We start from the raw sequence: 57671 nt of genomic DNA, 5'->3' as shown, positions 1-57671 counted from the left end.
TGAGTAATTTTTCTTAAATAGCGATCATTGCACCAATGGCGTTAGGCATTGCCGCCAGCATTGATGAGAATTCGGCACCGGCCAGAATGAACCAGTACGAACGTGGCATGTACGTACCGGATATCTCCAGATCATGACGAATATTGCGAAGACGCTGAATGTGCCCATGGCTTATTTTTACGCCGATAACGATATGCTCGCCCAGTTGCTGGTTGATTTTCATCGGCTAGGTTTTCGAGATAAGAGCAAGGTCATTAAACTAATTGCAGAGCTTCAAGAGCGCGTTTAACGCGCAATTCCTTTGAGACAGTGATCGTCTAACTTGAATCATGTCGAAAATGAATATGGAATGTAGATATACACTTTAACCAATGGATCGGCAACTCCTTACAGATCTGTCATCTGTTGACCCACTGGTTAACGAATTCTGGTGCTAAATTCCCGTAAAGTCGGAAATTTCTTTCGTAAAAGATTTGGAGTTTATTTGATCCAACGATTTTCTTAGATCAAACCGCATTTCCATTATATCAATACTCTCATATTGCAATTTGTCGAAATCATCAATCATAACTTGGCCTCGCTCACCGTTTCGAACACGTTCGGCCAAATTTTGAGAATGCATTTTATATTGTTCAACTCTTTTGTTATACCGATCAGCAAATTCTTTCGTTCCTAGTTTTTCTTGCTCCATATCAGAATCCGCTTTACCAGCAATTCCAAGTAAGATCAGAGAAATCGCAATAGGTATGAACACTATTTCAATAAATTTTGATTGAAATTCATAAGATTTTTGATTATCAAAAAAGAATTGAATAAGCTCATGTGAAAATTTCTTTGATGTTTCTCCTAGTGGCAATTTCATTTGATCGCTCATATACATAAGATAAACGTCCGCGATAAAAGCAAGGAAGAGTAAAGTCACTCCAAAAAAATAGGGAATTTCGGGATTCGCTTTCCACCGAAACGATGAACGGGAGTAAATTAGTGAAATTACAATTAAAACAAAGATACCTTGAAGGACGATAAGCCAATTAAATAGAGATGATGTTGTCATAGTAATTAAAATAGTAAAAATAGCTATTTTAGCAATGATTGATGTTTTTTACTCTCGGAGTTGCATCTGTTTTTATATCGACAACGAGATAACTGGCGCTGTGCAAACTTTAGTTCTCAAATCGCAGGGTAAAGGTAAGACAGTGACAGGTCGTCTATGGGTGTATGTTCATGACGAACGCTCCGCAGGTTCAGTACATGCTTCCGCATTATGGATGGCGTTCACGCCGGACCGGCGCGGAGAACATCCGCAGCAACACCTGAGCGAATTTAAGGGCATCATCCATGCGGATCCATTTGCCGGATACGATGCCTTGTATGGCTCTGTGCGGCAGCAAGCAACCTGTTGGGCACATGCCAGACGCAAGTTCTATGAATTGACGAAATCACATCCGTCACCGGCGGCGGGCGAAGCTGTGCGTCGGATTGCGGCGCTGTATGCCATTGAGTGTATGTCGCCAACATTGCTGGCTAAATTGTGATCATTTTAAAAAGTGGCGCATCAGCCAAAGAATCCGCGATAAAACTTGCCACCAATCATTCATAATTTCGGTTTCAAAATTGAATTTTGCTAACCACCGATCGATCTAGCATGGACGCAACTCACTTAATTTGTTCCCAATGCCTGCTCGCTACGCGCCGAAATTTTTGACTAAAATTTCGTACACAGGCCACATTCTTTGTGCTTAAAATCGACAGCACAAAGAATGTCAATTTTAAGCTTGGGAACATGTATTTTATTGCTCATTGCGTCCAATAAAGATGGTTTTATGGTGGCAATAACGTGTGATTACTATGATTTAATGACGTAATGAGAATGGCCAGAATGTGGCAAAAATATGGTGAAATGGTGGTTTGCAAGTTATTGACTTAGTGAAAAGACGGTGTGAAAACTACGGAGAAATGGTGGAATCAGGGGGGGACGGAATTTTGTGTAACCGGGCTTTCGCTCAGCTCTCGCCATTTTTCCCCTGATGCACAACCTTATTGAGTCATCGCGAATCAACGTTTCACCAGCAGTTAGCGTCGTCTCGTTGGCTGGAAGTCTTCACTAAATACCCAGATACCCAGCCCTCATTTGAAAGTGGGAAACCTGTTGCATCATCTACAGTCAGTGAATCATTGACGGCTTGGACGGAGTTCGACGACAAGGTTAGCCGAGTGATTGCAGACTGGATTTACTTTTATATCCACCGACGTTTTCATCAAACCTTGGACCTGAAGACGCCGGTACAGGTTTACCAACAATTAGTAGCCAGACTCGTACAGAAACTGCTGGTCATTACAAGCTTACACCGCGGAACACTCAATTTGAAGACTTACAGTTCACGACAACCCAACTGCTGAATCTTCTGTTCGAGTTCGTAGATCGGAGAAGTCAACACCTGACCGGCGACCTCTCCCGGCTTGCCCGTGAGTGGTGGATACACGATGGGTGTAAGCCCCTTGAAATCTGACGGTAGCTTCAGGTCAGCCTCCATCTGAGGCACCAGTAGGAATGTTCGCTGGCGGCCGAGCCTCGACATAAAAAAGCCGAGTTCGAAGATGACGTTATCGCGCGGGGCTGCCGACTGATTCCGCCTTGAACGAATGATGTCATCCGGATGCGCGATGGCGACCCCGAAGTCTGCCTGATCCACCTCTCGCTCGAGCACCTCCAGCGGATACGAACCAGGCGGGAACATGTCCTCATCCGACCAGATTAGGGAATCCGCGTCCGTGTATCTGAGCCCGTGCCGGATCGCTTTCGCAACTGGAAGACTCTCCTTAGAACTGATAAAAAAGACGCGAGGGCGTGCATTGGGTGGCCGAATAAGTGAGTTGCGCTGCAGCACTCGAAACGCCAGTTCCGCAGCGATGAGTCGGTACACACGGGGCTGCACCATCGCAACTTGGTCAAGGATTTCTGGAGAAACCTTCAACGTGATGGTCGGCTCCATGGCAGTAATGGTTGCGCTACGTGTGATGAGCGGGTTCACCGCAGACATCTCACCCACGGTCACATTCTTCTCCCTGGGATAAAGATACTTACCCTTGACGGAGACGCTCACCTTTCCAAACAGCAGGAAGTACATGTCGCGGTCGACGGCATTCTCATGAATGAGCACCTCGCCAGCAGCGAACTCAACTACCTGACCCAACTCAGCAAGGGCTGTAGCCACCTCACGGTCACCTTGCACGATCACTTGTGCCAGTAGGGCCTCGATGAGGACAGCCTTGTTTTGGAATCGATCAATCAGTGTCATATTTTCCCTCAATGTCTCCTAAAAGCAATATCAGGGGGCCGCACTCTTCCTCGACAGCCCCTACCTCAATGCCTTGCAACCGGCCGCGCACAGGGATGCACCCCGACCGAAATCCGTATGTAGATCCCCGAAGTTTTTTGCCCTTACCTAGCTTAACGACCATCAACGCCAGGAACGTGGACTTCTGCTCTTCATCTTCGACAAGCTCCTGCATTTGGCTAAAATCTTCGCCGCTCGGAGTCGCCATGTAATTCGGATGAGAGTGCCATTCGCCCAGATAATTGAAGCGCTCTGGCTGGTTTCCCATACGCTCATGGAAGCTTCTGATGAACTCTCGATGCTGAACAGGGTCACGCACAAAGTGCAAGCTCGTACCGTTGCGCTGCACGGACAAGTCAACAACTATGAAACGCCCATCTCCAACCTGTTCTGCAGCTAGGACACCACCAATTTCATTCGATCCAGCGGTGAGGAGCTCACGCCTCAGTACACGAATGCAGTGACTGTTGAGGACGACGTCAATCATGACCCGGTCTCGCCAAACTGTGCAAGTCTGTCCTCTTCATATCCTTCAGCAATGTCGCTCGTCCTGACACCCGATACATCGATTGGCTGAGTATCGAAGGGTTGCTCGAACACCCATTCTTTCCGCAGACCGATGACATACACTGAATGTGGGTATTCTGAGTCCGCCGCCCCCCGCAACGCATCGGCTGCAAATTGGGTGAGGTGTGCTGAGATGACAGAGACGTCCGCATCATTCGCGATCATGGGAGCCTGGTCGTCAGGACCTGCGCCGTAGTCAATCCCTACATCGGCGGGAGGTTCAGGGAAGCCGGGCGTCTGAAACCACCGGTAGATAGCATTACGTACATCCAGTGCTGAAGCTTCGATCCCGGGGCGACTCCGTGCGATGTAGCCACCAAATCCACCTCCAAACACTCGCCCCCATACCATGGGAATACCTTCGCTCTCCGACACCGAACTGGCATAGACAAACCCTTGTCCGCTGCCGGTGGTTTCGACGACAAGGTCACATTCTTTCAGGGTAGTCAAACAGACCATCAACGTGTCGACTGAGGTCTGTCCACCCAGTTGATTGGTCCACTGTTTGACTTTGGCCTGCGCATTGATGCGCTTCAGCCGCTGTGCCAAAGCGTCGGTTTTGTGTGCGCCGACTCCCTCCCAGTCCAGTTCATTTCGGACTATATTGTTCACCTTGAGAACATCGGAATCGACGAGGAAGAAGTCAGCAACCCCCATACGGGCGAGGGACGCCGCAACCTTGCTGCCCATTGACCCGCATCCCAGTATTGCAACCCGCTTTTCCGCTAAAATTGCATCGCGCGCCGGCGACCGCTGCTGTTTGTCCATGAGAATGTTGATGATATCGAGGGTATGGTTGTCAGAATCAAGGAACTTGGCAATGACACGTCCATTGACCAAGCCGACTATGATGCCGTATTCATTGAATGGAATCGAGGAAAAGGCCGCCCAGCGCTCCTCGCACGACATGTCCTTACTGGTTAACGCATAAAATCTTGGGTCGCCAGGCTCTACGATTGCAATACGACCAATTCCGTAACGTGGAACGCCCACAGAACTTGGAATGGCTGGATCTGTCCATCGATCATATTCAGATGAACCGGAAATGCCTACGCCTATGCAGACACACGAATTGTCGAAGACGTTCGCCTGGATATCCAGTACCCAGACGCCCGGCCCCCGACGCTGTGCTTCGGCCAACAGCTCATCGTTCAGCACCAGGCGCGCATGCTCCCAGCGAAGTAATTGGCCTTCGGTAAATCGATGCTCGGAAGGAACCTCTCCAGGACGCCCAGACTCATCATAGGCACCTTCTGTGTCGAGAAGGTGCCGCGCGCTCCGGAGTATGTCTGCGCCGTCAAACGACTTCAACCAGGTGTCCGCGCGAATCTGCAAGCATAGCTCGCCCGAGCCCCACTGGTGGAGAGACCATCGCTTTCCCAATTGCCGGGGTACCAGCCGTGGCGGCGCAGATGGGTAGATGAACGGGTACTCGAGACGAGCTTGTCTGACCTGCCCACCGGCTTCAAAGTCGATATCGACGTGTACGGTACCAGTCTCGGCATCGGTTATCCAGTCGATGGCCCTGACCCATCCTTCCTGGCGTAAGGATTCAAGTACTTTGCGCTCGTAGTCCAAACGGAGTGGGCGCCGCTCAAACCACGCCGTCACGAGAAGCCGGCGAGATTACGCGAAGGTTCAGCCGCTGTGCCAAACGAAAAACCAGCTGATGCGGCTGTAGCGGATTTGAGCAGTGAGCCGGAGGCCGAGGCCTTCTTGCTGTCATCCTTGGTATTCAACGCTTCCATGGCCGCGTCATAGTCGAAGTCGGAACGCCTGCGATCATTCCTGAACAAATCCTGAAATTGCGGTGGCGCATGTTCGTTGAGTGTCGGGCCGATGGCGGTCTGTCGGCCATTGCATCTCAGTTGCTCGGCTTCGGACGCCAACACTGACCGGCTGATGCAGCAGCGGATCATCTCGCTCTTCATACCCAACCTGGTCACCGCAACGAAACCGTGTTCGAGACCAATAGCGAGACCGAGATCACCGACATCGATGCCTTCGGCCTTAAGCTCTCTTAAAGCAACGGCGAAGCTGCTGCGCATAGCGGCAGCACAGATCATCGCATTCTTTGCGGTTTCTTTGTCGTCCGTGTTCGCAGCAGTCCCTTCGACCAGAATACCGTGAATGCAGTCGCCGATGAAGCGTACCTTCCTGCCAGCGGAATCCTCGTACAAGACGGCGTCCAACTCGCTACGCAGGACGTGGAGTGTCTTAACTACGTCAACGGCACCATCGTTATCATCGATGCGGTCTGCAACATAGCAGGTAAAATTGTCGATGTCAGCGTAGATCGACGTGGCTTCCTGTCGGCGGGAATTGCGCGGTGTCAGTTCTTCCAAGTCGAGGTCGCGATATGGGGGCGTGTGACGTGTGAACTCGAACTTGCCGATGGGATTGTTCTTGAGATCCGTCTCCCAGTCTTTGACGACTTTGTCCACCGTCATGGTGAGATCCGCTTTCTCTTGGGACTTCGAAATCTGTTCGTCAGTTAGCGCAGTCGAGAAGTCGTTTAGCACCTTATCCCAGCCGACCGCACTGCGTGCGTTGTTGGTGATGAAGATGCCTTCGACCTCTGTATCGTGGCCAGCCCGCTTCGCAGCCTGGTTCGCTGGGTTACCCAGGAATAGCGGCTCACGGCTCCGGCGACGGCCGTTGTTGACAGCGAGGGCCTTGCCAGTGTCGATACCGACGCGCGTCTTGGCGGTGGGCAATGGATCGTCTTCGTTCTCGCCGATTTTGGCCAGGACAGCGCGAACGAGCTGGGCGGTCGCCACCGCCTTGTGAACCCGTGCGGCTTCGTCGTTGTACGGTTTCGCGAACACAGCGTGCAGACGCTGGTTATGGAAGTCGACCTGGATGGCATCAACATCCAACAGAATGTTGCACACAGCACGGTAGTGGTTGTTAAGAAACCTCAACGCACGCTTGTGCGCACGCTCCCCATCGGCGGCAGTTGTTTCCAGCAACTCATTGATGTTGATGATGTCAATGTATAGGTGGACACCATCCACTCGATACGCGATGCTGGTCCCGATGCCGGTTAGGTCCGTATCCCGCACATAGTCCTTGATGACGACGTTGCTGACTTCCTTCAGGCGCGTCGCGATCCGTGACTTCGCCGCATCTTCATTCCAAGTCCGTTTAGCCATATCTTCCCTTGCCGCCCGCTGGCGATTCATGCTTTTGTTCCACGGTCGGCAATCGGCCGAACTCATCCTCTCGCGCGCCGTACCCGAGAAATAGATATTGGGACTGCTGCCTAAATTTCAATACGGACATGCCATTTGATTTCAAGTTGAACTTTGTAATGAAAGCTATGCTCATCCTGAATATTGTGCTACATACAACCCATTCCCCTCAGACCACTCCACACAGTAAATAAAGTAAAGAGAACACCTTCAACTCCTCGGGTATCGAACTCATGGATGCTGAAGCACATGGGTGCTGATTCGCCTGGTAATACTTCGCGAGTTACGGTTAGTCGCTTAAGCTTAATTGGTTTTTTGTAATTTTTTTCAAATGAATTTTAAGTACACATTCAATTTTGTTTGGTAAAAACGAGGATCGACTTTGGCTCGCAAGCCCATAGCTTTTTTGCGATCTTGAAGAGATGTGTCCAAGCGCGGCGCTAACCGTTTCAGCATCCCTATGCTTCTTAATATCTGCAGAAAACTGATGACGGAAACAATATGCTGTGATCGCCTTTTTATGGGTGGGCCAAAGATCTTTTGCTAGCCGTCGAATTTCACACGTAAAATTTGCAGTGTTTTCAATTTGAATTCGAAATGATTTATTAAATTGATGCTGAACAAGATCAACCAAGTCTTGAATAATTTTATTTTCAGTTGCAGATTTAAAAATTAGAAGTCTGCGCGGCTGCCCTTGCCCTTCTTTAACTTTTGCGCCAAGAATGGAAATAAACAAGCATTCGCATTCAAGGGATGGATCATTATCGAGCCAGAGATCAACACCATTTTTTAACTCAGTAGGTCGCAACCCGGTAATTGCGCTCAATCGAAGAGCATTTATATATTTTCCGTATTTTGCACGCTCACAAATTCGCTCACGCCAATCAAAAGGTAACCCTGCCAACGCCGATCTTTTTGATTCTTTTCGCTTTCTAATCCCTATAAATCCAACTTCAATCAGTTTTGAAAACTGAGGTATTACATGCTCCAGCTGTTCGATATGTTTTATGACTTCGTTTACCCTTTTTTCTTTTTCTGATCCTGAGATTTCTTTTGCACTGATAAAATCCGACATAATCATTTTTAAATAGCTAACTAAAAAATACCGAATCGCTGCAATGCGCTTGTAAAATGTACGCGTACTGTTTGTATCGTTTATCGTTTTAGATAAATCTCCGTCATTTTTTGTAAAGGCTCTCTGCAATAGCAATCGACCTAACCTTTGATATTCAATTAAAGTCGCTTCACTTGGAATATTGGAACTCGAATTAAAGTTTTTTTTTGATTGATTCTCTATGTCTTTGCAAGAATTAATCAACAAATTCAAACGACTTAGAATTGTGAATTCCTGCTTTTTCATGATCCTGCCAGATTGTGACAATTGCTGTTCTCTACTAACGATTTAGAGAAAATTGAGTGGACATGTGTTTCACTCCTCCAAAGTCTTATTCCTTTTTTCTCTATACGTACTTTGGCCATCGGATAATGCAGCATCACAATTTTCAGGTTGGATTTAAATGCCTTTCTAAAGTCTAATATGTGCCGATACCCCGCCGATGAGTAATTCGCGCCGAACTGCCAATTCAAAAATTCATAGCGGATATATGTAACTTTCTTCAAGCTGCTCATACGCCAAGTTAGCCAACAGTAAATATCAAGCGCGAAAACAGATCTTAAATTTCTTAAAACCTCAAATTCAAGCGGAATTGCGTGCGAAATACAATCCTCATAAAAAGGTTCAGACAGTAAAATTTTCTCTGAAAAATATTTTAGATTTCCATGACTTTGCCACTGGCCATCGTCCAATATACGCACGTCATTAAACTCAACCTCATTAGTTTTCTTTGAGCTAATAGTAAATGATGTCAGAAATAATCTTTGGAGCTGCAACCGCAAGCGTGTTACGTCACCACGTACCCCACCACTCACAGAGAGACCTAATTTTTTTGCAAAATCGGTAATAGTTCTTCCTATACTTATTTCTCGATTTTTACATCGAACAGCTTGAGTGCAAATCCAAAATAGTATCAACCGTGGCAATCTACCGAACGGTAACATTTGTCCGTTTTTCACTTGCATAGTTATCAGACAAATACCATTGTCTCGTACAAAAAATGAGTCGGACACCTCTGAATGCGGAATCGATGAAAACAACATTGCCCGGGACAAAAAAACTACCTTTCTTTTTAGATTGATTGCTTCTAAATTATGCGTATCCGCCTTTTCCTTTTTTAAATTGGTAGTTGCTCTAGCAAGAATTTTTTCTGGCGGAATTTCTGCGCTCTTTAATTTTTTTCGTGATATTTGTTCTTCCGCCAAATTTCGTCCTGAGGTCTGATTGACAGAATCATGATTTGATTTCATTCACAGCCTCATATTCTATTTTGAAATTTCATCGCGCTTACGCGCTTGCTCATCAATCCACTCATCAATCTCACTTTCAATGAATCCAATTGCTGAACTCTTACTGCCGCCAAGCCGAATAAATTTCGGGAAATTCGAATCGGATTTTATTCGACGCCAAATTGTCGCTTTACTGACCCCCAAAATATCGACCAATTCCGACAGCCTAATCACTCGATTTTTCATATTTATTTCTCGTCTCAATCTGTTGAAAGTGAGGTCACTTTGAATCATCGCGAGCCAACAGACAACACCATTTTTCCGAAAATTCAGGAAAAATACTGAATAAATATGAATTTTTAGATGCCGATTTTCCCGTCAAATATGATGAAATTTAGAAGAATTACCTGCTGAATTTAATTTTCAAAAAATTGAAAATTCAAAAAATGAATAGCAGTATTTTTTTAAAAATTAGAAAACAATAACGACATAAATCTAACCGAAAAAGAAGCAATGCCGGCCTCGCTTCAAAAAAAGTCAAGATTGAGAAAAATATTTTCGGGTACCGTTGTGGAAAAAATACATGTTCGGCCGAATATCGATCGCACACAACAACCGCTAGCATGTCAGATGCGGAAATGCATATAACAGCGCCATCTCCCGCTTTCGAAATAGCTTCAATGAATAAAGTAAAGTCCGATGTATTAATCCACACCTAGCGCCTTAAAAACTGCGTCAACTGGATCAGAAAAGAAACTGGTCTGGAACTTGGCAAATAGCTCACCTGGTACCGAGGGGATATCTATCACGCTGGACATGGGGAGCAGTATTCGTTTTGCGCCAGCATCGAACGCCACTTGCAGTGTTTCAGCTAAATTTCGGGCAGGGGTAATGGTACCGCCGAGGCTCATATCACCCATTACCACTATCTGGCTTTGCATTGGTTTAGACAATAGAGCAAATTATTGATTTCATTGAAACATAAGGTAATTTCAGGTTACTTTAAGCCACCACGATTTCCGTGAGGATCGATGGTGGGACTTGAGCTGCAATTTAGGGATAAAGAAATTACCGCCTGGAGTGGAATGGCGATAACGAAAAGCATGCTTGATCACCTGAAATTTGATCAAGCCATCGCAAGCTGTGGTTCGCCGGAACAGGGCAGCAATCGTGGCTACCGACCAGAACAATTCCTGACCCAATTCATGCTCTCTGCCTGGTGTGGTGCGAATCGTTTCGAACATGGCGAAGTCACGCGACATGGCCTTGCCTTAAGACAGGTCTTTGGCTTTACCCGAATGGCGAATTTCAAGGCCGTTATGCGGCGGTTCAAAAAATTCACGCAATCGACCAATGAATCCGTAATGGAAGCGCTGTACCAATGGCTATTTAACCAAATCAACACTAACGGCATCACACTGGATCTGGACTCCACCGTGATGACCAGTTATGGCATGCAGGAAAGCGCCGCGCTTAGCTACGATCCAGGCAAACACGGCCGCCTCAGCCATCATCCGCTGAGGCGTTTGTCGCCGATACCAGCATGATTGCCTATTGCTAGCTACTCCCAGACAACAGGAGTTCCAGCCACAACGTGCAAGGATTCCTTGCCAACACCCTGCACCATCTGGGTACGCAAAAAGTCGCGTTATTACGGGCCGACAGTGGATTCCCTGATCGGGCCTTTCTGGAGAATCTTGAGTGGCAAAACCTCAATTACATCATCGCCTTACTGCAGACCCATCCATTACAAAGAGCTCTGGTCGATGCGCGGGGATGGTGGACGCTGCTGGATGAACAAGGGGACATCGTGTTGAAGGCATTGAACTCTGCCGTTTCAGCTATCAGGCCACGACCTGGTCAAAGCCACACACGGTAGCGGGCATCCGCCAGCATATTGAACAACGAACTGCTGCAAAAGGCAAACCCATGAACTTATTTGCCGATGATCCTGTGATCAGCAAATACCACTTCTCGACTCTGGTGATCGATTTGGACTTACCTGCCACGCTCATCTGGAGGATTTACCTGGGTAGTACTAACTGCGAAAACCGGATCAAGGAATTGAAGTATGACCTCGCCGCGGACAGCTTCGCGATGCAAGAACTCTGGGCGACCGAAACGGCCATGAATACAGTCATGATTACCTACAACCTGATGAGTTTATTGCGCCATGTCGTACTCAAAACCAGCACCGCTAAACATCCATCGAACACCGTCCAACATACCTTGCAAACCACGCGATATAACCTCTTTGCCAAACCTGCATACATCACCGCAGAAAGTCGGAATCCATCCTGAATATGCCCCTAACGATGCAGCAGCGAACCTAGATACAGGGACTTTGGGATGCTGCAAATGCCTTTGATATTTCTGTTCAATTTTCCCCTATTTTGCCTACTAAGTGATGTTCGAATAGAAAATATGGGATCAGTTTACAAAAAAAATTATCCAAACATAATTTTCCTTACAATGTTATCATTTATGCCATCTCCATATATTAATTAACTATGGAGATGATTAACTCGTTTTGGGATCGCCATACTTTTAAGCAAGAAAAGTTGACAAGTTGAATACAAAACAAAATTGGCTAATCTCTTGGATCGGCGAAAGCGATCACAGGGCCTCGGAAGGCACACTGACAGAGGGTGATGGCCCGATCGCTAACGCCCTCCTTGGGAATACGCACTACGACCGAGTCTTCTTGCTCACCAACTACCCACACGAACGTAGTGTCGTATTTTGCAATTGGCTTGAGAAAAAAGCCAACTACAAAGACATTGATTTGCAGGACATCGAATTAAGTAGCCCAACTAACTATGCCGAAATCTATCAAAACGTTTGCGATACGCTCATAGCAATCAAACTCCCTCGTGCGGACGTTGAGCTAAGTTTTCACTTAAGCCCAGGCACTCCAGCGATGGCTGCGATTTGGATTATGCTTGCGAAGACACGTTTCCCTGCAACGCTTCTTCAGTCAACAAAATCGAATTCACCCAGCAATGACGGTCGCTTTCAAGTTGAAACGGTCGACTTCAGCTTTGATCTTGCCAATGATTTCCTGCCAGAATATCTTCAGCGCAGCGACGACCGCATCGAAAGGCTAAATCTCAACCTCCCTAAATCACCGCCAGAGTTCGACAAGATCATCCATCGAAGCCAAGCAATGGCCGAGCAAATTGACCTAGCACGTCGCATTGCCGCGCATGACGTTCCCGTCCTGATTCTCGGCGAGACCGGCACTGGCAAAGAGCTCTTTGCTGAGGCCATAGCCAAAACTAGTCGGCGAAAAGAGAAGCCCTTCATCGTCATTAATTGCGGTGCCATTTCTAAAGATTTGATCAACTCTGAACTGTTCGGGCACAAGAAAGGCTCTTTTACTGGCGCAGACAATCACCGCAAAGGGCTTTTTCAAGAAGCGAACGGCGGCACCCTCTTCCTAGATGAAATTGGCGACCTACCATTTGATGCGCAAGTTAAATTATTACGAGTACTGCAGCAGGGTGAAATTACACCTGTAGGCGAAACAAATCCGATCAAGATTAACATCAGAATCATTGCCGCAACCCATAAAGACCTAATGACCGAGGTTTCATCAGGCAATTTCCGAGAGGATTTATTTCATCGTCTGGCGGTTGGCATCATTCAGTTACCACCTTTACGCGCCCGAAGTAATGACATCGATTTACTTATTGAGCACAGTATGGCGCGCATCAACGCCGACGGCAAAGACCAACCAGAGTGGCAACATAAAATAATTTCTCCAAAAGCTAAAAATATTCTCCTTCAATATGAATGGCCTGGAAACGTGCGCGAACTTCACCATACCTTGCTTCGTGCAGCAATATGGTCTCGGCACGCTGAAATCTCTGAGGAAGATATCCAGCGCAACCTACTTTCAATGCCAAAACGCTCAGAAAACGTACTCGAACAGACGTTAGACCAAGGTTTTGATTTACAACTTTTGCTAGATCAAGTCGAACGACACTATATTCAAAAGGCACTTCAAAAGGTCAGGGGAAAAAAGAAATCAGCGGCAGAACTATTAGGCATCTCTAACTATCAGACACTAACAAATCGTATGGCGCGTCTAGGCATCACGCTAGACGACAAATTTGACAATCACGATCACTAATCAGAACTGGCACGCTTTTCGCTGAAGTGATGTCATGGAAAAAATTCTTTATATGAAATCGACAAACTTTGAGTTTCTCAGACCAGAAAACGATAATTTGGCTAATTTGGCTGCGTTAGCCGAAGCTGTTGCCTTTATTGATCCGGGCAGCGCACTCACACGATTACGCGGATTTGCGGAGGAAGTCACCAAGGCGATCTATAAAGAAGAAAAATTACCACGCCTTCCACAGGCGACTTTTTATGAACTCATCAAAAGCTCAGTATTTGAAAGCTGCGTCAATAAGTCGCTGATACATCAAATTAACTTCTTGCGCGTTCAAGGCAATGAAACAGCGCACGGTGGTGAAGGCGATGCAAAAAACACCCAGGTCGCACTCGGCATCGCCCATCAACTAGCCATGTATATGGGTATTCGGTATTACGGCAAGGCTAAAAACGATATCTCCACGTTTAAAGAGTTACAAAGTCCTAGCGTTAAAGTCAATCAACTAGAAGATACCGTTAAGACGTACGAATATGAGCTAAAGTTAAAAGAAGAGCAGCTCACTGCTATTCTTGAAGAACTAGATAAAGAAAGACTCAAGAAGGCCAGCCAAGCGCAAGAACCCACGACCGAGCAACAACATCAGCGCAAGAATGCCAGTCAGAGCGTGGCCGATTCCTTGCAATGGAGTGAAGCAAAAACGCGTTCCTTGCTCATCGACGCCATGCTGATACAAGCTGGATGGGACGTCCATGACAAACAAACCGTCAGCCTAGAATTTGAAGTTAAGTTCGCAGACAATGCTAGTGGCAAAGGTTACGCAGACTATGTACTCTGGGGCGACAACGGTCAGCCACTTGCCGTTGTCGAAGCAAAAAAATCTGGCAACACCAGCCTGCAAGCCGGCCGCGAACAAGCACGTCTTTATGCCGATGCTCTAGAGAAAATGGGCTATGTTCGCCCAGTGATTTTCTATACCAATGGCTATGAAACATTTATTTGGGACGACAAACAATACAATACCTATCGCCCTATATACGGCTTCTATAGTAAGAGCAGTCTTGAACAACTGATTTTCGAACGTCAATACCGCGACCGCGAATTGGAAAAACATAATCCTGACCTCAGTATTGCAGATCGCTCGTATCAAATCGAAGCGATTAAAACTGTCGCTGCGCACTTCCAGTCACAACGTCGCAAAGCACTCATCATCCAAGCAACCGGGACCGGAAAAACACGCGTCGCCATTGCCATTGCAGAGTTGCTACTACGCACCCACTGGGCCAAACGCATACTATTCTTGTGCGATCGCAAAGAGTTGCGAGTACAAGCGGACGACGCATTTATGCAAAACATGCCCAGTGAACCGCGCTGCATTATTGGTGAGACAGGAAAAATCGATCAATCTGCCCGCATCTATATTTCGACCTATCCAGGGATGATGAATCGTTTCGCGCAGTTAGATGTTGGTTTTTTTGACCTTATCATTGCAGATGAATCGCATCGTAGTATCTACAATAAATACCGTGATCTATTCGATTATTTTGATGCTTTACAGCTTGGTCTGACGGCCACGCCAGTCAAATTCATCAGTCGCAATACCTTTGATATTTTTGACTGCGAGACAACCAATCCGACGTTTGAATTTGGCTTAGATGCAGCCATCAATAACGATCCACCATACTTAGTACCGTTTAAAGTCAAAGATCTCACGACAGATTTCTTACGTGATGGCATTCACTACAATCAACTCAATCCAGATCAGCAACGTCAACTCGAAGAAGATTTAGGCGAAGCAGAAGCCAAGAATACGACGATAGCCGGTAGAGACATTGGAAGAAAAATCTTTAGTGAAGATACTGATAAATTGATCTTAGAAAACCTGATCAATAACGGCATCAAAGACGAAACTGGCTCCTTAATAGGCAAAACAATTATTTTCGCCCAACGCCAAGATCACGCCGAACATTTAGAGAAAATGTTTTGCCAGCTATATCCGCAATACGGCACCAAAGTCTGCAAAGTGATTCACAATGCCATTCCCAAAGTAGAAAGTCTGATCAAAGAGTTCAAAAAGCCAAACAACGAATTCCGTATCGCCATCTCAGTGGATATGCTTGATACAGGTATCGACGTACCGGAAGTCGTCAATCTCGTCTTTGCGAAACCTGTCATGTCCTGGGTAAAATTTAGGCAAATGATAGGCCGTGGTACACGACTACGTAAAAACCTCTTCGGGCCTGGTAAAGATAAATCCGAATTCCTAATCTTCGACCATTACAGCAACTTCAAATTCTTTGAAGAGGAATATGAAGAACCGGAGGACACAGGTGGAAAATCTTTACTTCAAACCACTTTTGAAACACGATTAATGCTGGCACAAGCTGCACTCAAAGCCAATCACGCTCCTGCTTTTGCTGTAGCAATAGCGCTCCTGCGTGCCGATATCAACGATCTACCCGATGCAAGTATTGCCGTAAAGCGTGAGCTACGCCTAGTACATGAACTGCAACAAACGGGAATACTGCAACAGCTTGACGCAAAAACTCAGCACCTGCTCGCTACAAAAGTTGCGCCATTGATGTCAGCACGAGTACTTAAAGACAAACACGCAACCCAGTTAGACAAATTGATTGCATCAATACAAACCTGCTTTGTTGAAAAAGCCAGTTGCTTCACTGAAGGCCGTGACGAGCTGTTACGCGAGCTGGATAAACTCGCCGTCAATATTCAGGCGGTAAGGCAAAAAGACGACGTCATTCAAGAAGTCCGCAGCGCAGATTTTTGGCAAAATGCGAGCATTGCCAGATTAGAGATGGCACGCCTCGAACTGCGCGGCATTATGCAGTACCGTCAAAAATCGACTATCCCAGGATGGCAAACACCCGCGACCTCAACTGCCGATGGTGGCGTCATCGACACCGAACGCAAAGTAGTCATTGCTGGCGCAGACGAAGCGATGCTCTATCGTCGTCGTTTGAAATCCATCTTGGACGAAATGCTCAATGCCAACCCAATTCTGCAAAAGATTTATCAAGGCCTTCCTATTGCAACGGTGGAGTTAGACAGCCTTACATCAACCATACTTACCGCCCACCCAGGGGTAAGCATCCAAGTGCTGAATGAATTTTATGGTCGCACGGCAGACCAATTACATATCACCATTCGTGAATTGATCGGTCTCAATCCGCAAGCCGTCGAAGCACACTTTACCGATTTCTTACATCAACATCCGACTCTCACCGCGAAACAAGTTCAGTTCATGAATCTATTGAAAAACTTTATCGCTCAACATGGCACGATAACTGCTAATACACTTTATGAGGCACCGTTCACGCATCTATCGCACGAAGGCATTGATGGTGTATTTGGTACAGCAGATGTCGATACGCTATTCGCCGTGCTTGAGCCTTTCCTCAAATCAGATCAATCATCGACGAACACACATTAAGAAAGAACTATGACTATCGAAACCATCCTTATTCTATCCGTCGGGCTCACTCTGGGCCTCATCATCGGCTATCTATTTTCGGTACTCCATTCACGAAAAAAAATAGTTGAAGCAGAACTCAATCTACAAAATACGCAAACACAAGTCACACAACTTCAACAAGAAGCCGCATCGACAAAAGAAGAATTGAACAAAGTCGATGCCAAGTATCGTGCAATTGAGATCCAACAAGCAACACTAACAGCGCAGAATGAATCTGCCACAACTCTCAATAAATTTCTAAGAACAGAATTTGAAGAAGCTCGCCAAGAATTAGAGCAAACTATGCTGGCGCGTCATGAATCCGACAAGGCTAGACGCGGTGCAGAAACAACCGTTCAAGAGAATCAAAAAACGCTCGATGCGCTCAATCTTCGACTAGAACAAATTCAAGCCGAAGCAGCTCGTGAACGCGCTCGTTATGAAGAACAAGTGCAGAAGTCAGCACAACTCGAAACACAAACCAAAGAATCACAAATCATTGCGCAAGAAGTTGGTTCAAAATATCAAGAACAAATCCAGCGTTTAGAATCTGCGCAAGCAGAATCAGTGCGTGAACGTCAGCGTTACGAAGAACAAGCGCAAAAATCAACGCAACTTGAAACGCAAACCAAAGAGGCACAAGTTCTTGCCCAAGAGATCACGTCGAAGTACCAAGAAACAAAACAAGCGTTAGATTCACTTCAAGCACGTTTCAATACCTTGCAAGACAATGCCGCCAATATCAGCAATGACAACAGCAGTCTGAAAGCGTCGCTAGAAGAGCGTAACCAAAGCCACGCCCAACAAAAGCAGCAAATTGACGAGCGCAACCAAAAGATTGATGAACTACATCGATCGCTAACCTCTATCACCAAAGAACATGCAGAGTTGAAAATCTCACTGGAAGAACGCGACAAGGGGCATGCTCACCAATTGGCACAATTCGACGAGCAGAAGAAAGCCTTGAGCGAACAATTCAAACTGTTGGCCAACGATATTCTTGAAACTAAAGCCGCCTCACTACAAGAGAGCAATAAACTCTCGCTGACAGCGGTCATGAGTCCCTTCCAGCAATCAATGGATGTCTTCAAAAAAGAAGTCCAAGAAATCCACCATCGCGAAACCACACAGCAAGGTGAACTGCGTAAAGAACTCGAATCTTTAAAAGAACTCAATCAAAAAATTACTACTGAAGCACACGAGCTCTCTACTGCTCTGCGCGGGCAGAAAAAACTCCAAGGCAACTGGGGCGAACTCATCTTAGAAAATGTGCTCGATCGCTCTGGTTTAGTATTGAATAAAGACTTCAAACGCGAGGTCTCCATCAATACCGAAGACGGACGCCAACGTCCTGATGTGGTCGTGTATCTACCCCAAAATAAACACCTTATCATTGACGCCAAAGTTTCGCTCAATGCGTATACTACCTTTGTCAACAGCACAGACGATGCCGAACGTGTTCACGCGCTGGCTGAACACGTCAAAGCAATAGGTCAACGCATCACTGAACTTGCCGACCGCGATTACTACAAACTACCTGGGCTGAATTCACCCGAAATCGTGTTCATGTTTATTCCAATTGAATCCGCATTTGTTGAAGCGCTCAAGGCGGATGAAACCCTGTTTCAAAAAGCCATTGAACGAAACGTTTTGGTTGCGACACCAACCACGCTGCTCACCAGTCTGAATATCGTCCGTCAATTATGGCGCTACGAAGACCAAAACAAGCACACCGCTTTGCTCGCGAGCAAAGCAGAAAACGTGTTCAAGAAACTCAATACTTTCTTAGATAGTTTTGAAGGCATTAAGAAAGGATTAGAAAAAGCCAACGACGCATACACGAAAGCAGAGAACCAGCTTATTAGCGGCAAAGGGAATTTGGTGAAACAAGTCGGTGATTTTAAAAATCTCGCTCCAGCGATCAAGGCAGAGTTACCCAGCTATTTCACTGATAAAGCGACATTAGAGATTGATTACATCCCGGCAAATCAACAACTACCCAATACTGAAGCCAGCATACCAAGCGGATTGACATTTGACGCACAAGATATCAACGCAAACCATGCTGAGCAATCATCAAACACACACCATTCACTAGAAGAGGCAAACTAAATGCTAACTGGCACCATCCGTAACGACATCGACAAACTCTGGGAAAAATTCTGGACTGGCGGCATCGCCAATCCTTTGACCGTGATTGAACAAATCAGCTATCTCATGTTCGCGCGTATGTTGGACATGCAAGATGATGCCAGCGAACGCAAAGCACGTGGCAATAAGGATTTCGACCGTATCTTCCCGAATACGCCCGAAGGCCAATTACTGCGCTGGAAAAATTTTAAAAACATGGCAGGCAAAGAGATGCTCAAGCATCTCAAACAAAATGTCTTTCCATTTTTTGCGACCCTGGGCAGTAGCCAACACGATGGTGCAGCTAATGCACTGGCGCATATCGGCGCGTATATGCAAGACGCAGATTTAGAAATCAAAAACGAATCCGTCTTAGTCGCCGCAGTCGAGATGATAGAAAAGCTACCGCTCACACAAAGTGATGTCAAAGGTGACATCTACGAATACCTATTAAGCAAGCTCACCACTGCTGGCATCAACGGTCAATTCCGCACCCCGCGTCATATTATCGACGCCATGATCGAGCTACTCGCACCACAAGCCGACGAAACCATCTGTGATCCTGCTTGCGGTACCGCTGGCTTCTTAGCACGCACCATGGAATATCTAAATCGTGTGAATTCGTCGGAGGCAGGTACTTTCACCGATGAAGAAGGCAATATTCATTACACCGGTGATTTGCTAGAACCGCATCGTAAGCACATCAATAGCAATATGTTCTGGGGCTTTGATTTTGATACGACCATGCTGCGCGTCTCCAGCATGAATATGCTACTGCATGGAGTATCCGGCGCGAACATCTTGTACCAAGACAGCTTGAACAAATCGGTCAAAGACAACTACCCCGCACAAGAGCAAGATTTTTTTGACGTCATCCTCGCCAACCCACCTTTCAAAGGTTCGCTCGATGAGGTCAATACTAACCCCGACGTACTCGGTATGGTCAAAACCAAAAAGACCGAGTTACTTTTTGTCGCACATATACTACGAGCGCTTAAGCTCGGTGGCCGTGCCGCCGTGATTGTGCCAGATGGTGTCTTGTTTGGCTCATCGAATGCACATCAACAATTACGCAGCGAACTGATTGAGAACAACCAATTAGAAGCCGTGATCAGCTTACCATCCGGCGTATTTAAACCCTACGCGGGCGTATCAACTGCCATCATCATTTTCACCAAGGGCGGCACCACCGATCAAGTTTGGTTCTACGATCTACAAGCCGACGGTTACACCCTAGACGACAAGCGAACACCAATCAAAGATAACGACTTGCCCGATTTACTCACTCAATATGCAGACTACCGCAGCACTCGCATCAGCGGTAAGACAACAAAGAAGTGGCAAGATAAAACGCAAAAGGCTTTCTTCGTCAATAAAGAAGATATCGCCACGCAAAAATATGACCTAAGCATCAATCGCTACAAACAGGTTGTATATGCGGAAGAAATCTATATTTCACCAAAAGTGCTTTTGAGTGAATTGAAAAAAATGGAGCAAGACATTCTAAAGGATTTGTCTGATTTGGAGGCGATGCTGTGAGCTTTCCAATAGCAAAGTTAGGTGAAGTTATCGAGTTCATCAGGGGTATAACATTTAAACCTGAGGATACTGTCAAACCATTTAGCGCTAACTCAGTAATAGTAATGAGGACTAAGAACATTCAAGTTAACGGTTTGGACACTGACGATTTGATTGCTGTACACGAATCATTCGCTCGAAGAGAAGAGCAAATTTTGCGTCCCGGTGACCTATTAATGTCCTCTGCAAATAGTTTTGAATTAGTAGGAAAAACTAGCTATGTGAATGATCTCGGCTACAAATCGACTGCAGGCGGATTCATTTCCATTGTAAGGGGGATAGATCTGAAAATTGACTCAAGATATCTATACCATTGGATAACGGCACCAAAAATTCAATTGCAGATTCGCCTATGTGGAAGGCAGACGACAAATATTTCGAATCTTGACGTACATAGATTTAAAGAATTAGAAATTCCAGTTCCTCCACTAACCGAACAAAAACGCATCGCCGCCATTCTCGACAAAGCCGACAGCATGCGCCGCAAGCGCCAGCAAGCCATCAAGCTCGCCGACGAATTCCTGCGCGCCGTGTTCTTAGAGATGTTCGGCGATCCTGTTACTAATTCTAAAGGATGGCCGATTGGTAGCATTCGAGAGCTAGCATCTAGCGTCAGTTATGGCACTTCTGAAAAAGCACATGAAACCATAGGTGAATTTCCAGTCCTCAGAATGATGAATATTACTTATGAAGGGAAATGGGATTTCATTTCACTAAAGTACATCGATCTCGATGAAAAAGGAAAAGAGAAATATTTGGTTTCCCCTGGCGACTTGCTTTTTAACAGAACCAACAGTAAGGAACTTGTGGGAAAAACTGCTGTGTATGAACGCACAGTACCCATGGCATATGCAGGTTATTTAATTCGTCTCAGAACGAATGAGCTTGCGAATCCCTATTATATTGCTGCTTACCTCAATTCAGCGCATGGAAAAATGACACTTCTCAACATGTGTAAATCCATCGTTGGAATGGCCAATATTAATGCGCAAGAATTACAAGACATAAAGATTTGTATTCCACCGATTGAGTTACAGAATAAATTTGCAGCCATAACTTCTGCTGTCAGCGCACATGAGAAAAGAATGGCTGACACACACGCTGAAATGGACGCTCTATTTCAGTCATTAAGCCAAAAAGCCTTTTCAGGGCAATTATAGGAGCAACTAATTCATGGATTTGTTTGAACCTTTGAAAATTCAGATCATGCTACCAGAGAGACTCGCACCGACATCTCGAATTGCTGAGAACGCAGTACGCAAACTACTATTTAGAAAATCAAAGGTTCAAACGTCCATACAATGGCGATGGTTTGATCATATTCAAAGTGAATATGATGTCGTGATCAACGATGATGGTAGCGGAGAATCTGCTGACCTTGTCGCTTTAAAAATCAATGATGACTCTCTCTCGCTCACGCTAGTACATTGCAAATTTTCTGGTGCTGACGAAGCTGGTGCACGACTTAAAGACCTATACGAAGTCTGTGGACAAGCACAACGAAGTATTCGCTGGAAGCATCTCAATCTTAACTATCTCTATCAACACATAAAGAAAAGAGAAGAGCGGTGGCGTGAGCGAGGTTACTCACGTTTCTTAAAAGGAAATATTAGCAAGCTAGCGGAAATCAAAGAGCGAGCAAGAACTACCCCAATCAGATTTCATGTTGTTATTGTTCAACCTGGAATAAGCATTGAAAAAATTGACCAGGAAGGGCTCAAACTACTTGGAAGCACCGCTCTGTATATTAAGAAGACCACGATGGCCGATTTAATTGTAGTCGGGTCTGAATAGATAGTCATGAAGTTAATCTGAGTTGAATAACTCTATCCATGAATTTCTACATGCGCGAATTTTCATACAGTGAAGTCGCCATCTCAATGGAAAAATCTTGCTCAAATTCAAGGATAAAAATAATAAGGGAAATCGATGGCTATGCTTCTCACGACATATCGGCTTTGGATACAAAATCTTCTAATTACGCGCAATTTAGTGCAACCTGATGGCCGTCCTCTTTACGCCTATCGCCTTTCGGATACAGAATTTGATAGCCTCAAACAATTATTAACAAGAAAAGACCATCGAGATATTGAATTAATGGGTGAAGAGGATCACTTCCTTACCTGCTGGTTTATGTATGCAGCTGAATGGTGGAAACGTTGCTACTCGGGTGGTGCATGGTCGTGGACACCAATATTTCAATCGATTAACTTTGACGATCTGGAGTCGTTGAAACGTACTGAATGGGTCGAAGAGGCATCTAAATTTTGGCGATTAAAAGATGAGACATTAGGCGGTAAGCGCTTCCTAGGGAAAGTCGTCGTCAATGGCGGACTACCACTGAAATTGATTAAAGAAGCGGATGGTAAGTTGTATGGTATTTTGCACGCGACTCTGGGCGAAGCTTTAAGATCGACTTCGCCACTTAGTAGTGTACAACTGCTGACACAGATTGAGCTACAAAGTAGTTACCTTCCGAAAAGCTATCGCCAACCTACCGTTTATGGCCTGCTTGCACAAGTAATCAACACTGTGTTGGCTCTCAAAAATTTATTACCAGCCAACTCTGAAGTTGACCCGGTCAGTCAACTGGATACCCAAAACCCAGACTGGCTGACACAATTTCCCCTACAAATTGACTCGGACGCCGCGCGCCAATTATTGGTCAAACTGATTCGACAAGCGGTAACCAATCCTAAACAGATTAAGCAACAGTTTACCGTCGCACGACATTTGCGATTTAATGCTGATGCAAGTGAGTGGCAGTTTGAATGCCGTATTGAGGCATCACCACGCTTTTCGGCGCAAATACTGGCTGCAATGTTAAAGCGAGATGAACTCGATCTGCCGGTTACCATCGACTTGGTCATTACAGGTGAAAGAAGCTCAATAACGGTTGGCCAATTGCATCGTCGTGATAGTGATTACATGATCAAACTCTCACACCCTACCCTACCAGAAACGTTTTTCCATCAAAGTTTACGCTTGGAAGCATCACGCTTTGGCCAACTACTAGGAAGCATCGAATTAGAATCGAGTGAAGCTCCAGATCCAGAGGTCCCGTGGGTATTTGAAGATAATGCGCCTTATCCACGTTTGATATGGGCTGGTAGCCGCCGCTTGGCCAACTCATCTTGCTATTTGTTGATTCCAGAAACTGCGAGCCTCAAGGGTGGCAACGACAATGCAAACTTCGTCACCATTTATGGCCACCGCTCTTTAATCAAGATAAATGAAGGCACAGCACAAATAGAGTGTAACAACGAGCTCTACGAGGTAATCTGCGGGTCGAATACATATCAAACTTCAAATAGCATTATTTGGGGTAGCAATCGCGTTTTTATTGAATCAAATCCATCCTATATTTTTCTCGGAAAGCCACGCTTAGAGCTCATTGATAGCGAAGGAATACGTAAGTTGGTTCCAAACAATGAACTATTTTGGCGCACCCGACAAAACGAATCACCAATCGATCAAATCAGATCATTTGGTGTTGGCACGATCTACTGGCGTCAGCAAGGCAAAGTTATGCTACGTCAACGTGCAGTATGCCTACCCGCATCCAAAAGCAGCAATGGCACTGCCATCACTCCACCAATAGATATCAAGTTTCTAGACAATAGCAGAACAAGTGGTCAAATCAGATTGAATGGATGGCCGGCCGCGCAGATCACTTGCGCATCAGAGAACGTTTATATTCAGTGCGATCGTGTCCATGATGGGTGGGTCATTGATGTCACCTCAGATATCGCCCCACCGCCACTAACAATTGATCTACATCTCACCTGGAATGATGGCCAAACTCAAGTGATCTCTATGCCCTTCCCTGTTGAAGGTGCATTTATCGTGGACGATAGTAATCAGCCGATTGACCAAAAAGCGATCATTTCTTTACACGAACTCAATTTTTTACATGTAAATTTACGTGGAAAATCAACGCGTAACTGGCAAATTCGCTTGCAACTGCTTGGCACCAAAGCTTTTGCTCAAACGCCCATGCAGTTGATTCGTTGTAGAAAATCACAGGAAAACACAAGCATGGTGCGCTTGTATGATCTTCGTGAACAAGTGCGTCGATTATTATCTTTGTGCGATGATTTGGATGCTCGCGTTCAAATTAATTTTGAATATGGCGAAGTATCAAAGGCATCTTTGCAAGTTGCTCGATATAGTCATCTTCTGGATCGAGACATGGGCAAGGGATGGGTAACCATCGACAATGCCAGCACCAAGGTCATTGCAACTGAACTATTAGAGAAAATCAGTTTGCGCACTGTCCCTTTATTGGAGTGCGACCAAGCACCAAGAGGACTAAGTAAGATTACCACTGAAGGTACACACACTGGTAACTGGTCATTTGAGCCAGAGCTCAAGCAACCCGGTCTGTGGTTAGTCTATCCATCTGAAGAATCTTCCGTCCACCCTCGTGCCTTACTTTGGTTTGTACCAGAACGATACGCCAAACCTGCACCCATTTTGCATGGTTTACGCCAAGCTATGTCACTGCCCAACAGAGATGAACGATTAGACGCAATTGAAGCCGTCTTTAAATTGATCGCGGACGATATTGCGAGTAAAGACTGGAATTTTGTTCAGTCGATGATTGAAAAATTTTCTCATTTACCCTTACCGAGTTTGGACATATGGGTTGGTATGGTCCGGGTCCCTAAAGCCGTCGTTTGTGCACACTTAAAACTTGAAGGTTTTATCGAAAAAATTGCACCCAGACTGAGCGAAGAATTGCCTTTCGATTGGTTGCTCACTTCCCCTCAAGACTGGCTTGATAATATTCAAGCTTTGAGTAAAACAGTAAGCGACGATGAGCGAGCTTTAAGCGTATTGAAGTACGATCTTGAATATCGACTTCAATGGATTTTCGAGCGGCAAAGTGGGCTCGACATTTCAGTAAGACTTGCCAAAACAAAGAGTCTTGGGTTGACCAACGACCGTGACATAAACATCTTAATTAGCTATCCAGATATGATCGCGTCAAATTGGCTATCAAATCTTCTATTTTCAGAAAATAATACTGCTGCAGAATTCGTAAGACGCGCCACACAAAACAGCAGCATCGATTTACCTGCTCCTACGCAGCTTAAGAAGCTCACTCAGCAATTCGTAATTTCAGAACACGGCAAAGAATTATTTGGGCATGGCAAACTGATCGATGTCAGTGACTGGAAACATTCATTGATTGTTGCTCCGATCATGATCGCCTTTGATATTGCGAGAGGACAAGCTGAAACTTGGAGCAAAGACCTCAATCTACTCAACGCACTACGCCAGTATCGAGATTTCGACAGAATTTGGTTTGATGATGCATATAAGGTCGCTATGGCCTGCGCTTATAACAAAGGATTAATCAACACATGAGTCAACTTGCCTACCGTCCGTATATTCGCCCACTTATTCGTGAACAACAACATCGCGGTGTTAGATCCGTATTGAGTTTGCTGGGAATCCTCAATAAACCACTTCGCACAACTCTTGCGAATCGTTTAGGTGGGGCACCAGGCTCATCTGGATCCTTACTTGCTGATCCCGTATTTGAGCCCACGTTTAGTTGGACTGAGAGTGATGTCACTTTGGAGTCTTTGAACGGCACTAGCCTAAATAAACGATTAGTGAATTCACTCAGCTCTCCGCCCGACAAACTGAAAGACGAATATACTTTCCCGCTCTCGCGTCACCCATTTACACATCAATTAAGTTCTTGGGAAATTTTGTCAAAGCCGGAACCAAAGTCACTGGTAGTGACGAGCGGCACGGGCTCCGGTAAAACCGAGTGTTTTATGATCCCGATTTTAAATCGGCTGGCAAATCAATCGGATAGCGAGGGAGTACTTACTGGAGTTAGGGCGTTATTTATCTACCCTTTGAATGCTCTTATCGCTAGTCAGCAAAATCGACTTGATGCATGGACAGATGGTTTCAAAGGGGATCTCAGATATTGTCTCTACACTGGGCAACTTGAGGACCAAGCGAGAGGTAGAACCAAGGAATATCAAGGGCAAGTCATCGACAGGAAGAGCCTCAGGTCATCATCACCTCCTATGCTAATCACTAATGCGACCATGCTTGAATATATGCTGGTCAGAAAAGAGGATGAGCCGATATTAGTGCAATCTCAAGGGAAATTAGAGTGGATTGTACTTGATGAAGCTCACACCTATGTTGGCTCGCAGGCAGCTGAAATGGCCTTACTTTTAAGACGAACCATGATCGCGTTTGGGGTAAAGCCGGAAAATGTACGCTTCATCGCTACATCGGCAACGTTCAGCCAAGACAACGACACTGCTGCAAAACTTCAACGCTTTCTTGCAGACATGGCTGGCATCGACACCAGCCAAGTCGAGGTCGTATACGGCAAACGCAAAGTTCCATCCTTACCTGATGCCAACTTACCCAATGAGCTAGATATACTAGAGCTATCGCAAATCGATACAGAAAATGAAACCAGCAATGCGAGATTTACCAAGCTAGTGAACAATCAAGTCGCTCGACAAATTCGTGCCTCTTTTTTAGGGTCCAACAATCACTGTGCGCCTCAGAGCCTGTCTAGGTTGAGGTCACTAGTTACACAGAAAGTGCTTGATACTGATACAGCGATTCAGTGGCTGGATCTACTCTCAGGTACTAGAGCTCAAGATGGGACGCCATTCTTACCTTTACGAATTCACCTGTTCCACAATGTCCTTTCGTCGGTTGGCGCATGCGTCAACGTCAATTGCAGTGAACGTGGTTCTGACCTTATTGAAAATCCTGAGTGGCAATTTGGAGCAATTTATACGGACGGTAGTACCAAATGCAAATGTAGCTCACCGGTGCTGACCCTGATTCAATGCACCGACTGTGCTGAACCATTTTTAAAAGGCTACGTTTCTACAAGAACGTACGAACTTCGTGCTGCGGTTGATCAGGATGAGGATGAGTTCGCACTTAACGTTGATGTTTCTGACGAGATTGATGACGAAGCGGAATCGCGATTTGACATAAAAAACGAAATTTTGTTGTGCAATGCTAAGCACTCCGATCTGGTACAGAATGCATATTTCGATCTAAACTCTAAGAAGCTCTCGGATAAGCCGCTCAGTGAACTTGCGGTTTCAATTAATCTATTTACTCCAATGGACGACATCAGTTGTCCTTGCTGTGGAGAAAAGAAACACGCACGTCAATACAGAAGGATTGCTGTAGGGGCACCGTTCACTCTTAGTACAGTTATTGCAGGACTGCTTGAGTTTTGCCCAAAAGACAAAGACAACGCCAATGTGCTACCTTCAGGCGGAAGAAAGATGATTTCTTTCACTGACAGTCGTCAGGGTACTGCGCGAACGGCTGTGAAAATCCAACAAGACTCAGAACGTGGAAAGGTGCGTTCATTTATTTATCATCGACTGCTTTCTGCTCAAAGCGGAAATAATTTAACATCCGAGGACTCTGAATTCCTAGACTATTTCAAACAAAAAGAAGAGAAAAAGGAAGCATTAAGTCCGCCAGAAAAACGGATGTACGCCGACCTGCTTGTAAAGGCTGGCAGTGGGAAATCAAGGACTATCGCATGGGGCGATATGGTACAAGAGTTATCGATCGACAATAGCCTGCAGCATTTTATATTGGACTATTACGAGAAAATATCCCCTCAAAATTTTAGGGATGGTCTTGGCGCGAATACGCTAGCCAAGCTATTTTTGCTCAGAGAATTTGCCCGGCGTCCAAAGCATCAAAACAGTTTGGAGTCTATGGGGATCGTACGACTTGTTTATCCTCAACTAAACGCCATTACAAAGTTACCTGCAGATTGGCCCAATGCAGACATCAATACTTGGAGAGGTTATTTAAAGATTCTTCTGGATTTCTACATTCGGGAGAATAGCTTTGTATCAGTGCCTCCACAATTCCTGCACCTTATGGGTGCTAGGATTCGCCCCAAACATTTGTTAGCTCCGACATCTCAAGATACAGATACGTCTAGGGTAAAGAGATGGCCGCAAGCAAAAGAAGGACAATCTCGCTACGCTAGGCCTATTGCCCTGCTACTCCATGCGTTTAACTGGGAACCCAATACGGAGAAAATTCGTATCGTTAATCGCATCTTAACCGACGCGTGGAATGATCTAAACAATTATGGCTTGCTCAAAAAAAACGATGATGGTTACAGCCTCTCCTTCGACGAAGTGCATTTCCAATTGATTGAAAAGGCTGGACTCTGCCCTTTCACCAGACGCTTTCTTGATACAGACTTCATGAACTTGACGCCTTACCTGGGCGTGAGCAAGAGGCTAGCGACTGTCACAGAATTCTTCACTATTCCCGTTTATGATCACGCCTTCAATTTGAATGAAGAAGATATTCAACGTGCACGCAACTGGTTGGAAACAGATACGGATGTCCTATCTTTACGAGACAATGGTCTTTGGAGTGATTTACATGATCGCATCGTTGAAGGGGTTCAATTTTTCCGAACGGCAGAACATTCGGCACAACAGTCTCAAAAACGCTTGAAACAATATGAAGACGGGTTTAAAGCTGGAAAAATCAATCTACTCAGCTGCTCCACTACCATGGAAATGGGTGTCGATATTGGCGGTATTACTATAGTAGCGATGAATAACGTACCACCTCATCCTGCCAATTATTTGCAGCGCGCTGGTCGTGCAGGCCGCCGTAATGAAACACGATCTGTTGCGATGACAGTGTGCAAACAAACACCGCATGATCAAAGTGTATTCAAAGACCCGATTTGGCCCTTTAAAACAAAGATTACGGTTCCTGAAGTTTCTCTGCGAAGTGAAGATTTACTGCAACGTCATATCAATTCCTATTTGCTGTCACGTTGGCTCAAATTGATTGTCAAAGATACAGAAGCCTTAAAACTCAAATGCGGTGCGTTCTTTATCGCGGTCGACAATATTTCCGTATGCGGTAGATTTATGATGTGGTGTCACTCGATCTCGAAAAATTTGAGCAAGGACGCAGATACCACTCAGGCGCTGCTCTCCCTCATCAAAAACACACCATTCTCAAGAGATGACCTATCACGAATTGTCCACCAAACCAAAGAGCAGATTGAGATCCTTCAAAAGGAATGGCGAGAAACACTTGCAATCATGATCGAACAGCAAGATAAGGTATTTGCAGGAACCAAGGAGAGTAACCCAGCATTCAAGGCATTATCACTTCAACGAAAACGTTTAGAAGACGAGTATCTGTTGCGTGAACTTGCTGAATCACATTTCCTTCCAGGATACGGTTTTCCAACCGGACTAGTGTCCTTTGACAATCAGAACATTACGAATTTTAAAGACGCACATTCTGAAGATCGTGATGATAATCGGGCAAAATTCCGTCAACTTCCATCGAGAGATAGGGCAACCGGTATCCGCGAATATGCACCGGGCGCTGAGTTGGTGATTGATGGTCTCGTCTATAAATCGTCTGGGATCACTTTAAATTGGCATGCTCCGGCAAGTGAAACTGATTTGAAGGAAGCACAGCTATTCAAATTTGCGTGGCACTGCAAGGAGTGCGGTGCGGCTGGAAGTGCGATGGGTGTTCGCCCTGATTTCTGCGACTGCTGTGGCAAAGAACTTCTTCGCGAACGGGTCAAAGAATATCTCGTTCCCTCAGGATTCGCCGTCGAATTTTATGGTGAGCCGCCACATAACGATGTGAGCGCACCAACCTTTGTTCCTGTTCAACAACCTTGGCTCAGCCTAGCGTCGAGCTGGATGCCACTTACAAACGTGGCAAATGGTAGTTTTCGCACAAGTAATTCCGCACATCTTTTCCACCATACGAGTGGTGCGTCAGGAAATGGCTTTGCGATCTGCCTTGAATGTGGTCGTACGGAACAGATGCTATCTATTGCAGATCCCAAAGCAAATTTGAACGAACAATTTTTGCCTACGATTTTCCGGAAAAATAAGACCCATTCACGCCTAAGGGGAGGTAAAAACGAAAAAGGTGAAACGATATGCCCCGGAAGCGAAAATGCTTGGAAGATTAAGCAATCCGTCAACTTGGGACACGATTCGAAGACCGATGCTATCGAACTTATTTTGAGTGACCCGAAAACAGGTCTGTCACTTCATGATGACGTCGTGGCGTATTCATTAGCTGTCGGTATCAGAGCGGCACTAGCGGCGAAAATAGGAATACAGGTCGAAGAATTAGGTTGCGCATCACGGGAGCAGCGTGTGGCAGACACTAGTCAAGTCGTTTCAGTGATCCAAATCTTTGATAATCGAAGTGGTGGTTACTGCTCACAGGCGAATGAAATCCTTTTATCTCGTGATTTTTGGGAAGCCGTTCGCACTGAATTAATGTGTCGTGAAGACTGTGGCGCAGCTTGCCAGCATTGCTTGCTCAGTTACGATACACGTTTTTCATTTGAGAAACTCAACCGCCACGCTGCATTAAGCTTCTTAACAGATGAATGGATTGATTCGTATCGGATACCTGCGAATCAATGCGGCTTCGGTGAATCCACTCGCTATGAATCATTTGACGTAGCGGAAGCGATCCACCCAGAGATATCTAAGCTGTCGACAAAATTGGTTAGACTTTTTCTGCACGATCCAATAGAGAACTGGGATTTCCCGTCTGCAGAGAAGCTAAATTCGCTACTAGTCGCTTGTGTTCATCAAAATGTAAAAGTAGAGCTTATTGGTTCGATAGGTCTACTTTCCAAACTGGCCGATAGTGAGAGATTCAAGCTCGCCTCTTTAGTATCTATGGGTGTTGCGTATGGGGAAGTCGATGCCAATGAAATGAGCTTGATCAATTTCAACTTGTATATTTGCGCACAGGTTGAAACAAGCAATCAGATAACGACATGGGCGTGCTCAAGCCAGGAAAATTTACTACCCAATAACTCTTGGTGCGATAGAGACGCGACGACTATGTATGTAAAAGGTATGCATCCACAGATCAAAGCAAAAAGGACGTATTCTCATTCGGAGATTATCCCAACCACAGGTGACACAGAGATTGAAATATTTGATCAAATTAATGGCCCGATAATCGGTTTTGGAAAACGATTCTGGACGCATCTAATTTCGCAAAATGCGAAGCTAAGCGAATTACTCAATAGCCAAGGTGATGTGTTAGAAGTTGTCGAATATAGCGATCGATATTTACGCAATCCATTAATGATTGCGCTATTAATCGAAACCATAAACGAACTAAAGCAATTTCCGTCTGGTGAGGTGGCAACCATAAAAGTAGGAGTCACAACCGTAAGCTCAAACAAAATAGATACCCGCCCCTCTACAAACTGTTGGGACGATTGGAAAGACGAGAAAGTACGAGATCAAGTACTTGAAAACGCGATTAGCTACTGTGGCTTAGACCCAAAAGTCGAGGTTCATCTTGGCGGCACAAATTCAAACGTTATTCATGGACGAGTACTGAAGTTGCATTTCACATCAGGTGCAACCGTATCGATCAGGCTTGACCAAGGATTCGCCTATTGGCGATTCACTGGGGAGAATCGTAGGAAATTTCCGTTTGCCGAAAACATCGAAATACAGGTTGAAGCGGTAGCTAATTTGACTGGGGCGATTGCGGCACCGGCTTTGGTACCTACGCAAATATTTGTAAAACTTTTCAAGTGAAAAACCAATGCAAATAATTTCTTGTTAGAAGCCTGCATAAATGTCCACGGCCTATTAACTTCTCGATGAGGAAATTGACCGATGGACATGACAATCGAGCGTTATCACTCGCAAATTCTTACCCAAAAAGTGTTGTTTTTTATTTGTTGGTATTTATGTTGGTATTTTCGAGAATTAAATTATAAAAATCCAACACCACAAACACTTTCAAGGCAATTTTCGATTCCGGCTCTCGCACCACCAATATTCATGCGGCTTACAGCGATGTAAGCCGTTTTTATTTTAGGGTAATTTAGTTCCGCAAATAAGGCTTAGTTCCGCAAAATACTAATTATCCACTTTAGCCGGAACACTGTTAGCCAGCAAAACGTCCTTCTGTTGACTACCCGCGCTTGACCCAAAATAAAACGACAAGCTGTACTGTAACTAAGCGGTTAACCGCTATTTGCGCAAACAAAATATCTTCGGACAGCCATGTATCTGCCTGGTCTAGTGTGCAGGTAGGTGCGTTCGGCGACGAAGTCGATCGGAATAAAATCGCTCTTTCTGAAGTCCAGATAGGCACCAATGTTTTTGTCTTTACTAACACCATAAATCACGTATTTGTTGTTAGAGTCATAGCTGCCAACCCAACCACCATCGAAACGCACAATGGAGCCGCCAACAATGAGGGCGAGGTCCACTTCGTTCGCGGGAATCTGGTTGCCGATGTTAGCGGCATTGGTGCTCAGATTGCCTCCCAAGGCCAGATGCCCGTCGATATTTTGCATACCTGTGACATTGCAAAAAAAGAATCCAGCATAGGCGCCAGCAGTTCCAAAATTGATGCCAGCGGCCAGCAAACATTCAACACTGGGGGGCGGTCTCAAATTGAGTATCTCAATCGCTGGAGAATTGAGCAAAATCAGAGAAACTTGGCAGCATGTGCTTCATCTGATGACAGACGAAATATCGAGGGGACCTCAGTTTCGCATTGTAGGTCACTTCTTTTTGCGAAGACACCTTAATGAAATGGCCTCCACCGCGTTAAACTTACTAATCCCAAGCGAAGCTACCCGGCAGCCAGAACCGTGCCTCTGCACTTAACGGTCCAACGCCACGAAATCCCCCCTCCACCTCTAATGCCACTTCAAGACATCTATTTTGAGGATTACTTAATGCCAGTAACAAGTGCGCGAGCCGAATATTTGCCGCAGGTCTTCCTGCCAACACTAAAATATTCCTATCCTGCCAATCTTTTACATTGCGATATATATCAAGCTCATTGCAACGATTGAATACCGGAAAATCCGATGCACCGAGCCCCTGCTCTAGCCAAGGGTGTTTATGAAGCAAATTAAGTTGAAATTCAATTGGGTCCTCGCCTAAAGGTTTTATATCCTCAATTTCAGACCAATATGAACTATCAATAATGCGTATCTTTTTGATTTCAGAACTTTCGTTGGAGAGATGAATCACTCGGTCCACACCGATTGGATTCAAGACTGCTAACAATAAAAACAATCCTAACTCTCTATATTCATGTGTATGCCCAAAAAATTCGAACACCTCAGCGCAATATCCAAAACTATATTGGTGCTGAGAATTTGAAATATGCAAGCCTCTCAAAATAACCTCGGCTGGGAGCTGTTTTATTTCTCCAATCGCTATCTCAACACGTTGGTTACTAAATTTAAAGACTCCAGTGGACATCTGTTGCCTATACCAATGTGATAAACGAACATACTCAATTTCATTGTCAAATTTATTGTTGAAGTCACTATTAGGCATTTTCTCTGAAATTTCTGTGGACAGCATTGACAATGAAATGTACACGTTATGATTCTTCTTGCGAAGCATCCAACATAGATATTTGCAATTTATTTTATTTATTAATAGCAAAACGAATTTCAAGAGGTTTTTTTATTTCTACTCGCGATTTTTGTCAGGTGTCACAAGTCGGTGTCACAACTGGGCAAAAAATGGCTATACAATTTACATCCAATCTTCAGCGTAACCGGAACGGTATGCTGTACTTCAGATTAACGATTCCAGCAGATTTACATCATCACTTTCATGTGAAATCGACTTACAAAAGTTTGGAAACACCTCACATCGAACAAACTGGAGCATTGCAAGCACTTAAGAACTTGCTTGCGCTTCTTCAGGAAGCCGACTTAATGCAAGCCTTAAAATTTGATTTGCGAATTGAATTGTTTTCTCTTATCCGTACTCTTATGAGCTAGTCGATGCAATCAATAACCTAACTGACTACATGGCACATATGTACTGCCTATTATTGTATTTTGGCAGCGCATACCGATCTATTCAAAAATAAGCAACGGGTCAGTCAATTGATCAAGCATTATCGTCAGGTGCTGAAGGCTCACCTTGGCACGTTTCAGGTTCATGATGTGTGAAAAGCCTGAAAAGTACATGCAATCTAAAATTGACTTGTTCATGCAATCACGGCTTAAAACGATGGAAGCAGAAGGCATGGATCGCCTGGTTTATCAATACGCTGGTCTATGCAAATCGGTAATGAACCATCCCGAAAAAAACCTGTCGTATTGGCTGGGAAAGAAATAAAAAAATACCACAGTTATATGGATACGTGTCACAGGCACTTGAAGCAGAAAAAACATCTGGCCGTTTCTACATGGACGTAAAAAAACCGGTTACACAACCGGTTTTTTTACACATCAAATACTCTATTTTTTCATTTTACGACTACGACCTGCAGATTCCCGCAGGATTGCGTAATTCCATTCATCTTCATGGATGCCGCTATCCGTCAAAACCCGCACCCGGAACACATCCCCCTGAGCAGCAAGCCGATGTCCGATCGCCGTGTGTTTTTTTGCAGCATCGCGTTTATCGTACACATCGACTTCCACTTCCCTGCCCTCCAAAGCCGATGAAGATAAAACAGCTTCTATCGTTTTGGGAGTGTATTCCAGTACATACAGTGGTGCTTTCAGCATGGTTTGTCTCCATCGGTCACAGCACGCTACAGAGAAATCGGCGAACGCTTATTCTACCTCGACAATTTCCTGTGAAGCTTCCGGTGGTGTGGCGTCACCTTCCGGAAATTCGAGTTTGATCTGGTCTTTCTCATCAATATCAACGATCACCCTGCCGCCAGAAACCAGCTTCCCGAACAACAATTCATCGGCTAATGCCTTGCGGATCATGTCCTGAATCAGACGGGCCATCGGGCGGGCGCCCATCAGGGGATCAAAACCTTTTTTACCCAGGAAATGGCGAAGCTCATCCGAGAAAGTCGCCTCGACTTTTTTCTCGTGCAACTGTTCTTCCAGCTGCATGAGGAATTTATCCACGACCCGCAGAATAATTTCCTCATCGAGTGCGCGGAAGCTGATGATCGCGTCCAGACGATTACGGAACTCCGGCGTAAACATCCGCTTGATATCGGCCATTTCATCGCCAGCCTCACGATGATCATTGAAGCCGATAGAGCGCTTCTGCAAACTTTCCGCCCCCGCATTGGTAGTCATGATAATGATGACATTGCGAAAATCCGCTTTACGTCCATTGTTATCCGTCAGCGTGCCGTGATCCATTACCTGCAGCAGGATATTGAATACATCCGGATGCGCTTTTTCGATTTCATCCAGTAACAGCACAGCGTGCGGCTTTTTGGTAATCGCTTCAGTCAGCAATCCCCCCTGATCAAAACCGACATAGCCAGGTGGCGCACCGATCAGACGACTGACGGCGTGACGCTCCATATACTCCGACATATCGAAACGGATCAGTTCAATGCCCAGCGTGAAGGCCAGCTGTTTTGCCACTTCTGTCTTACCCACACCCGTTGGCCCCGAGAACAGGAAGGCACCGATAGGTTTATCCGTTTTTCCGAGGCCCGCACGCGCCATTTTGATGCTGGAAGCCAGCGCCTCAATCGCCGGTTCTTGGCCAAACACCACATTTTTCAGATCACGGTCGATTGTCTGTAATTTGGTTCTGTCATCCTGATTCACTGTTTGCGGCGGAATCCGGGCTATCTTGGCGATAATGTCTTCAATATCAGCCTTGCCAATTGTTTTTTTCTGTTTGGATTTCGGCAAAATTCTCTGCGCAGCGCCAGCCTCATCAATGACATCAATCGCCTTATCGGGCAAATGACGGTCATTAATAAAACGTGCTGATAATTCGGCGGCTGTCGTTAAGGCAGATGCAGAATATCTGACATTGTGGTGCTCTTCGAATTTCGCTTTCAGACCACGCAGAATCTGCACGGTCTGCTCAACCGTTGGTTCATTCACATCGATCTTCTGGAAACGGCGTGACAAAGCGTGATCTTTCTCGAACACACCACGATATTCAGTGTAAGTAGTCGCGCCTATGCATTTGAGCTGACCGCTCGATAAGGCCGGCTTCAGCAAATTCGATGCATCCAGCGTACCGCCGGATGCTGATCCGGCACCAATGATAGTGTGAATTTCATCAATGAACAGAATACCGTTCGGAGTGTCTTTTAACTGCTTTAACACGCCCTTCAGACGCAGCTCAAAATCACCGCGATATTTGGTTCCGGCCAGCAATGCCCCCATATCCAGCGAATAGACGACTGCGTTCTGCAGCACATCGGGAACATCGCTTTGCGTAATGCGCAATGCAAGGCCTTCTGCAATCGCCGTTTTGCCGACGCCGGCCTCACCCACCAGCAAGGGATTATTTTTACGGCGGCGGCATAAAATCTGAATGACCCGCTCCACTTCGGCATCACGCCCAATCAGCGGATCAATTTTTCCTTCAGCCGCTGCCTTGTTCAGATTCTGGGTGAACTGGTCCAGAGGATTTTCCTTGACCTGTGCATCGGTATGCCCTTCCTCGCTGCCCTCTGGAGACTTTTGCGGTTCGTTCAGACTATCTTTACGGACGCCATGTGAAATGAAGTTCACAACATCCAGCCGGGTCACGCCTTGCTGGTGCAGATAGTACACGGCATGCGAATCTTTCTCGCCAAAAATAGCCACCAGCACATTGGCACCGGTAACTTCTTTTTTTCCATTCGATGAGGATTGCACATGCATGATGGCGCGCTGTATCACGCGCTGGAAACCCAGTGTCGGCTGAGTATCGACTTCACTGGTTCCCGGTACAGTTGGCGTATTGTCTGTGATGAAATTGTTGAGTGTTTTACGCAAGTCTTCAATATTCACAGCACAGGCGCGCAGCACTTCAGCTGCAGAAGGGTTATCCAGCAATGCGAGCAGCAGGTGTTCCACCGTGATGAATTCGTAACGGGCTTGTCGAGCTTCGACAAACGCCATATGCAAACTGACTTCTAACTCTTGCGCAATCATACTTCCTCCATCACACATTGCAGGGGATGTCCTGCCTTACGGGCATGCGTCAACACCAGCTCAACCTTTGTCAGGGCAATATCCTTTGAATAGACGCCACAAATGCCTTTGCCGTCCCGATGTACTTTCAGCATGATCTGCATCGCAGTCTCACGATCCTTATTAAAATATTCCTGAACAATGGCCACAACAAACTCCATCGGAGTGTAATCATCATTCAGTAATATGACCTGATACATAGAGGGCGGCTTGAGCTTTTGCGCCTGCCGCTCCAATATAGTACCGTTTTCATGCTTGTTTCCCATACGTCTATTCTAGTACGTTGATTCGTGACAAAGGCAAATAATAAGCGAATAAAAAGGGCCTTATTTCCACCCTGCTCAAATGTTACCTGCTTTCGCTCATTTCCGCAGATGGTGATCATTTCTTCCAGATCAAGTTTTGTTCAGGCATTTGATTTTCTTTTGCACGTTTAGAAGGCATTTTTACCGACGATTATCCCTTCTTACTTAAAAATACAACAATGGCAGGCACGTATCCAAAAGTTTCTTGACTTTCGTTTTTTTTCCCTCAAGAATGACATTTGTTGGCAACACTAGTAACCATTCGTCAACATGAAGTGGGCAAGTTGAGGGAGGGCTGACATTCCGTCAGATTTCTTGCTTTTACGGCTCGTGTGATTAGTTTCTATTTGAAAGATGCATTATGGCAACAGGTACCGTCAAGTGGTTCAATGATTCCAAAGGCTTCGGCTTTATCACTCCGGACGACGGTGGTGAGGATTTGTTCGCCCACTTTTCCGCAATCCAAATGAACGGCTTTAAGACCCTGAAAGAAGGTCAAAAAGTAACGTTCGAAGTCACGCAAGGCCCTAAAGGCAAGCAAGCTTCTAACATCCAAAACCCTTAATCACTGATTATGGTTTTCTGAAAAACCCCGCAGTTGCGGGGTTTTTTTTATTGCCAGCTGTAACCTGGCGTCTTTCTGCATAACGGTGATTGCATGAAACTTCGCTATAAATTCATTCTGCTCGCCATCATCCCGCTACTACTGTCGTTTGCAGGGATTGCCTCAGCGGTGTTTTATCAGGCAACCATTCTGGCCCAGCAGCAGCGCAATACTATCGAACAGGCCTACATAGCCAGTAAAGAAACTGAGTTAAAACATTACGTCACGCTCGGTAAATCGGCAATTCTGCATTTATACAAAAAATCAGGGAATTCGCTCCAGGATCAGGAGGAAGCAAAAAAAATCCTGTCAACCCTGGATTTTGGTGACGATGGCTATTTTTACGTGTATGACATGCAGGGAAAAAATCTGATGCATCCACGCCAGCCTGATCTGGTCGGTAAAGACCTCTGGAATCTGTCTGACCCAAAAGGTAACCTGACCATTCAGAATCTGATCAATACCGCAAAAAATGGTGGTGGCGCCGTACGTTATTTATGGGAAAAGCCCTCATCAGGTCAGATTGCCCCCAAACTTGGTTACGTTATTCCGCTCAACAAATGGGGCTGGATGTTGGGCACAGGTATTTACCTTGATGATGTCGATACGGCCTTGGCAAAAATTGACGTTCAGGTTGAAAAAAACATCCACAGCACGCTGTTCTGGATGGCAGGCATCGCCCTGATTTGCGCCCTGTTGACGGCGCTCTCCGGTCTGGTACTGAATATCAGCGAATCACGCCTGGCAGAAGCCAAATTGAAAGTGCTGGCGCGCAGCGTGGTGCGCTCTCAGGAAGACGAAAGAGCCCGCCTGTCGCGCGATCTGCATGATGGACTGAGTCAGTTACTGGTTTCGATTAAATTGCAGATTGAATCTGGTCTGGCAAAACTTGGAACCACACTGCCAGTAGCGTCACCCGCGCGCAATTCCTTTGACCGTGCCACCAAGCAGCTGAACGAGGCGCTCAGTGAGGTCCGGCGTATTTCTCATGATCTGCGCCCCGCCATGCTGGATGATCTCGGTGTGGTGGCTGCTTTTGAACATCTGGCAGGTGAATTTCAGAATGCATCAGAATTACCTGTCAGTTTTACTGCCTCAGGAAATTTCAACAGACTGTCCGAAATCAGCAATACCGTTTTATTCCGGGTAGCTCAGGAAGCATTGACCAACATTCACAAGCACGCCCAGAAAGTCAGTCACGTCAACATGCAGCTGATCGAAACTGCCCGTGATATTACGCTTATTATCGAAGATAACGGAACCGGCTTTGATATTCAGGGCATTGCCAATCATCCCAAGCGCGGCATCGGGTTAAGTAATATGCGCGAACGTCTGGCAACCGCAGGTGGACACCTCGACATTCGCTCGGATATATCGGGAACCCGTGTTATTGCCACCATCCCCAACGGAGAACTCTAATGGAAGAGAAAAAAAAGATCCATCTGCTACTGATTGACGACCATCCCTTGGTGCGCGATGGATTGCGCGCCCGGCTCGAATCAGTGCCACATTTTCATATTGCCGGAGAAGCCGGCAATGCCACGGAAGCATTAAAAATCATTGCGTCCCAAATGATTGATCTGATATTGATGGACATTAATCTGGGCAGTATGAATGGCATCAACCTGACAGGAAAGCTGACTCAGGATTATCCTGATATTGCCATCATCATGCTCTCCATGCACGACAAGGCCGAGTACGTCACTCAGGCAATACAGGCCGGAGCCCGCGCTTATGTATTGAAGGATGCACCGGCGGAAGACATCATCAATGCGATTGAAACGGTGACAGCGGGCGGAAATTATTTCAGTTCTGGTCTGAAGCAACCCAGCACGACAGCCACCCCGCTGCTGACACAGAGGGAACAATGCATTCTGAACAGTATCGCAACTGGTAAATCCAATAAGCATATTGCCCATGAACTGGGATTGAGCGTCAGGACAGTGGAAACTCACCGGCTGAATATCAAACGCAAACTGAATATCGAAGGACAGGCCGATCTGATCCGCTATGCACTGAGCAATACGGCGTCGTAACTGCTGTTTGCAGATTACCAGCCGCACCTGACGGTAAGATAACGCAACCAATAAAAAAACCGGCAAAAGCCGGTTTTTTTACAGTGTAAAGACTGGGAATTACATATTGTCGATCATGACATCGCCAAATCCGGAGCACGATACCTGAGTAGCCCCTTCCATCAGGCGCGCAAAGTCGTAAGTCACTTTCTTCGCAGTGATGGCTTTTTCTGTGGAAGAGATCAGCAGATCTGCTGCCTCTACCCAGCCCATGTGACGCAGCATCATTTCAGCAGACAAGATCAGCGAACCCGGGTTCACGTAATCTTTGCCAGCATATTTCGGCGCTGTACCATGTGTTGCTTCAAACATTGCCACGGAATCAGACAGGTTGGCACCAGGAGCGATACCGATACCGCCGACCTGTGCGGCCAGCGCGTCGGAGATGTAATCGCCATTCAGGTTCAGTGTCGCGATCACGCTGTACTCTGCCGGACGCAACAGGATTTGCTGCAGGAATGCATCAGCGATGGAATCTTTGACAGTGATTTCTTTGCCTGTCTTCGGATTTTTGAATTTGCACCATGGGCCGCCGTCAATCAGCTCTGCACCGAATTCTTTTTGTGCCAGCGCATATGCCCAGTCACGGAAACCGCCTTCGGTATACTTCATGATATTGCCCTTGTGAACGATCGTCACAGATGGCTTGTCATTGTCGATCGCGTACTGGATCGCTTTGCGCACCAGGCGCTCTGTACCTTCGCGGGAAACCGGCTTCACGCCGATACCGGAAGACTCAGGGAAACGGATTTTTTTCACACCCATTTCATCCTGCAGGAACTTGATCAGTTTTTTAACCTGATCAGTACCTTCTGCAAATTCGATACCGGCATAAATATCTTCAGAGTTTTCGCGGAAGATGACCATGTCGGTTTTTTCCGGCTCACGTACTGGGGATGGTACGCCTTTGAAATAGCGCACAGGACGCAGACAAACATACAGATCCAGTTCCTGACGCAATGCCACGTTCAGGGAGCGGATGCCGCCACCGACCGGCGTTGTCAAAGGCCCCTTGATCGAAACAACGTAATCCTTCAGGACTTTCAATGTCTCTTCCGGCAACCAGACATCCGGACCATAAACCTTGGTCGATTTTTCACCGGCATAGATTTCCATCCAGCTGATCTTGCGCTTACCACCATATGCTTTGGCAACAGCAGCATCAACCACCTTGATCATGACAGGGCTGATATCCACGCCAGTACCATCACCCTCAATGAAAGGAATAATTGGATTGTCAGGAACATTCAGCGAGAAATCGGCATTGACGGTAATTTTTTTACCTTCAGCAGGAACTTGAATATGTTGATACATCGTTTTCTCCGTAGTTAGGCGATCAAGCGGGTCGCGCTTTGCTCATAAGATGCCTTGTTGGCTACACAACGGTCAATATCGCTATTAACTCTTCTATAAGACACAAGACCTTCATTTCGTATTATGCACTAGTATTTTACTGGATGCCATCAGTTTTCCCAATTGCAGGTACCATATTGCCATGAAACTCATCTTATTCAACAAACCTTACAATGTGATGTGCCAGTTTTCGGCGCATCCAACACGGGAGACCCTGTCCGACTATCTGGACATTCCCAATATATATCCTGCGGGTCGCCTCGACGCGGACAGCGAAGGATTAATTTTGCTGACAGACGATGGCCGGCTGCAAAACCGTATCAGTCACCCGGATCATAAACAGGCGAAAACTTACCTGGTTCAGGTTGAAGGAACGCCGGACAAAGCGATGCTTGAGCGATTGGCTCAACCGCTTGATCTGGGCGACTTCACCACCCAGCCATGCATCGTCAGACATATTCAGCCTCCTGACTGGATCTGGCCTCGCCACCCTCCCGTGCGCGAGCGGGCAAACATTCCGACCAGCTGGCTATGCCTGATTCTGTCGGAAGGAAAAAACCGTCAGGTCAGACGCATGACTGCAGCGGTCGGCTTACCCACGCTGCGGCTGGTGCGGATTGCCATCGGTGGATTTTCGCTGGAGACACACCCATTGATGCCGGGGGAATGGCAGGAAGTTGACATTCCGACATCTATGCCAAAATAATTTTACTTTCCATGTCAACCCGCTCTCTCCGGCCACCGTTATTCCCCCTGATTCGATGGAATCACTGACTGGAAAACATTTTTTATAAAACATTATTTAAGGGAAGTTGACATGAAAAAATTGATCGCCGCTCTGATTGCTGGTCTGTTTGCTTCAGTTGCATTTGCACAAGCACCTGCTGCTTCCGCTCCGGCCTCCGCTTCTGCTGCATCTGCAGAGGCAGCCGCAAAGCCAGCTAAAAAAGCCAAGAAATCCAAAAAAGCGAAAAAAGCAGAAGCTGAAGCTGCTGCGTCGGCTGCTCCGGCAAAATAAAGAATTTTGAATCAAAGTGTGACAAAAAAGGCAGGATTGATTCCTGCCTTTTTTATTTCCGGTAGGATATGAGGCTCAATTGATTCTGTTGACTATTTCTTCATGAAAAATACTTTTTTTTCTTCCGCCAAGCAATTGGTCGGCATAACCGTTCTCTCACTGACAACCCTGACCTGCTCTGCACAGGGAAAACTCCCTGTTACACAACTCTCTGCAGGCATTTATGTAATCAAAGCTGAGGTTGCCGCCAGCGAGGCCCAGCGTCAGCAAGGTCTGATGCTGCGTACCCAGATGGGCGCAAATGAAGGAATGGTGTTTGATTTCGGCGCACCGGCGAGCGTCTGCATGTGGATGAAAAATACGCTGATCCCACTGTCGGTGGCATTTATTGATAGCGATGGGAAAATCGTGAATATCGAGGATATGCAGCCGGAAACCACCGATTCGCATTGCGCCAATAAAACCGTGCGCTACGCACTGGAAATGAATCAGGGCTGGTTCAAACAAAAAAATATCAAGTCTGGCAGCAAGATTGAAGGCTTGCCGTTACGTTAGGCTTCTGCACTTGAACATTTACCGACCTGAGTACGCTCACGCTCAGTAACTCAGGTCAGGAATTTCTCAGCAATTGAACGACCATAAAAAAAACCGCAGATATCTGCGGTTTTTTTCAAACAAGAAGCAGCAATTAAGCCAGTGCCTTGATCGCAGATGCCAGACGGCTCTTGTGACGTGCAGCTTTGTTTTTATGAATGATTTTCTTGTCAGCAATACTGTCGATTGTAGAAACAGATGTCTGGAAGATTGTCGCAGCAGCGGCTTTATCACCTGCCTCGATCGCTTTACGGACAGCCTTGATCGCTGTGCGCAACGCAGAGCGCTGGCTGGAGTTGTGTGCATTTTGTTTAACTGCTTGACGAGCACGTTTGCGTGCTTGTGCGGTATTTGCCATGAGATTTCCTAAACGTGGTCAAAGCGACGAGGTCAAAGCAAGTTGATTAAATGCCACGCCGCAAAATTCTATACAGCTTTGCAGTATAACGTCTTTTATTTTCGTTAGCAAGCATCGCTGTTGTTTTGAGTGAATTTAGTATTATAACGCCGAACTTCTTTCTGTTACGGATCATTTTTACCTGCTCTGCTGCTGACGCTGGCCACCATTTTATGGGACAGTCAATCTATACCTGCACTTTGACCGTTTCATTCACGAAGGATTGATATGCAATACGAACCAGTTAACCTGACCGGCAATCTGGTCACTCTTGAACCCCTGAATGCGGCACATTTACCTGAAATCCGGCTTGCAGCGCAGGACGGCGAACTGTGGAAGCTGTTTTTCACATCGGTTCCGGCACCGGAAAATACCGAACACTGGCTGCAACTGGCGCTCGACATGCAGACGCAACAAAAAGCGATTCCTTTTGCAGTCAGGGATAATAACAGCCGGAAAATTATCGGCAGCACCCGCTTTTGCAATATGGATCACCAGAACCGGCGGCTCGAAATTGGCTACACCTGGTATGCCCGTTCTGCGCAGCGCAGCGGTGTAAATACGGAATGCAAACTGCTGTTGCTGACAACGGCATTTGAGGAGATGGGATGCATCGCAGTAGAATTCCGCACGGACTGGTTCAACCGCCGTTCACAGGCAGCAATTGAACGGCTGGGCGCCAAGCGCGATGGCGTGCTGCGCAGCCATATGGTACTGCCGGATGGGCGCATTCGTGATACTGTTGTCTACAGCATTTTGCAAAATGAATGGCCCGGGGTTAAAAGAAATTTGCAGTATCTGCAAAATCAATATGGAGAATAAAACAAGTGCTGATCGATTTCTTTTTTACACTGAAAGATGCCAAAGTCCCGGTTTCTATTAAAGAATTCCTGATGCTGCTGGAAGCGCTGGAACAGGGTCTGATCAGCATGTCGCTGGATGATTTTTATTTTCTGGCGCGTACCATTCTGGTGAAGGACGAAGCACATTTCGATAAATTCGACAAGGCATTCGGCGCTTATTTCCGGGGCATCGAGACTATTTTTGAAAAACGTCCCGATATACCGCTGGACTGGCTCACCAAGCGTCTGGAGCGAGAACTGACGGATGAACAAAAAGCCGCGATCGAAAAGTTTGGCTATGACAAACTGATGGACCGGCTGCGGGAATTACTGAACGAACAGAAGGAACGCCACGAAGGGGGCAGCAAATGGATAGGCACTGGCGGCACATCGCCATTCGGCAATGGTGGCATCAACCCGGAAGGCGTGCGGATTGGCGGTAAAGGCGGCAACCGCAGTGCCGTCAAAGTATGGGAAGAACGCTCATTCAAAGACTACGATGCAGAACGCGAACTCGGCACCCGCAACATCAAGGTTGCGCTGCGCCGCCTGCGTAAATTTGCCCGGCAAGGAGCCGAAGAAGAACTCGCGCTGGATGCCACCATCAAGGCAACGGCTAATAATGCAGGCTACCTGGATATCAAGATGCAGCCTGAGCGTAAAAACAATATCAAGGTGCTCATGCTGCTGGATGTGGGAGGCACCATGGATGACCACATTGCCCAGACTGAGGAGCTGTTTTCTGCAGCCAAAACTGAATTCAAAAATATGGAATTCTTTTATTTTCACAACTGCGTTTACGACTATCTGTGGAAAAACAATCGCCGCCGCCATGCGGAAAAATTTCCGACCTGGGACATCCTGCGCAAATATCCGCCTGACACCAAATTGATTTTTGTCGGCGATGCCACGATGAGTCCTTATGAGATTCTGCAACCCGGCGGCTCTGTGGAATATAACAATGAAGAAGCCGGTGCGGTCTGGTTGCAACGTTTTGCCAACACGTTTCCGAAATACATCTGGCTCAACCCCGAACCGGAAGGTTTATGGCAATACCGGCAATCGATTTCTGTAGTGCGCCAGCTGATGAGCAACAGGATGTTTCCAGTGACGCTGGAAGGACTGGAGCGCGGTATGCGCCTGCTGAGCAAATAATGCTGTCAGCATACGCGCTGCGCAGCAACTAAAGCACAGCAATCGGCGTGTGGCCCTCAGCCATGCTCCTTGCGGACAGAGAGATCACTGAATATGTGAAGGAATTTTTTAATTGTTCGCACCAGAACGTGGCGTGACAGCGGTTTTATCAGATAGCCGTCGCATCCGACCTTTTCCGCCATGATCTGTTTATATTCCTGCCCTTTGTCGAGCAGAAAAATCACTGAAGTTTTGTGGCCCTGATTTTGTTTTTTCAGTGCCTCACACAGACGATAAGGATCAACGCCCGGGGTCGACGTGTTAATCAGAGTCAGTGCATGCTGATTATTCCTGTCCAGCAGCAAGGCACTGCGCTCATCCGAAGCCAGCGTCACGGTAATGCCGTAACGATCCATCATCATCGCTACGTATTCGCGGAATTGCGTATCTTTATCAATCACCAGAATACCGCCTTTGGCCATGGGACGCTGACGTAATTTCTGGTACACAACCGGATCGGTCAGGTCCAGGTCGAGACGCTTATGGCGTCGCCGCTCATGCACCGTCACCGAAGTATGTGCGGCCAGCGTCGTCAGCAATAAATCGCGCCGGTCGATCAGTCCATCCAGAATCCCAAAAATATTACGCCAGCGTATCGGACGCGGCATGACTTCGTAAGGCAGATCAATTTCAGGCTGGCCAATCAGCAAGACAGGCAATGCCTCGCCGGGATTCAGATCCGACAGGGTTGCAATGGCCTGAATATTCTCGGCGTTCACCAGATACATATCCGGATCCTGCACACAGCCGTTTTTCAGGCAAGTGTACAGATAGCCTTTCTCGCGGGCGACGGCGAGAACGGTCGAAAATGTCTCCTCCTCTTTCGCGGAAAAGCCTAACAAGCGGATTGCGATGGTGGCTGTTTTTTGTGGCATCGTTTATCCATCTACACAATACAGCTACAATAGCTGCCAAAACGGGTGCAAGAATACCTCTATTCTGCGCCACCCTGACGAAGAAATTGCAAAACATTATTATATTTCAACCAAAACAACAATTTTCACTTCGCATGGCAACCAAAAAAAATACAGTAACGACTGACTATAGCGAATCATCGATCCGAGTTCTGAAAGGACTGGAACCCGTCAAGCAAAGACCGGGCATGTACACGCGGACAGAAAACCCGCTGCATATCATCCAGGAGGTCATCGACAATGCTTCCGATGAAGCGCTGGGTGGTCATTGTAAACATATTCAGGTCACCCTCCACACCGATGGCAGCGTCAGCGTGGAAGATGACGGCCGCGGCATTCCCGTGGGTCTGCATCCCGAAGAAGGCGTACCTACGGTGGAAATCGTGTTTACCCGTCTGCATGCCGGCGGTAAGTTCGACAAGGGTTCAGGCGGCGCTTATGCGTTCTCCGGCGGTCTGCACGGGGTCGGGGTTTCCGTAACCAATGCGCTGTCCAGACGTCTTGAAATCACGGTCTGGCGCGAGGCCGGCCTGCATCAGCTGACATTTGCCGACGGCGATGTCATCGAGCCTTTGCGCAGCCAGCCCATTCCGCGCGGCGATAAAAAAAACGGCACACGGGTCTCGATCTGGCCGGATGCCAAATACTTCGACTCTCCCAACATTCCCCTGGGTGAATTGCAGCGCCTGCTGCGTTCCAAGGCCGTGCTGTTACCTGGCGTTAAAGTCACGCTCACGAATGCCAAAACCGGTGAAACTCTGGTCTGGCAATATGACCAGGGTCTGCGCGGTTACCTGACCGAAGCACTGGCGCAATCTTCGCACGGTGAACCTCTGATTCCTTTGTTTGAAGGCGAGCAATTTGCGAGTTCGGACAGCGAAGGTTTTGCCGAAGGCGAAGGGGCATCCTGGGTCGTGGCATGGACCGAGGAAGGTAATGTGGTACGTGAATCTTATGTAAACCTGATTCCGACGCCGGCTGGCGGCACCCATGAATCCGGCTTGCGCGACGGTCTGTTCGGCGCGGTCAAAAGCTTCGCCGAGATGCATTCGCTGCTACCGAAAGGCGTGAAACTATTGCCTGAAGATGTCTTTGCCCGCGTGTCTTTCGTGCTGTCGGCGAAAGTGCTGGACCCGCAATTTCAGGGACAGATCAAAGAGCGGCTGAATTCCCGGGATGCGGTACGACTGGTGTCCTCATTTGCCAAACCGCCATTGGAACTCTGGCTCAATTCTCACGTTGAATACGGCAAAAAACTGGCGGAACTGGTCATCAAGCAGGCGCAGTCACGCCTGCGTTCGGCGCAAAAAGTGGAAAAGAAAAAATCTTCCGGTGTTGCCGTATTGCCGGGCAAACTGACCGACTGCGAATCGAACGACATCACCCGTAATGAGCTGTTCCTGGTCGAGGGCGATTCCGCTGGCGGCTCTGCCAAAATGGGGCGCGATAAAGAATTTCAGGCTATTCTGCCGTTGCGCGGCAAGGTCCTGAACTCCTGGGAATCGGAACGTGATCGTCTGTTTGCGAATAATGAGATTCACGACATTTCCGTCGCCATCGGCGTCGATCCGCATGGGCCGAATGACCAGCCCGATTTGTCCAATCTGCGCTACGGCAAAATCTGCATACTGTCAGATGCGGACGTCGATGGTTCACATATTCAGGTGCTGTTGCTGACACTGTTTTTCAAGCATTTTCCGCAACTGATCGCACGCGGTCATATCTGCGTGGCGAGGCCACCGCTGTTCCGGGTGGATGCCCCTGCCCGCGGTAAAAAACCGGCACAAAAAATCTATGCGCTGGATGATGGCGAGCTGATCGCGATTGAAGACAAACTGCGTAAAGATGGCGTGAAAGATGGCGCATGGAGCATTTCCCGTTTCAAAGGCCTGGGTGAAATGAATGCGGAGCAGCTGTGGGAAACCACCATGAATCCGGATACGCGCCGCCTGCTCTCGGTATCGCTGGGAGAATTTGATCAGGATTTTTCCGAAGCACGCTTTAACATGCTAATGGGAAAAGGCGAAGCCGCCGCCCGCCGCGCATGGATAGAAGAGCACGGAAATGCCGTCGAAGCCGATATTTGAGCCTGTCAGACGATTATATGGCGTCCAATATACTCCCCCCCAGTATATTTTAAAGCCCAGTATTGATGCTGATGATCAGACAGAAAACGCATATACCCCCTAATTTTTTGAATATTCCGGTCAACCCCGAGACCGGAATCCAATCAGACAGCCAGCTATGAGCGAACAAGCAAACTTATTTGAACAAACCCAGCCCCCCGGCGATGGTGAGGCACTGACTCTGGCGACCTTCGCCGAACGCGCCTATCTGGATTATGCGATTTCGGTGGTGAAAGGCCGCGCCTTGCCGGACGTCTGCGATGGCCAGAAACCGGTACAGCGCCGCATTCTGTACGCAATGAATGAACTGGGTCTGAATGCCAGTGCCAAACCGCGTAAATCGGCGGCCGTGGTCGGCGATGTGCTGGGTAAGCTGCATCCGCATGGCGATCAGTCCGTGTATGACGCGCTGGTACGCATGGCGCAGGATTTTTCGCTGCGTTACCCGCTGATCGATGGTCAGGGCAACTTTGGCTCGCGCGATGGCGACGGCGCCGCGGCGATGCGTTATACCGAAGCCCGCCTGACGCCGATTTCACGTTTGCTGATGGATGAAATCGACGAAGGCACGGTCGATTTCCAGCCTAACTACGACGGTACGACCGAAGAACCCAGGCTGCTTCCCTCGCGTCTGCCTTTTGTCCTGCTCAATGGTGCCTCCGGTATCGCGGTCGGTCTGGCGACGGAAATCCCGTCGCATAATCTGAGCGAGGTTGCCAAAGCAGCGGTCGCCCTGATCCGCAATCCGGGCATGAAACATAGCGAGCTGATGGCGTACATTCCCGGCCCGGATTTCCCCGGCGGCGGCCAGATCATCACACCTGCGGCCAGCATTGCGGAAATGTATGCCAGCGGACGCGGCAGCATGAAAGTGCGCGCACGCTGGAAAATCGAGGACATGGCACGCGGACAATGGCAGGCGGTCGTCACCGAACTGCCGCCCGGCACCTCGTCCCAGAAGGTACTGGAAGAGATCGAAGAACTCACCAATCCGAAAATCAAAGCCGGTAAAAAAACGCTGTCGCCGGAACAGGTCTCGCTCAAGCAGGTGATCCTGTCGGTGCTGGATACCGTGCGCGACGAGTCCGGCAAGGATGCGCCGGTACGACTGGTATTTGAGCCAAAGTCCAAAAATCAGGATCAGGCCGAGTTCATGCAGATGCTCCTGGCGCATACATCACTGGAAACCTCGGCATCAATGAATCTGGTGATGATCGGCGGCGATGGCCGCCCGCGCCAGAAAGGGCTGATCGATATCCTCAATGAATGGATCGCGTTCCGCTTCAGCACCGTGACCCGCCGCACCCAGCATCGCCTCAAAAAAGTCGATGACCGGATTCATATTCTGGAAGGCCGCGAAGCCATACTGCTGAACATTGATGAGGTCATCCGCATCATCCGCGAATCAGACGAACCGAAACCGGCACTGATTCAGGCTTTTCGTCTGTCTGAGCGCCAGGCTGAGGATATTCTGGAAATTCGTCTGCGTCAGCTGGCACGTCTGGAGACCATCAAAATTCAGCAAGAACTGGCTGAACTCCGCAAAGAGAAAGCGGCCTTGCATGATTTGCTGGACAATCCGGCTTCCATGAAAAAAATGCTGATCAAGGAAATCGACAGTGATGCCAAGCAGTTTGGCGACGCGCGCCGTACCCTGATTGAAGAAGCAGCAAAAGCGTCAGTCGAACAAAAGGTGGTGGATGAACCGGTGACTGTCGTGATTTCTGAAAAAGGCTGGGTACGCGCACGTAGCGGGCATGGGCATGATGCGGCCCAGTTCACCTTTAAAGCCGGTGACAGTCTGTACGGTACGTTTGAATGCCGCACGGTAGACAATATGCTGGTGTTCGGCTCCAATGGCCGTGTTTATTCGGTGGCGGTATCCGCCCTGCCGGGCGCGCGCGGCGACGGCGTTCCGGTCACGACCCTGATTGATCTGGCGCCTGGCAGCAAGATCCTGCATTATTTTGCCGGCAGTAACGAGACCGGGCTCTTGCTGGCATCCAGCGCAGGCTATGGCTTCACCGCCAAAGCAGGCGACATGGTCGGCAGAATGAAAGCCGGCAAAGCCTTTATGACGCTGGAAGAAGATGACGTCCCGCTGCCGCCCGGCATCGTCAGGGATGATGCCAGCGCCATCGCCTGCCTGTCTGCGAATGGCCGTCTGCTGGTATTTGGCCTCAGCGAGATCAAGCAATTATCCAGCGGTGGCCGCGGCGTGATCCTGATGGATCTGGAGGAGAAGGAAACCCTGCTGGCAGCCCAGGCAATCAGCCAGAAAGGAGTCAGGATCTCCGGTACCGGTCGTGGCGGAAAAGCCCAGGAAGTCACCCTGAGTGCCGGCGCACTGAGCATACACATCAACAAGCGGGCACGAAAAGGCAAGGCACTGGAATCCAGAATCAAAGCCAGCCAGCTGCAGCCAATCAGCTGACGCGCCCCGCCTGGCGCACAGCTCGCGCATCCAGCAAAAAAGCCGGGTCATCTGCCCGGCTTTTTTGCCTTTCGGTACTGCAATCTGAGAAGGTGATTAGCTATAAGCAGAATTACCTGTCATCTGCACAGATTCGGCCAGCGTGATCCGGTTGCGCCCTGCCTGCTTTGAGCTGTACATCGCACTATCTGCGGTATCAAACAAGTCATCCGGATCAACGGTATTCTTTAAATCAGCGACGCCGGCTGAAAAAGTAACAAAAAATTCTTCATTTTCCGCATGCTGGCTGACCTTGGCAAAGGCAGTCCGTACCTGATCGAGCACACGACGGGCCGTCGCCGCATCGGTATCAGGAAATACGATAGCAAACTCCTCTCCGCCATAACGGCCGACGATATCACTGCGGCGCAGACGCTGGCGTAAAATCCGCGCCAGCGTGCGCAATACCTGATCACCGGTCGCATGGCCGTACTGATCATTCACCCGTTTGAAATAATCGAGGTCAATCATTGCCAGCGCCAGCGGAGTCTGTGTCCGCTTGGCCTGCAGAATTTCGGATGCGAGATGTTCTTTGATCGCGGTGTGGTTATACAAACCCGTCAGGCCATCCCGCATGATCAGGGCGCGCAGGGAGCGGTAACGTTCAGCCCGGGTTGACAGAGAAGACACCAGATATTCCTGCGCCACCGGTTTCATAATGAAATCATCGGCCCCGGCCCGCACCGCATCCAGTTGATTTGCCATATCATTTTCACTGGATAAAAAGACGATAGGCACATCCACATACGAATTATCCTGCCGGATCATGCGCGACAGCTCCACGCCGCTGCAGACCGGCATGTAAATATCAAGCAGCAGGAGTTCCGGCCGAAAATCCGTCATCACCGATAAAATCTGGGTCGGGTCATTCAGCAAACAGACCGTCATGCCTGCATTGCGCAGCACCTCGCTGTAGTAGTGCGAGGTGACCACATCATCATCAACAATCAGAATCCGGTATCCCTTATTCTGATCACGCTGCAACAAGGCATCCATTCTCTCGGTCAGCGCCACCACATCCACCGGCTTGGTAAAGTAGCCGTCGCCCTTGGCTTTCACCGCCAGCAGGCGCGATTCAAAACTGCTGGATTTAGAAACGAAAATCGTCGGAATCCGTAAACGCTGGAGCTGTTCGATTTTTTTGATTTCATCGATGCCGGCATTTTTCCCTTCCGGGAAACTCAGTTCGATCACAATCGCATCCGGCCTGCGTGTGGCAACAGCAATCGCCAGGTCTTTCAGCTGCTCAATACATACCGGCTCGTAGCCGAAATGCTCAAGCTGGGTGACGATCGCCTGATTTTGCCCGTTGTCACCATCGACCAGATAAATCAGCTGGCTGTGATCGGATTCATGAACCGGGTCTTTCCGCTGTCCATGATGCTGTTCTGCTGCCGGGGCATCCTTATCCAGATTGCTTAATGCCGAGGAAAAATAGTCGTGAATATCGTGTGCATATTCCGATAATTCTGCATCACTCCAGGTAGCATCTTTCAGCAGGGGTTTGAGGCGGGATTCAAATATTCTTGCCTGCGCTCCCAATGCCTCAAAACCAAAAGTACCGGCAGAACCGGCCATGGTGTGCAGATGGCGGTGCAGCAGACCCAGTGCTTCTTTATTTTTGGCGTCTGCAATGTACTGATTCAAAGCATCGAATATCTCATCAAACTTGGACGGCAGTTTTTGTAAAAAAACCTGCTCCAGTGCCCGGAGTTTTTCGTGCAGACTATCTTGTTTATCCAGCATTTATTTCTTCTCCTGCCAGAGTTTTCTGACTTGTTCTGACAGTTGCATCGGATCAAACGGTTTTGCGATGACACCGATTGCTCCCAGTGATTTATAAAATTCGACTTCTGCAGACTGCACCTTGGCAGTCATGAAGATAACAGGCGTACTGGCCGTCAATGGCAATTTTCTGAGTTCGGTGAGCGTGGTTGGCCCGTCCATGTTTGGCATCATGACATCCAGCAGCAACAAATCCGGCTGATATCCCTGCCGCACCTCGGACAATGCCTGCTGGCCAGAGCTGCAGCTGTGCAAGACAAACCCGCCGACAACTTCCAGCGCAATCTGGGCGACTGTCTGAATGTCCTGATCGTCTTCCACATACAAAATGTTGGCAAGGCTTGCTGATGTCATTACTGTTCCTTAAGCAAAGTCTTCGCACTGTCTGAAATCCAGCATAATTCAAGATGACAGCCAAAACAATCGGTTCTCAGACAGAAATTGATTTTTCATAAAATTTAGTAGCAAACAATACAAAACTTTGCCCTTCCTGCCACAGCAATCTGGCTACCTGAGCGAGAAATCCACCCGGTTTGGAGCGCCCTGATCCTTGATGCCATCGGCATTCATTCTCGGTGCAATCAGAAACAGGCGCTCACGGTTTATCCCGCCCACATCCTCCAGATAATCACGTACCAGATCAGCCCGCTTCTGCGCCAGCAGCCGCAAATCTTCTGTGCTGATTTTAATATTTTGCAAAATCAGCGCCTCTGCTTCTTTGGTCGGCAAGGTCTTGGCAAGGCCGATCATATTCCGGGGTTTGGAAAATTTTTCAGAGTCATAAACAGTCTGCACGTATTTTGCCCGTTCATCGTCTGTTACGATCACACCTTCTGTTTTGGCGTGACGGTCTTTTTTGTTCAGATCGCGCACTTTCGCCTCCCGCAGGCGGTTTTCCAGAACCTGTCGGCGCAGACCTTCGGTATCCGAAACCTGCTCTACCCGGCCAATAATATCGAGCCGTAAGCTGTCACGATTTTTGAGCGCCTTGACCAGAGTATCGAGTTTTTCCTTGCCTGCCGGTGCCAGTTCAGCAATTCCGGGGGGAAATTCCAGATAAGCCAGTTGCTCGCCACCGCCAAACAAAGACCCCAGCAAAGCAAACGGCGACGTGATGGCCTTGGTGATCAGATTGATAAATACTTTGAAAATAATACCGCCGACAGAAAACTGCGGATCAGACAAGGAACCTGAAATCGGCAGATTGATATTGATTTTGCCGTCGTTATCCCGTAACAGCGCAACCGCCAGCATCACCGGCAACTTGGTGGCGGTCGGGCTGTCGACTTTTTCCCCAAATGTCAGCTGATCCAGCACAATGTTATTTTCAGCCTTGAGCTGCTGATGGTCGATTTTGTAGCTGACCTGCATCGACAGTTTGCCCTTTTCAATCGGGTAACCGGCGTACTTGGTGGCATAGGGGGTCAGACGGGTCAGTTCGATCCCGTTCGCACTGCCTTTGATATCCAGTGAAACCGGTGTAGACAACGGATTGAGCGACCCCGAAATCAGCACCGGCGCATCATCATCGATTTTTCCATTCAGTTCCAGCGTCGCGGCCTGCGGATCGTCCGATGCAAGCATACCGATATTACCGCTGATCCCGGTCAGGTTTGCGTGATAATTCGGCTTGATAAAGTTATCGGTGAAATTCACATTTCCGTCACGGAAAACCGTCTGCGCGATACGGATCACCGGCTTGTCACTAGCGGCATTCACTGCCGTTGCAGAAGCTGCAGCCACTCCCGCTGCCGCGCTTGTGGTGACAGGTGTGACGACCGGAGCTGAGGCCGGCACTACCGTACTGGCCGGTGCGGCACTGGACGCTGCATCACTCTTTTTACTGGCGATAATATTCTGCAGATTTAATTTTCCCTGATCCGACAGCACGGCTTTGGCAAAGAAATGATTCAGTCCCAGCTTGCCGATGCTCACAATTGGCGGAGCCGTGCCCAGTCTGGCGCGAATACCTTCGAGGCCGATATTTTTCCACTCCAGAAAATCATCGTCTGACCCATTTTCAAAAATCTGGAAATCATTCAGATTCAGGTTGCCGTCATACGCAATCTGGCGTCCGGAATCGAGGAGGTTATTCATTGTCAGTTTGCCTTTGGCGCTGGCAACCCCCTGCGTAATTTCCACATTCAGGAATTGAGAAAAATAGGGATACAGCGTCGCCACCGGCAAATTATCCGCCGCCAGCGTGACACCAATCTGCCGCAATGCCGGAGAGACGCTGCCCTTCAGGTCAAGCCGGCCTTTCTGGTTCAACCGGGATTGCCAGTGAAACTGTGCCTGACGCGACAAGTCGCTGCTGAACTGAGCGACATCCATATCAATGCCGGTGAGGTTGAGTTTCACCACCGGGCTGACCGCCTGGTCGCCAAAACGGATATCGCTGTTTTTCAGCGCGGCATGGCCGATATTGATTTTCCAAGGATTGTTTTTTCCTGCAGGTCCAGCCGCAGCAGACGCTGACGGCGCAGAGGAGGAACTGCGCAACCAGTTCTGTACACCGAACACGGATGCCTGATTGCGGCGGATATCGAGCGCCATGCCGTCCAGCGCCACAGAATCAAGCTGGATGCGCCTGCTGGCACTATCCAGCTGCATTTTATCGAGTGCCAGCGAGTGAAATCCGGCACTGCCATCTTCTGTTTTTCCCTTGACCAGGAAATCGCTGAGGCGCAACGAAACATCCTGCAACTGCCACTGCCCCTGATTCAGATGAATCTGGGAGCTGGCATCGAGTTTTGCCGACAGCTTCGCATTCAGGTAAGGATTCAGCCATGCCTGATAATGCTCCAGCGACAGTGCGGCCAGTTCGAGGCGACCATTCAGCGAGGTGGCGAACGCTTGCAGCTCGCCGTCAAATTGGAGCTTTTCATCAACTGCACCGGTCACGCTCAGTTTGAACGGCGAGGGCACTGCTTCTTTTGCGGTCGAGATATTCTGCGTCTGCAAGGCGATTTCTGTGAAATCCAGTTTCTGTGCCGGATGCGCATATACGGCATCCGAAAAATGGATCTGCCCCTGCTTCAGCTGTATCTGATGCACCAGCACCAGTGGTAATGCAGCAGCTGGCGCCGGATTTTTTTCGGCTGTCTTGTGAGGTGCGGTGGCAGGGGTTTGCAGATGCGCCCAGTTCAGCCCTTGTTTCGGATCGAGGCTGACCCAGACCTGCGGGGCAGACAGGCTCAGCTGCTGCAACTCAGCAGCAGCTGTCAGCAGATTGAACTGTTTGATTTTTGCCTGCAAATCCGCCATTTTCAACAAAGGCTGGGAATGCAGATCATTCAGCACCACATCCTTTAACTGCAGATCGCCGGAGAGCAGGATTTCCGGCTGCTGTTTTTTGCGGCTGAAGCTAAGATCAAGCCTGGTACTGACTTTGGTGCTGGCGATTTGCAGCGGCAAGGCAACCGGGATATAACCGAGAAATGGCGTGATATCAAATTGTTCGAGATCAATCGCAAGACTGGTTTCCAATTGCTCGGTGAACGGTTTAGATCTGGCCTTCAGCACAAATGGCGCACCATTGATCCGGGCTGACAGCCGGGGTTCCACGAAACTGCTGACCGCTTTCGGAAAATTGGAAATAAACGGAACGCCGATATCGAGGTTTTCAATCTTGAACTGATGCTGCTGGACCGCATCGTCAAGCACAATCTCACCGTGCTGGATCTGTATATTCGACACAGAAAAACGCAGCGGCGCACCACTGGAAGGCGTGGCGGCAACCTTGTCCAGCATATCGCTGAAATTGTACCTGCCATGCGGCACTGCCGTTTGGCGAACCAGATGCAGCACCGGTGTATCCAGCTGCAGTTCATCGAGAACCAGTGCCTGATGCAGCAGCGAACTCAGCGAGAGATTCAATTTCAGGCTGTTCAGGGTCAGCGCAGGCGTCTTTCCGTCGGCTTCCAGTAATCGTACCTGCTCCAGCGTCAATGCCAGTGTGAAGGGGGAAAAATGTGCTGCCCCGATTTCCAGTTTACGTCCGGTCTGCTGCTGCACCTGCTCAGTCGCCAGACGCTGCACATATCCCGGTAAAAACAGCCAGCTCAGGGCGGCCAGCAACAGCAAGATACCAGCGAGACTGAAAACATAGCGGCCAGCCCTGCCAGTCGGGTATCTGCGCTGAACCGGTTCTGGTGTCTGTGGTGCGGATGTGGTCACGATATGCCTCTGCCTGAGTAAAAACACATGACAAGCGCAGAACAGCCATCACACGGGACATCTCTGCCAGCCAGATAACGGCCGCTTGTCTGTTGATATTT

Annotated in this window: 45 protein-coding genes; 24 read left to right on the top strand and 21 right to left on the bottom strand. The window is 47.6% G+C overall.

Annotation, left to right across the window (positions count from 1 at the left end; genetic code table 11):
* Positions 1 to 13: 13 nt before the first annotated feature.
* Both H8K27_RS05235 and H8K27_RS05230 read right to left on the bottom strand, forming a co-directional pair.
* On the bottom strand, positions 14 to 223 hold the full coding sequence (locus H8K27_RS05235; protein ID WP_186862158.1) for a hypothetical protein: 210 nt from the start codon (positions 221 to 223) through the stop codon (positions 14 to 16).
* A gap of 210 nt (positions 224 to 433) precedes the next feature.
* Entirely contained in the window at positions 434 to 862 is a 429-nt protein-coding gene (locus tag H8K27_RS05230; protein WP_186862157.1) for a hypothetical protein, read from the bottom strand.
* Between the two features lie 292 nt (positions 863 to 1154).
* On the opposite strand from H8K27_RS05230, the gene H8K27_RS05225 reads away from it, so the two are divergent.
* Positions 1155 to 1535, top strand: a complete 381-nt coding sequence (locus H8K27_RS05225) for an IS66 family transposase (protein ID WP_186862156.1) — start codon at positions 1155 to 1157, stop codon at positions 1533 to 1535.
* Positions 1536 to 2372: 837 nt separating this feature from the next.
* Here H8K27_RS05225 and H8K27_RS05220 read toward each other — a convergent pair.
* The 8 genes from H8K27_RS05220 to H8K27_RS05185 form a co-directional block, all read right to left on the bottom strand.
* The gene (locus H8K27_RS05220; RefSeq protein ID WP_186862155.1) at positions 2373 to 3299 is read right to left on the bottom strand and encodes a TIR domain-containing protein; all 927 of its coding nucleotides are present in this window, start codon (positions 3297 to 3299) and stop codon (positions 2373 to 2375) included.
* Positions 3286 to 3825, bottom strand: a complete 540-nt coding sequence (locus tag H8K27_RS05215) for a Mov34/MPN/PAD-1 family protein (RefSeq protein ID WP_186862154.1) — start codon at positions 3823 to 3825, stop codon at positions 3286 to 3288. The genes H8K27_RS05220 and H8K27_RS05215 overlap by 14 nt, the downstream gene beginning before the upstream one ends.
* Entirely contained in the window at positions 3822 to 5216 is a 1395-nt protein-coding gene (locus H8K27_RS05210) for a ThiF family adenylyltransferase (RefSeq protein ID WP_186862153.1), read from the bottom strand. The genes H8K27_RS05215 and H8K27_RS05210 overlap by 4 nt, the downstream gene beginning before the upstream one ends.
* A 296-nt stretch (positions 5217 to 5512) precedes the next feature.
* Positions 5513 to 7090 (bottom strand): adenylate/guanylate cyclase domain-containing protein, encoded by a 1578-nt coding sequence (locus H8K27_RS05205; RefSeq protein WP_230418952.1) that lies wholly within the window; start codon positions 7088 to 7090, stop codon positions 5513 to 5515.
* A gap of 298 nt (positions 7091 to 7388) precedes the next feature.
* The gene (locus tag H8K27_RS05200; RefSeq protein WP_186862152.1) at positions 7389 to 8459 is read right to left on the bottom strand and encodes an integrase; all 1071 of its coding nucleotides are present in this window, start codon (positions 8457 to 8459) and stop codon (positions 7389 to 7391) included.
* Entirely contained in the window at positions 8456 to 9463 is a 1008-nt protein-coding gene (locus H8K27_RS05195) for a replication protein RepA (RefSeq protein WP_186862151.1), read from the bottom strand. Before H8K27_RS05195 ends, H8K27_RS05200 begins: the two co-directional genes overlap by 4 nt.
* A 15-nt stretch (positions 9464 to 9478) precedes the next feature.
* On the bottom strand, positions 9479 to 9688 hold the full coding sequence (locus H8K27_RS05190; protein ID WP_222610602.1) for a helix-turn-helix transcriptional regulator: 210 nt from the start codon (positions 9686 to 9688) through the stop codon (positions 9479 to 9481).
* A 458-nt stretch (positions 9689 to 10146) separates the two neighbouring features.
* Positions 10147 to 10395, bottom strand: coding sequence for a S16 family serine protease (locus tag H8K27_RS05185; RefSeq protein WP_268977130.1), 249 nt, complete (start codon positions 10393 to 10395; stop codon positions 10147 to 10149).
* 78 nt (positions 10396 to 10473) lie between these two features.
* Between H8K27_RS05185 and H8K27_RS05180 the strand changes: the two genes are divergently transcribed.
* The 11 genes from H8K27_RS05180 to H8K27_RS05130 all read left to right on the top strand — a co-directional run bounded on the left by H8K27_RS05180 (position 10474) and on the right by H8K27_RS05130 (position 32360).
* Positions 10474 to 10989 carry a transposase gene (locus H8K27_RS05180; RefSeq protein WP_186862150.1) on the top strand — a complete coding sequence of 172 codons (516 nt, stop codon included), beginning with the start codon at positions 10474 to 10476 and terminating at the stop codon, positions 10987 to 10989.
* Between the two features lie 47 nt (positions 10990 to 11036).
* Complete coding sequence (locus tag H8K27_RS05175) at positions 11037 to 11321, top strand: hypothetical protein (RefSeq protein ID WP_186862149.1); 285 nt, start codon at positions 11037 to 11039, stop codon at positions 11319 to 11321.
* Positions 11264 to 11743 (top strand): transposase, encoded by a 480-nt coding sequence (locus tag H8K27_RS05170; RefSeq protein ID WP_186862672.1) that lies wholly within the window; start codon positions 11264 to 11266, stop codon positions 11741 to 11743. Before H8K27_RS05175 ends, H8K27_RS05170 begins: the two co-directional genes overlap by 58 nt.
* A 268-nt stretch (positions 11744 to 12011) precedes the next feature.
* On the top strand, positions 12012 to 13577 hold the full coding sequence (locus H8K27_RS05165; protein WP_186862148.1) for a sigma-54 interaction domain-containing protein: 1566 nt from the start codon (positions 12012 to 12014) through the stop codon (positions 13575 to 13577).
* 34 nt (positions 13578 to 13611) lie between these two features.
* On the top strand, positions 13612 to 17013 hold the full coding sequence (locus H8K27_RS05160; protein ID WP_222610600.1) for a type I restriction endonuclease subunit R: 3402 nt from the start codon (positions 13612 to 13614) through the stop codon (positions 17011 to 17013).
* 9 nt (positions 17014 to 17022) lie between these two features.
* Complete coding sequence (locus tag H8K27_RS05155; protein ID WP_222610599.1) at positions 17023 to 19146, top strand: DNA recombination protein RmuC; 2124 nt, start codon at positions 17023 to 17025, stop codon at positions 19144 to 19146.
* On the top strand, positions 19147 to 20703 hold the full coding sequence (locus tag H8K27_RS05150) for a type I restriction-modification system subunit M (protein WP_186862147.1): 1557 nt from the start codon (positions 19147 to 19149) through the stop codon (positions 20701 to 20703).
* Entirely contained in the window at positions 20700 to 21902 is a 1203-nt protein-coding gene (locus H8K27_RS16660; RefSeq protein WP_186862146.1) for a restriction endonuclease subunit S, read from the top strand. Before H8K27_RS05150 ends, H8K27_RS16660 begins: the two co-directional genes overlap by 4 nt.
* A gap of 13 nt (positions 21903 to 21915) precedes the next feature.
* Positions 21916 to 22536, top strand: coding sequence for a hypothetical protein (locus H8K27_RS05140; protein ID WP_186862145.1), 621 nt, complete (start codon positions 21916 to 21918; stop codon positions 22534 to 22536).
* A 135-nt stretch (positions 22537 to 22671) separates the two neighbouring features.
* Positions 22672 to 26115 carry an STY4851/ECs_5259 family protein gene (locus H8K27_RS05135; protein ID WP_186862144.1) on the top strand — a complete coding sequence of 1148 codons (3444 nt, stop codon included), beginning with the start codon at positions 22672 to 22674 and terminating at the stop codon, positions 26113 to 26115.
* Positions 26112 to 32360, top strand: a complete 6249-nt coding sequence (locus tag H8K27_RS05130; protein ID WP_186862143.1) for a DEAD/DEAH box helicase — start codon at positions 26112 to 26114, stop codon at positions 32358 to 32360. The genes H8K27_RS05135 and H8K27_RS05130 overlap by 4 nt, the downstream gene beginning before the upstream one ends.
* Before the next feature lie 434 nt (positions 32361 to 32794).
* Here the strand turns inward: H8K27_RS05130 and H8K27_RS05125 are convergent, their stop codons facing one another.
* Both H8K27_RS05125 and H8K27_RS05120 read right to left on the bottom strand, forming a co-directional pair.
* Entirely contained in the window at positions 32795 to 33202 is a 408-nt protein-coding gene (locus H8K27_RS05125) for a collagen-binding domain-containing protein (RefSeq protein WP_329604343.1), read from the bottom strand.
* Between the two features lie 193 nt (positions 33203 to 33395).
* Entirely contained in the window at positions 33396 to 34157 is a 762-nt protein-coding gene (locus H8K27_RS05120) for a hypothetical protein (protein WP_186862141.1), read from the bottom strand.
* A gap of 5 nt (positions 34158 to 34162) precedes the next feature.
* On the opposite strand from H8K27_RS05120, the gene H8K27_RS05115 reads away from it, so the two are divergent.
* Together H8K27_RS05115 and H8K27_RS05110 are read left to right on the top strand one after the other, a co-directional pair.
* Positions 34163 to 34585, top strand: a complete 423-nt coding sequence (locus H8K27_RS05115; RefSeq protein ID WP_186862140.1) for a DUF6538 domain-containing protein — start codon at positions 34163 to 34165, stop codon at positions 34583 to 34585.
* 190 nt (positions 34586 to 34775) lie between these two features.
* Positions 34776 to 34928 (top strand): hypothetical protein, encoded by a 153-nt coding sequence (locus tag H8K27_RS05110; RefSeq protein WP_186862139.1) that lies wholly within the window; start codon positions 34776 to 34778, stop codon positions 34926 to 34928.
* Positions 34929 to 35050: 122 nt separating this feature from the next.
* Here H8K27_RS05110 and H8K27_RS05105 read toward each other — a convergent pair whose 3' ends face one another.
* Genes H8K27_RS05105 through clpS form a run of 3 tightly spaced genes read right to left on the bottom strand, consistent with a single transcriptional unit; the run spans position 35051 to position 37977 of the window.
* The gene (locus H8K27_RS05105) at positions 35051 to 35323 is read right to left on the bottom strand and encodes a hypothetical protein (RefSeq protein ID WP_186862138.1); all 273 of its coding nucleotides are present in this window, start codon (positions 35321 to 35323) and stop codon (positions 35051 to 35053) included.
* 48 nt (positions 35324 to 35371) lie between these two features.
* Entirely contained in the window at positions 35372 to 37672 is a 2301-nt protein-coding gene (gene clpA / locus H8K27_RS05100) for an ATP-dependent Clp protease ATP-binding subunit ClpA (protein ID WP_186862137.1), read from the bottom strand.
* Positions 37669 to 37977: an ATP-dependent Clp protease adapter ClpS gene (gene clpS, locus H8K27_RS05095; RefSeq protein WP_186862136.1), complete on the bottom strand. Its 309-nt coding sequence runs from the start codon at positions 37975 to 37977 to the stop codon at positions 37669 to 37671. Before clpS ends, clpA begins: the two co-directional genes overlap by 4 nt.
* Positions 37978 to 38377: 400 nt before the next feature.
* Between clpS and H8K27_RS05090 the strand changes: the two genes are divergently transcribed.
* The 3 genes from H8K27_RS05090 (at position 38378) to H8K27_RS05080 (ending at position 40656) form a co-directional block, all read left to right on the top strand.
* Positions 38378 to 38581 (top strand): cold-shock protein, encoded by a 204-nt coding sequence (locus H8K27_RS05090; RefSeq protein ID WP_162021162.1) that lies wholly within the window; start codon positions 38378 to 38380, stop codon positions 38579 to 38581.
* 93 nt (positions 38582 to 38674) lie between these two features.
* Entirely contained in the window at positions 38675 to 40039 is a 1365-nt protein-coding gene (locus H8K27_RS05085; protein WP_186862135.1) for a cache domain-containing protein, read from the top strand.
* Complete coding sequence (locus H8K27_RS05080; protein WP_186862134.1) at positions 40039 to 40656, top strand: response regulator; 618 nt, start codon at positions 40039 to 40041, stop codon at positions 40654 to 40656. The genes H8K27_RS05085 and H8K27_RS05080 overlap by 1 nt, the downstream gene beginning before the upstream one ends.
* Before the next feature lie 99 nt (positions 40657 to 40755).
* Here H8K27_RS05080 and icd read toward each other — a convergent pair whose 3' ends face one another.
* Positions 40756 to 42009 carry an NADP-dependent isocitrate dehydrogenase gene (icd, locus tag H8K27_RS05075; RefSeq protein WP_186862133.1) on the bottom strand — a complete coding sequence of 418 codons (1254 nt, stop codon included), beginning with the start codon at positions 42007 to 42009 and terminating at the stop codon, positions 40756 to 40758.
* A 181-nt stretch (positions 42010 to 42190) separates the two neighbouring features.
* Between icd and H8K27_RS05070 the strand changes: the two genes are divergently transcribed.
* The 3 genes from H8K27_RS05070 (at position 42191) to H8K27_RS05060 (ending at position 43621) form a co-directional block, all read left to right on the top strand.
* The gene (locus H8K27_RS05070; RefSeq protein WP_186862132.1) at positions 42191 to 42754 is read left to right on the top strand and encodes a pseudouridine synthase; all 564 of its coding nucleotides are present in this window, start codon (positions 42191 to 42193) and stop codon (positions 42752 to 42754) included.
* Between the two features lie 111 nt (positions 42755 to 42865).
* Positions 42866 to 43066 (top strand): hypothetical protein, encoded by a 201-nt coding sequence (locus H8K27_RS05065; RefSeq protein WP_186862131.1) that lies wholly within the window; start codon positions 42866 to 42868, stop codon positions 43064 to 43066.
* Between the two features lie 102 nt (positions 43067 to 43168).
* On the top strand, positions 43169 to 43621 hold the full coding sequence (locus tag H8K27_RS05060; RefSeq protein WP_186862130.1) for a DUF192 domain-containing protein: 453 nt from the start codon (positions 43169 to 43171) through the stop codon (positions 43619 to 43621).
* A 133-nt stretch (positions 43622 to 43754) separates the two neighbouring features.
* On the opposite strand, the gene rpsT is transcribed toward H8K27_RS05060, so the two are convergent.
* Entirely contained in the window at positions 43755 to 44018 is a 264-nt protein-coding gene (gene rpsT, locus H8K27_RS05055; protein ID WP_176802397.1) for a 30S ribosomal protein S20, read from the bottom strand.
* 267 nt (positions 44019 to 44285) lie between these two features.
* Between rpsT and H8K27_RS05050 the strand changes: the two genes are divergently transcribed.
* Both H8K27_RS05050 and H8K27_RS05045 read left to right on the top strand, forming a co-directional pair.
* Entirely contained in the window at positions 44286 to 44879 is a 594-nt protein-coding gene (locus tag H8K27_RS05050; protein WP_186862129.1) for a GNAT family N-acetyltransferase, read from the top strand.
* Positions 44880 to 44884: 5 nt separating this feature from the next.
* On the top strand, positions 44885 to 46054 hold the full coding sequence (locus H8K27_RS05045; protein WP_186862128.1) for a vWA domain-containing protein: 1170 nt from the start codon (positions 44885 to 44887) through the stop codon (positions 46052 to 46054).
* 56 nt (positions 46055 to 46110) lie between these two features.
* On the opposite strand, the gene H8K27_RS05040 is transcribed toward H8K27_RS05045, so the two are convergent.
* Positions 46111 to 46968: a response regulator gene (locus H8K27_RS05040; protein ID WP_186862127.1), complete on the bottom strand. Its 858-nt coding sequence runs from the start codon at positions 46966 to 46968 to the stop codon at positions 46111 to 46113.
* A gap of 134 nt (positions 46969 to 47102) precedes the next feature.
* On the opposite strand from H8K27_RS05040, the gene H8K27_RS05035 reads away from it, so the two are divergent.
* Both H8K27_RS05035 and parC read left to right on the top strand, forming a co-directional pair.
* Entirely contained in the window at positions 47103 to 49094 is a 1992-nt protein-coding gene (locus H8K27_RS05035; RefSeq protein WP_186862126.1) for a DNA topoisomerase IV subunit B, read from the top strand.
* 157 nt (positions 49095 to 49251) lie between these two features.
* Positions 49252 to 51567, top strand: a complete 2316-nt coding sequence (gene parC / locus H8K27_RS05030) for a DNA topoisomerase IV subunit A (RefSeq protein ID WP_186862125.1) — start codon at positions 49252 to 49254, stop codon at positions 51565 to 51567.
* Positions 51568 to 51663: 96 nt separating this feature from the next.
* Here the strand turns inward: parC and H8K27_RS05025 are convergent, their stop codons facing one another.
* The 3 genes from H8K27_RS05025 to H8K27_RS05015 all read right to left on the bottom strand — a co-directional run bounded on the left by H8K27_RS05025 (position 51664) and on the right by H8K27_RS05015 (position 57570).
* A complete protein-coding gene (locus H8K27_RS05025) occupies positions 51664 to 53352 on the bottom strand; it encodes a diguanylate cyclase (protein WP_186862124.1) in 1689 nt (562 codons plus the stop codon).
* On the bottom strand, positions 53353 to 53745 hold the full coding sequence (locus H8K27_RS05020; RefSeq protein ID WP_186862123.1) for a response regulator: 393 nt from the start codon (positions 53743 to 53745) through the stop codon (positions 53353 to 53355).
* A gap of 153 nt (positions 53746 to 53898) precedes the next feature.
* Positions 53899 to 57570 (bottom strand): DUF748 domain-containing protein, encoded by a 3672-nt coding sequence (locus H8K27_RS05015; protein ID WP_186862122.1) that lies wholly within the window; start codon positions 57568 to 57570, stop codon positions 53899 to 53901.
* Positions 57571 to 57671: the final 101 nt, after the last annotated feature.

The organism is Cognatundibacterium griseum (genome assembly GCF_014284195.1).
GTDB classification, from domain to species: domain Bacteria; phylum Pseudomonadota; class Gammaproteobacteria; order Burkholderiales; family Burkholderiaceae_D; genus Undibacterium; species Undibacterium griseum.
This window is presented reverse-complemented; position numbering and strand designations above follow the sequence as displayed.

What these genes read in the sequence shown, in the direction of transcription:
- H8K27_RS05180 (WP_186862150.1), top strand. Translation starts at nt 10,474, where the DNA reads ATGGTGGGACTTGAGCTGCAATTTAGGGATAAAGAAATTACCGCCTGG.
- clpA (WP_186862137.1), bottom strand. Translation starts at nt 37,672, where the DNA reads ATGATTGCGCAAGAGTTAGAAGTCAGTTTGCATATGGCGTTTGTCGAA.
- H8K27_RS05085 (WP_186862135.1), top strand. Translation starts at nt 38,675, where the DNA reads ATGAAACTTCGCTATAAATTCATTCTGCTCGCCATCATCCCGCTACTA.
- H8K27_RS05220 (WP_186862155.1), bottom strand. Translation starts at nt 3,299, where the DNA reads ATGACACTGATTGATCGATTCCAAAACAAGGCTGTCCTCATCGAGGCC.
- H8K27_RS05115 (WP_186862140.1), top strand. Translation starts at nt 34,163, where the DNA reads ATGAAATGTACACGTTATGATTCTTCTTGCGAAGCATCCAACATAGAT.
- parC (WP_186862125.1), top strand. Translation starts at nt 49,252, where the DNA reads ATGAGCGAACAAGCAAACTTATTTGAACAAACCCAGCCCCCCGGCGAT.
- H8K27_RS05105 (WP_186862138.1), bottom strand. Translation starts at nt 35,323, where the DNA reads ATGCTGAAAGCACCACTGTATGTACTGGAATACACTCCCAAAACGATA.
- H8K27_RS05120 (WP_186862141.1), bottom strand. Translation starts at nt 34,157, where the DNA reads ATGCTGTCCACAGAAATTTCAGAGAAAATGCCTAATAGTGACTTCAAC.
- H8K27_RS05130 (WP_186862143.1), top strand. Translation starts at nt 26,112, where the DNA reads ATGAGTCAACTTGCCTACCGTCCGTATATTCGCCCACTTATTCGTGAA.
- H8K27_RS05235 (WP_186862158.1), bottom strand. Translation starts at nt 223, where the DNA reads ATGAAAATCAACCAGCAACTGGGCGAGCATATCGTTATCGGCGTAAAA.
- H8K27_RS05140 (WP_186862145.1), top strand. Translation starts at nt 21,916, where the DNA reads ATGGATTTGTTTGAACCTTTGAAAATTCAGATCATGCTACCAGAGAGA.
- H8K27_RS05090 (WP_162021162.1), top strand. Translation starts at nt 38,378, where the DNA reads ATGGCAACAGGTACCGTCAAGTGGTTCAATGATTCCAAAGGCTTCGGC.
- H8K27_RS05195 (WP_186862151.1), bottom strand. Translation starts at nt 9,463, where the DNA reads ATGAAATCAAATCATGATTCTGTCAATCAGACCTCAGGACGAAATTTG.
- H8K27_RS05025 (WP_186862124.1), bottom strand. Translation starts at nt 53,352, where the DNA reads ATGCTGGATAAACAAGATAGTCTGCACGAAAAACTCCGGGCACTGGAG.
- H8K27_RS05200 (WP_186862152.1), bottom strand. Translation starts at nt 8,459, where the DNA reads ATGAAAAAGCAGGAATTCACAATTCTAAGTCGTTTGAATTTGTTGATT.
- H8K27_RS05160 (WP_222610600.1), top strand. Translation starts at nt 13,612, where the DNA reads ATGGAAAAAATTCTTTATATGAAATCGACAAACTTTGAGTTTCTCAGA.
- H8K27_RS05020 (WP_186862123.1), bottom strand. Translation starts at nt 53,745, where the DNA reads ATGACATCAGCAAGCCTTGCCAACATTTTGTATGTGGAAGACGATCAG.
- H8K27_RS05065 (WP_186862131.1), top strand. Translation starts at nt 42,866, where the DNA reads ATGAAAAAATTGATCGCCGCTCTGATTGCTGGTCTGTTTGCTTCAGTT.
- H8K27_RS05155 (WP_222610599.1), top strand. Translation starts at nt 17,023, where the DNA reads ATGACTATCGAAACCATCCTTATTCTATCCGTCGGGCTCACTCTGGGC.
- H8K27_RS05135 (WP_186862144.1), top strand. Translation starts at nt 22,672, where the DNA reads ATGGCTATGCTTCTCACGACATATCGGCTTTGGATACAAAATCTTCTA.
- H8K27_RS05215 (WP_186862154.1), bottom strand. Translation starts at nt 3,825, where the DNA reads ATGATTGACGTCGTCCTCAACAGTCACTGCATTCGTGTACTGAGGCGT.
- icd (WP_186862133.1), bottom strand. Translation starts at nt 42,009, where the DNA reads ATGTATCAACATATTCAAGTTCCTGCTGAAGGTAAAAAAATTACCGTC.
- H8K27_RS05035 (WP_186862126.1), top strand. Translation starts at nt 47,103, where the DNA reads ATGGCAACCAAAAAAAATACAGTAACGACTGACTATAGCGAATCATCG.
- H8K27_RS05110 (WP_186862139.1), top strand. Translation starts at nt 34,776, where the DNA reads ATGCAATCTAAAATTGACTTGTTCATGCAATCACGGCTTAAAACGATG.
- H8K27_RS05050 (WP_186862129.1), top strand. Translation starts at nt 44,286, where the DNA reads ATGCAATACGAACCAGTTAACCTGACCGGCAATCTGGTCACTCTTGAA.
- H8K27_RS05190 (WP_222610602.1), bottom strand. Translation starts at nt 9,688, where the DNA reads ATGAAAAATCGAGTGATTAGGCTGTCGGAATTGGTCGATATTTTGGGG.
- H8K27_RS05060 (WP_186862130.1), top strand. Translation starts at nt 43,169, where the DNA reads ATGAAAAATACTTTTTTTTCTTCCGCCAAGCAATTGGTCGGCATAACC.
- H8K27_RS05080 (WP_186862134.1), top strand. Translation starts at nt 40,039, where the DNA reads ATGGAAGAGAAAAAAAAGATCCATCTGCTACTGATTGACGACCATCCC.
- H8K27_RS05205 (WP_230418952.1), bottom strand. Translation starts at nt 7,090, where the DNA reads ATGAATCGCCAGCGGGCGGCAAGGGAAGATATGGCTAAACGGACTTGG.
- H8K27_RS05040 (WP_186862127.1), bottom strand. Translation starts at nt 46,968, where the DNA reads ATGCCACAAAAAACAGCCACCATCGCAATCCGCTTGTTAGGCTTTTCC.
- rpsT (WP_176802397.1), bottom strand. Translation starts at nt 44,018, where the DNA reads ATGGCAAATACCGCACAAGCACGCAAACGTGCTCGTCAAGCAGTTAAA.
- H8K27_RS05230 (WP_186862157.1), bottom strand. Translation starts at nt 862, where the DNA reads ATGAAATTGCCACTAGGAGAAACATCAAAGAAATTTTCACATGAGCTT.
- clpS (WP_186862136.1), bottom strand. Translation starts at nt 37,977, where the DNA reads ATGGGAAACAAGCATGAAAACGGTACTATATTGGAGCGGCAGGCGCAA.
- H8K27_RS05070 (WP_186862132.1), top strand. Translation starts at nt 42,191, where the DNA reads ATGAAACTCATCTTATTCAACAAACCTTACAATGTGATGTGCCAGTTT.
- H8K27_RS05150 (WP_186862147.1), top strand. Translation starts at nt 19,147, where the DNA reads ATGCTAACTGGCACCATCCGTAACGACATCGACAAACTCTGGGAAAAA.